This window comes from Streptomyces sp. B8-7 (genome assembly GCF_058833805.1).
On record NZ_JBYRRL010000006.1, the window covers coordinates 402,263 to 458,205 of the forward strand.

A 55,943-nucleotide genomic window follows, 5' to 3' on the forward strand; every position below is an offset into this window, starting at 1 on the left:
CCTGGCCGCCACCGGCACGTCCCTGCTCGGCACCTCCCACCGCCAGGCCCCGGTGAAGAACCTGGTCGGCCGGGTGCGCGAGGGCGTCTCCGAGCTGTTCCAGCTGCCCGAGGGCTACGAGGTGGTCCTCGGCAACGGCGGCTCCACCGCCTTCTGGGACATCGCGACGCACGGCCTCATCACCTCCCGGTCGCAGCACCTCAGCTTCGGCGAGTTCAGCTCCAAGTTCGCCAAGGCCGCCAAGCTGGCGCCGTGGCTGGAGGAGCCGGACGTCATCACCGCCGAGCCGGGCACCCATCCGGAGGCCGCCGCACGTGAGGGCGTCGACGTCTACGCCCTCACCCACAACGAGACCTCCACCGGTGTGGCCCTGCCCGTCCGCCGGGTGGCCGGCGCCGACGCGGACGCCCTCGTCCTCGTCGACGCCACCTCCGGAGCGGGCGGCCTGCCCGTCGACATCGCCGAGACGGACGTCTACTACTTCGCCCCGCAGAAGTCCTTCGCCTCCGACGGCGGCCTGTGGATCGGCGTCTTCTCCCCCGCGGCGATCGAGCGCGCCGAGCGCGTCCACGCCTCGGGCCGCCACATCCCCGAGTTCTTCTCGCTGCCCACGGCGATCGACAACTCCCGCAAGAACCAGACGTACAACACCCCCGCGCTCGCCACCCTGTTCCTGCTGAACCAGCAGCTGGAGTGGCTCAACGGCCAGGGCGGCCTGGACTGGGCGGTCCGCCGCACGGCCACCTCCGCGCGCACCCTGTACGGCTGGGCGGAGGACGTGAAGTACGCCAACCCGTTCGTCACCGACCCGGCGCAGCGCTCGGCCGTCATCGGCACCATCGACTTCACCGACGACGTCGACGCCGCCGCGGTCGCCAAGGTGCTGCGCGCCAACGGCATCGTGGACACCGAGCCCTACCGCAAGCTCGGCCGCAACCAGCTGCGCGTCGCGATGTTCCCGGCGGTCGACCCGGCCGACATCGAGGCGCTGACGCGCTGTGTCGACTACGTGATCGAGAAGCTGTAGCCCTCGCGCGCGCACCTGCGCGCGCACTCCTGCGCCGGCTCCGGCGTGTACTCCTGGGCGTACTCCGGCGTGCACTCCGGCGGCCATGGCGGACGAACCCCGTGCGTACGGGGACGAGGGGCGCCCCGCTGTTCGACCGCGGGGCGCCCCTCGCCGCCGCCGGGGGCCGGACCCGGAGCGCGGGGCCGGGGCGCAGGGCCGGGGGCGCGGGGCGTCCTACGGCTTGCGCTTGCGCCGGACCACACCGAAGGCGCCGACCGCGAGCACGGCCGCGAGGATGTACCCGACCGGCAGGCCCGAGCCGTCGTCGTCACCGCCCGCCGCGCCCGAACCGCCGCCCGCCGAGGGCGAGCCGGACCCCCCGGAGCCGGACCGGGCGGGCGCGTCCTGCGCCTCGACCGGGCTGCCGGCGCCCTCCATGCCGAGCATCAGCTTCGTACCGTCGGCCGAGTAGCTGACGGACTCCCCCTGCCCCAGGGGCACACTGATCCGCTCCAGCCGCCGCGGATCGCCGCCGTTCCAGTCGTACGCGATCCCGCCCAGGTACCCGCGGACGACGAACTGCTCGCCGTCCGGGGAGAACGCGGCGTCGGTGGCCCACAGGTCGATGGGCGCGACCGGCTCGAACACGTTGGTGCCGGACGCGGACAGCGGATCGGGCCCGGCGTACAGGTGCCCGCCGTCCTCGTTCTTGTCGATGATGTAGACCCGCCCGGTCTTCGGATGCACCAGGAGCGACTCGGCGTCCCGGGGTCCGTCGGAGTACTTCACGACGTACTGCGTGGCCTTCACCGACTGGTCCTCCAGCACCTTCGGCTCGGGCAGCCGGTAGACCCACACGTGGTCCCAGGTGACGCCGTCGTTGTCGCCGATGTCCCCGACGTAGAGCTGGTTGTCGGGCCCCATGGCGATGCCCTCGACGTCACGGGGCGCGCCGACCCCGGTCATGGTGACCGTGGCGACGGTCTCACCGGTCCGGCTGTCGACCGCGTACAGGAAGGCACCGGTGTCCTGGTCGTTGTGCGTCCAGTACACGCCCGGGTGCTGCCGGGACGCGGCGAGCCCGCTGGACTCGGTGATACGCGGGTCCTTGATGGTGAACCCCTTGTCCCCGCCGTCGGCCGCCGCGGGCACGGCGAACGCGAACAGCAGGGCGGCTGCGGCCGCAGCCGCGGCCAGGGTGGTGGCCGGGCGCGCGGCCGCCCGCGCGGCGGCGGGCGCGGCCATCGGTTCCGGTGCGGCGGCGTTCGCGGCGGCGGGTGCGGTCACCGGTGTCGGTGTCGGTGTCGGTACGGGCGCGGACGGTGGGGAGGAGAGGGCAGCGGCCGGGCGCGGCACGGCGGCAAGGGGTCGGCGCATGCCCCCAGCCTGCCATCCCGTGCCGCCCCGGCGGGATTCCGCCCGCACGAGCCCCTCAGGTGGTGGTCCTCACACGCCCCGGCACCCCTGTCGTCCACGCCGGTCCACCATGATGAGCGGATGCTCAGGTTCATGCCCGTAGGCGACTCGATGACGATAGGCAGCGCGGGCGAACACACCTGGCGCTACCGGATGTGGCAGCACCTGCGCGACACCTACGGCGGCCCCTTCACCTTCGTCGGCCCCCGCGAGACCCTCCACGACCCCGCCACCGGCGAGGCCACCTCCTGCGCATACGCCGCGCACGCCGACCCCGCGTTCCCCCGCGCCCACCTCGCCGGCTGGGGCGAGGGCTGGCTGCACATGGCACCGCTCGTCGCCGACGCCGTCCGCGCCGGCCGCGCCGACGTGCTCCTGGTCTCCCTCGGCCTGATCGACCTCGGCTTCTACACGAACGCCGGGCAGACCGCGGAGAACGCCCGCGCCTTCGTCACGGCGGCGCGGTCCGCGAACCCGCGCATCCGTATGGTCCTGCTTCCCGTCATCCCCAACGTCCGGGCCGAGAACGACCCGGACTTCGCCGACCAGGTGTCCGCCTTCAACGTGCTGCTCGCCAAGACGACGGCCGACCTGGACGAACCGGCCTCTCCTCTGTTGCTCGCCTCGGTTCCCGACTCCTGGGACCTGCTGACCGACACCTACGACGGCACCCACCCCAACGCCGGCGGCGAACACAAGCTCGCCGCCGCCTTCGCGGATGCCATGAGCCAGGCCTGGGGCTGGGGCCACCACTACGGCGGGTGAAGCGCTGAGCCCTCCGAGGTGGAGGGCGCGGGGGTGGGGGTGGATCGGAGGATCCGGGCCTCGTGCGGGGGGGGAGGGACGCCGGAGGTGCGGGGGTGGGGTGGCTGCGATCCTCCAGTTGCGGGCCGGAGTCCTCAGGTGGAGTCGTGCTCGCGTTCCACGGCGATCTCCTGTGTGCCGATGACCGCGAGCAGGTCGAGCAGACCGGAACCGTCCGTGCCGGCTGCGGGGGTGAACCAGAGCAGGCGCTGCCGGCCGTCCTCGCTGAACAGGCTGAGGCAGTTGACCTCGACCAGTCCGAGCGCGGGGTGGTCGATGCGCTTGCGGTCGTCCCGGCGGAACGCCACGTCGTGGTCGGCCCACAGTGCGGCGAACTCGGAGGAGGCGTCGAGCAGCGAACGGATCATCGAGGCGGCTTCGGTGTCCTTGGCGTCCCTCCTCGCGGCGGCGGCCCGCAGGTCCGCGACGAAGGCACGGGACTGGGCCGCGTGATCGGATGCGGGGTAGAGGCGTCGGGCGTCGGGCTCCGTGAACCAGCGGTGGACGAAGCTGGCCCGAGCCCCTCGGAAACCGGACTGGTCTCCGAGCAGGGCCACCGCGGCCGGGTTCTGGACAAGGGTGACGTGCAGGTCGGTGATGACCTGGGCCGGTGTCGACGGCAGGCGGCCGAGGAGGTCGAGCATGCCGGGGTGCACGTGCGAGGCCGCTCCGCCCGGTACGGGCACCGGGCGGTCCGCCAGGCGGTAGAGGTAGTCGCGCTCGTCGGCGCTCAGGCGCAGCGCCCTCGCCAGCGCGGCGATCATCTGCTCGGACGGCTGGGACCCGGCTCCGCGCTCCAGCTCGTTGTAGTAGTCCACCGACGCTCCGGCGAGCTGGGCGACCTCGTCACGCCGCAGCCCGGGGACCCGGCGCCGGGGCCCGGTCGGCAGCCCGATGTCGGCGGGCCGGATGCGGTCGCGCCGCGACCGCAGGAACGCCCCCAGCTCGGTGTACTTCGCGGAACCCATGCCCCCATTCTCTGCTCGTCCGGGTCGTCGGCCCAGGGGATGTCGTCCCCTGGTTGCGCCGGGCGGAGCCGCGCATCGTGGAGGACATGACCACGAACCACCCAGCTCGAACCCATGAAGCGGCGGCCGCGCGGGTCGCCGTCGTCACCGGAGGATCACGCGGCATCGGCCGGTCGGTCTCCCGCAGACTCGCCCAGGACGGTCTGACCGTCGTGGTGTGCTACGCCCACGACACGGATGCCGCCGAGGAGACGGTGGCGGCGATCACCGCGTCCGGCGGGCGCGCCGTCCGTGCGCAGGCGGACGTGGCGGACGAGCGTGCGATGGCCGCCGTGTTCGACCGGGCGGAGCGGGAGTTCGGCGGCGTGGACGTCGTCGTGAACTGCGCCGGCCGGCTCGCTCTGTCCCTCATCGCCGACCTCGATCTCGCCGTGCTCGACGCGGTGCACCGCACCAACATCCGCGGTGCGTTCGTCGTCGCCCAGCAGGCGGCCCGGCGCCTGCGTGCGGGCGGCTCCTTCGTGGGGTTCTCGACCTCCGTGGTCGGCACCCGGTTCCCCGGCTACGGAGCCTACGTGGCGAGCAAGGGCGCCATCGAGTCCATCACGCTGATCCTCGCCCGCGAGCTGCGCGGACGGGACGTCACCGTGAACACCGTCGCCCCCGGGCCCACCGCCACGGACATGTTCCTCGACGGCAAGACGTCCGAGCAGATCGAGCAGCTCGCCAGGACCCCGCCGCTGGAGAGGCTGGGCACCCCGGAGGACATCGCCGGGGTGGTCGCCTTCCTCACCAGCCCGGAAGGGCACTGGGTCAACGGCCAGATCCTGCGGGCCAACGGGGGCATGGTGTGAGGGTGCGGCCCAGGGACCGGCCGGCACCGCCCGGGCCGCACAGCACGACACGTCCTGACGCCGGCTCAGGGACACACTGACCGAGGCCTTCGGGCCCACGCCCCGCCGCGGCCTGCGGCCGGCATGCGGCTGACGGGGAACGGCCGCTGTCCCGCTCCCGGGCGGCGGCCTCCCCTCGCGCGGAAGAACCCGTTCAAAGGAGAAAGAACCATGCCCTTCGCCAACTTCAAGGTGCCCGCGGGCACCGTCACCGCCGCGGACAAGCAGAAGATCGTCGAGCGCACCACCGACCTGTACGCGGAGATCTACGGTGAGCGGGCCCGTGCCACCACCGTCGTGCTCGTCGACGAGGTCGTCGACGGCGGCTGGGGCGTCGGCGGCGACGTCCTGACCGCGGCCGTGCTCAACGGCGGCGGCTGACGCCGGCCACCCGTGTGGGGCACGGTGCGCCGGGCCCCACACGGCCGCTCCTTAATGACTTGCCGCCGGCCGGCCCGGCCGGATAGGAAACCTGCATGCTACGAGGGCGCACCGTCGGGCTCAGGGCCCGGCACGAGGAGGACATCCCGGTCCTGCGGGCCGAACTCTACGACGACGTGGTGAACTCCTCGCGGGCCGAGAGCGGCCCGTGGCGGCCGATCTCACCGGGGTCGAGGGATCCGCGGCTCGTCGTGGACGACAAGGAGCAGGGGAGCGTCCCGTTCTCCGTGGTGGAGCTGGACGGCGGCACCCTGGTCGGCAGCGCCGTGCTGTGGGGCATCGACAACCACAACCGGTCGGCGCACATCGGGCTCGGGCTGCTGCCCGGCGCCCGCGGCAAGGGCTACGGCACCGACGTGGTGGCGGTGCTGTGCCGGTACGGTTTCGTCGTGCGCGGCCTGCAGCGGCTGCAGATGGAGACGCTGGCGGACAACGCCGCGATGCTGGGCTCCGCCGAGCGCAACGGCTTCGTCCGCGAGGGCGTCCTGCGCTCCTCGGCCTGGGTGATGGGCGAGTTCCTGGACGAGGTGCTGCTCGGGCTCCTCGCCGAGGACTGGAAGCAGAGCCGGACGGACGAGGCGCCGTAAGGGGGGTCCTCGCCGGCCGTCCCGGTCCTTGCATAGAGCACACTCAAGGCCGTTGGCTTGGGGACCATGGAGTACACGCAGCTCGGACGCACCGGACTCAAGGTCAGCCGACTGGTCCTCGGCACGATGAACTTCGGCCCCCAGACGGACGAGGCCGACAGCCACGCGATCATGGACGCGGCGCTGGACGCGGGCATCAACTTCTTCGACACGGCGAACGTGTACGGCTGGGGCACGGACAAGGGCCGCACCGAGTCGATCATCGGCAGCTGGTTCGCCCGGGGCGGTGACCGGCGGGACAAGGTCGTGATCGCCACGAAGGTGTACGGCAGCATGGGCGCCGACGGCCCGGCCTGGCCGAACCACGACCGGCTGTCGGCGGTGAACATCCGGCGGGCCGTGGACGCCTCGCTGAAGCGGCTCCGGACCGACCACATCGACCTGTACCAGTTCCACCACATCGACCGGGCCACTCCGTTCGAGGAGATCTGGCAGGCGGTCGACACGCTGATCGCCCAGGGCAAGATCCTCTACGCCGGGTCCAGCAACTTCCCCGGCTACAAGATCGCGCAGGCGAACGAGGCCGCCGCCCGGCGCGGCTCGTACGGCCTGGTCAGCGAGCAGTGCCTGTACAACCTCTTCGAGCGGCGCTCCGAGATGGAGGTCATCCCGGCCGCGCGGGAGTACGGGCTCGGGGTCATCCCCTGGTCGCCGCTGCACGGCGGCATGCTGGGCGGGGTGATCCGCAAGGAGGTCGAGGGCGGCCGGCGCTCGGGCGGGCGGACCGCGCAGACGCTCGCGGACCCGGCGGTGCGGGCTCGGGTGCAGGCGTACGAGGATCTGCTGGACAAGCACGGTCTGGAGCCCGGCGAGGTCGCGCTGGCGTGGCTGCTCACCAGGCCGGGGGTGACCGGGCCGATCGTGGGGCCGCGCACGGCCGGGCAGCTGGAGTCCGCGCTGCGGGCGGTGCGGCTGGAGCTGTCGCCGGAGGTCCTGGAAGGCCTCGACGAGGTCTTCCCCGGGCCGGGACCCTCGCCGGAGGCCTTCGCCTGGTAGCCGTCGGCCGTCGGCCGTCGCCGTCCGCGGGCCGCCTGTGGCCGTCCGCGGGTGGTCGTGGCCGCGCGGGCGGTCACGGCACGAGCGCACGCGCCGCCGCAGGGGGTGGTGGTGCCGGGGTCACTTCCCCAGCACCGCCGCCACCGCCACGACGACGAACATCAGCACGAGCGCACCGGCCATGATCCGGTTCCGGGTCTTCGGGTCCACAGGATTGAGCCTAACCGGCCGCGCCGAGGTGCCAGCGGTCGACCGGGAGGTAGCGGGGCTGCTCGCCGGGCACGCCCGACAGGGGCAGCCGGCTCTGGACGAGGACCAGTTCGGTGACCGTCCAGGCGCGGCCGGTGAACCCCGACAGCGCCTCCACGCAGGGCCGTACGTCGGCCGGGCCGCGGCTGCGGGCCAGGGTGAGGTGGGCCCGGTAGTGCCGGTGCCCGCCGGTGTCGAGGCCCGCCCTGCGTGCGGCGGCCTCGCTGCGGGAGGCCAGCAGCCGCAGCGCTTCCAGGTCGCCTGCGGCCCCCGCCCACAGAGCACGCCCCCGGCCGAACTGTCCCCCGCCGCGCACCGCCAGCTCGAAGGGTGTGCTGCGCCGGGCGGCACGCTCCAGCCGGGCGGACAGATCCGGTACGACGCCGTCGTCGACCTCACCGTAGAAGGCGAGGGTGAAGTGCCAGCCGGGGTGGCCGGTCCAGCGCAGGCGGTCCGCGCCGGGCAGTCGCCTCAGCTCGGCCACCTGCGCGTCCAGCTCGCGGACCGCCTCGGCGGGCGGCAGCACGGCCGCGAAGAGTCTCATACGGTCACCGTGCCATCACCCGGCCGCTGCGTCCGCCCGTCCGCTGTGCCCCGTCCGCGGGCGCCGCCCTCCGTCCTCCGCGGCGACCGGTGTCCGCTCCGTCGTGCACGGCGGCCGGAGTCCGCCCTCCGTCCTCCACGGCGACCGGAGTCCGCCCTCCGTCGTGCAGGCCGCCGGCCGGCGGCAAGGCCGCCCGGGCCGCGCCCGCCGGCTCAGGCCGCGGCCGCCACCAGGTCCTCGCGGCGTTCGCGGGGGACGAAGCGCACGACCGGGTGGCCGCGGTGCCAGGCGACGGAGAGGCGGAGGCCGCCGGTGCGGGCGAGGACCAGGCCGATCACGGCGGCGGCCAGAGCGGCGACCGCGCCGCCCGCGGCGAGGCCGGTGCGCGGGCCGTAGGTGTCGGTGATCCAGCCGACGACGGGCGCGCCCACGGGGGATCCGCCGAGGAACACCATCATGTACAGGGCCATGACACGGCCGCGCATGGCGGGGTCGGTGGCCATCTGGATGCCGGTGTTGGCGGTGACGTTGATGGTCATGCCGAACAGGCCCAGCGGGATCATCAGCAGGGCGAACATCCACAGGGACGGGGAGGCGGCGGCGACGACCTCGATGAGGCCGAAGGCGAGGGCGGCCGCGCTCATCACGCGCAGGCGGGCCGTGCCGCGGCGGGCGGCGAGGAGGGCCCCGGCGACGGATCCGACGGCCATGAGGGTGTTGAAGAGGCTGTAGGAGCCGGCGCCCACGTGGAAGACGTCGTCGGCGAAGGCCGACAGGTAGACGGGGAAGTTGAAGGCGAAGGTGCCGACGAAGCCGACGAGGACGATGGGCCAGACCAGCTCGGGCCGGCCCGACACGTAGCGGAGGCCTTCGCGAAGCTGGCCCTTGCCGCGCGGGGTGCGTTCGACGGCGTGGAGTTCCCGGGCGCGCATCAGGAGCAGGCCGGTGATGGGCGCGAGGAAGGACAGGCCGTTGAACAGGAACGCCCAGCCGGTGCCGACGCCGGTGATGAGGAGGCCGGCGACGGCGGGCCCGATCAGGCGGGCGGACTGGAAGTTGGCGGAGTTCAGGCTGACGGCGTTCTGGAGCTGGTCGGGGCCGACCATCTCGGTGACGAAGGACTGGCGGGCGGGGTTGTCGACGACGGTGGCGAGGCCGACGGCGAGGGCGGCCGTGTAGACGTGCCAGACCTCGACCCGGCCGGTGAGGGTGAGGACGGCCAGGAAGAGCCCGGCGACCGCCATGGCGGTCTGGGTGACGAGCAGGGCGCGGCGCTTGGGCAGGCGGTCGACGAGGACGCCGCCGTAGAGGCCGAACAGCAGCATGGGCAGGAACTGCAGGGCGGTGGTCACGCCGACCGCGGTGGCCGAGCCGGTGAGGGTGAGGACCAGCCAGTCCTGGGCGATGCGCTGCATCCAGGTGCCGGTGTTCGACACGGCCTGGCCGAGGAAGAAGAGCCGGTAGTTGCGGATCCGCAGCGAGCTGAACATCGCCGACCGGCGGGTGCCGGTGCTCCGCCGGGACGGAGAGGCGTGCGGGGCGGGCGTGCGGGCCGGGGTGCCGGGCGTCGTGTCCGCCGCGGTGCGGGCGGGCGGGCCCGGGGCCGGACGGGGTGCGGCCGGGTGGGCGGGGGCGGGGCGGGGTGCCGGGGGCGAGTGGGTGTCGTGCGTGTCCGGTGCGGGGGCGGAGTGTGCTCCGGGTCCCGTACTCAAAGGGGTTCGCCTCCTTGTGTCTGCTGCTTACAGGTGTGCGAGCTTCTCCAGCACGGGGGCGGCGGCGCGCAGTTTCGCCCACTCGTCCTCGTCGAGGTCCTCGACCAGCGCGGCCAGGAAGGCGTTGCGGCGGCGGCGGCTCTCGTCGAGCATGGCTTCGGCCTGCTCGGTCCGGGTGACCACCTTCTGGCGCCGGTCCTCGGGATGCGGCTCCAGCCGGACCAGGCCCTTGGCCTCCAGCAGCGCGACGATGCGGGTCATCGAGGGCGGCTGGACGTGCTCCTTGCGGGCGAGTTCGCCCGGGGTCGCCCGCCCGCAGCGGGAGAGGGTGCCGAGCACCGACATCTCGGTCGGGCTCAGTGACTCGTCGACCCGCTGGTGCTTGAGGCGGCGGGAGAGCCGCATCACGGCGGAGCGCAGGGAGTTCACGGCGGCAGCGTCGTCGCCATGGGTGAGGTCCGGCATGTTCCTTAGCGTAACTCATTACTCTCGCTAAAGACCAGCTGGTATGCGCCACCCTGCCCGTGATCCAGGCCACTGAAACCCGCCCATCACCCGTACGAGTGAGCCGGTTCCGGAAAGCGACACACCGCCCGCCCGGCTGCCGCGACCCTCGTACGCATGGGGACCAGCGTGCTCAGCCTGCGGATAGACGGGGAGCTGCTCGAACGGCTCCGGCACCATGCGGCGAGAAGAGGGATGAGCGTCCAGGACTATGTGGTCCGGACGCTCGTCCGTGACGACTTCGACGAACGGTTCCAGACCGCCGTCGAGGAGACCGAGGAGTTCTACGGTCTCACCTGAGCCCGGCCGGGACCGGCCGCCGGGCAGGTCCCGGCCCGGCCGCCCCCTCGTCCCCACCGCCCCCGTGGCCGGTCAGGTCAGCTGCAGCGCCGGCATCAGGTAGTAGAAGACGAACACCGCGGACACGGCGTACATCGGCACCGGGACCTCCCTGCCCCGGCCGGCCGCGAGGCGCATCAGCACGAACGTGATGAAGCCCATGCCGATGCCGTTGGTGATCGAGTACGTGAACGGCATCATCACCATCGTCACGAAGGCGGGGATCGCGATGGTGTGGTCGGCCCAGTCGATCTGCCTCACCGAGCCGGCGAGGATGAGGAAGCCGACCGCGACCAGCGCGGGGGTGGCCGCCTGGGACGGGACCATCGTCGCGACGGGCGTGAGGAACAGGGCGGCGGCGAAGAGGCCGCCGGTCACGAGGTTGGCGAAGCCGGTCCGCGCCCCCTCGCCCACTCCGGCGGTGGACTCCACGAAGGCGGTGGTGGCCGAGGCGGAACCGGCGCCGCCCGCGGCGACCGACAGGCCGTCGACGAAGAGCACCTTGTTGATGCCCGGCATCTGCCCCTGGGCGTCGGTCAGCCCGGCCTCGTCGCTGACGCCCATGATGGTGCCCATCGCGTCGAAGAAGCACGACAGCAGCACGGTGAAGACGAACAGCACGCCGGTCAGTACGCCGACCTTGCCGAAGCCGCCGAACAGGCTGACCTCGCCGACCAGGCCGAAGTCGGGACTCGCGACCGGGTTGCCCGGCCACTCGGGGGTGGTCAGACCCCAGGAGGGCACGTCCGCGACCGCGTCCAGGACCATCGCCAGGACGGTCATGGCGACGATCGAGACGAGGATGGCCCCGGGAACCCTGCGGACCATCAGGGCGAGGGTGAGCAGCACCCCGAGGACGAAGACGAGGACGGGCCAGCCGTTGAGATGACCGTCGCTGCCGGCCTGGAGCGGCACCGCGGTCTGCGCGGCGTCCGGGATGCGGGAGACGAAACCGGAGTCCACCAGGCCGATCAGCATGATGAACAGGCCGATGCCGATGGAGATGGCCTTGCGCAGGCCGAACGGCACCGCGTTCATCACGCGCTCACGCAGACCGGTCGCCACCAGCAGCATGACCACGAACCCGGCCAGCACGACCATGCCCATGGCGTCCGGCCAGGACATCCGCGGGGCGAGCTGGAGGGCGACGACGGAGTTCACGCCGAGGCCCGCGGCGAGCGCGATCGGCACGTTGCCGATCACGCCCATCAGGAGCGTGGTGAACGCCGCGGTCAGGGCGGTGGCGGTGACCAGCTGGCCGTTGTCGAGCTGATGGCCGTAGACGTCCTTCGCACTGCCGAGGATGATCGGGTTCAGCACGATGATGTACGCCATGGCGAAGAAGGTGGCGAAGCCGCCGCGGACCTCGCGGGACAGCGTGCTGCCCCGCTCGGAGATCTTGAAGTGGCGGTCCAGGACACCGTGGGCCGGCCCGCCGCCGGGCTGCTCCGGAGTGGGGACCTTGGCGGGGGCCGAGGTGGTCATTCGTTGGTTCCTACGAACAGAAGCGGTCAGAGGCAAAGGGTTTCAGTATGAACAGATGAGTCTCGCGGATGCCATCTCCGCGCGTAGACACGAGGGGGTACGGACAGCTCCGAACGGCCTCGTAAGCTGTGCCCATGGCGAAGTGGACCCCCGAGCACGAGGCGCCGGAGCCCCTGGAGGGCCCGGTGGTCCCGGTCATCGTCGGCGGGACGATCCTGTGGTTCGTCCTCTTCCTGGTACAGCTGCCGTTCTACGGCTGGTTCGACGACCACGGGCACGCCTGGTGGGTGTGGACCTGCCTGGCGGGGGCCGGACTGGGCCTGATCGGCATCTGGTACGTCCGCAGGCGCGACGCGGCGATCAAGCGGGCCGCCCCGGCCGCGAGCGACGGCGAGACCGCCGCCCGGTAGCGGCCCGCCCCCGCCGCCGCCCGGTAGCGGCCCGCCCCGCCGCCGCCCTTGCCGACGCCGACGCCGCAACACCCCGTCCACTGCTGCGGATACGCGACGCCGGGCGCGGCCCACCCCGCCGCCCGGGCCCGGGCGGCTACGACCTGAGCAGCACCCGTCTCCTCCCCAGGTCGGAACTTGGGCCCACTCGGCGGGTGCGCGCCCCCGTCCGCACGTACCGTCGAAGGCATGACGCAGCACACCGACGCGGGCGCCGGACTCGACCCCGGGCACCCCCCGCCCGTGCCGCCCGGTGCAGCGGACGGGCTGACCGCGGCCGAGGTCGCCGAGCGGGTCGCCGCGGGACGGGTCAACGACGTGCCGGTGCGCAGCAGCCGGTCCCTGACCGACATCGTCCGGGCCAACGTCTTCACCCGCTTCAACGCGATCATCGGCGTGCTGTGGCTGATCATGCTGGTCGTGGCGCCGATCCAGGACAGCCTGTTCGGGTTCGTCATCCTCGCCAACACGGGCATCGGCATCGTCCAGGAGTGGCGGGCGAAGACGACGCTGGACTCGCTCGCGCTGATCGGCGAGGTGCGGCCGACCGTGCGCCGGGACGGGCTGGCCGTCGAGGTCGGCACGTCGGAGATCGTGCTGGACGACGTCCTGGAGACCGGGCCCGGCGACAAGATCGTCGTGGACGGGGTGTGCGTCGAGGCCGACAGCCTGGAGATCGACGAGTCGCTGCTGACCGGTGAGGCCGACCCGGTGGTGAAGCGGCCCGGCGACCCGATGATGTCCGGCAGCTTCGTGGTGGCGGGCGGCGGCGCCTACCGGGCCTCGCGGGTCGGGCGCGAGGCCTACGCCGCCCAGCTCGCCGAGGAGGCCTCCCGCTTCACCCTGGTCCACTCCGAGCTGCGTACGGGCATCTCCACCATCCTGAAGTACGTGACGTGGATGATGATTCCGGCCGCGCTCGGCCTGATCGTCACCCAGCTGGCGGTGGAGCACCACCGGCTGAGCGACTCGATCGCCCGCACGGTCGGCGGCATCGTGCCGATGGTCCCCGAGGGTCTGGTGCTGCTGACCTCCGTCGCCTTCGCGATCGGCGTGATCCGGCTCGGCCGCAAGCAGTGCCTCGTCCAGGAACTACCCGCCATCGAGGGCCTGGCCCGCGTCGACACCGTGTGCCTGGACAAGACCGGCACCCTCACCGAGGGCGGCATGGACGTCACCGGGCTGCGCGTGCTGGACGGCTTCGAGGAGCCCTACGTCCGGCGGGTGCTCGGCGCGCTCGGTGAGGCCGACCCGCACCCCAACGCGTCCCTCCAGGCGATCATCGACGCCTACCCGGACAGCGAGGAGTGGCGGTGCGTGCGGTCACTGCCGTTCTCCTCCGCGCGCAAGTACAGCGGTGCCTCCTTCAGCGAGGGCGACGGCGAGTCGAGCACCTGGCTGCTGGGAGCCCCGGACGTGCTGCTCGACGCGGACCACCCGGCTCTCGCCGAGACCGGGCGGCTCAACGAGGAGGGGCTGCGGGTGCTGCTGCTCGCCCGCTCCGGAGACGAGCTGGACGCCCCCGAGGCGGTACGGGCCGCCGAGCCGGCCGCGCTGGTGGTGCTGGAGCAGCGGCTGCGCCCGGACGCCGCCGACACGCTGCGCTACTTCGCCGAGCAGAACGTCCACGCCAAGGTCATCTCCGGTGACAACGCGGTGTCGGTGGGCGCGGTCGCGGCCAAGCTGGGGCTGACCGGTACGGCGGTCGACGCGCGCCGGATCCCCGCCGACCGGGAGGGCATGGGCCGCGCGCTCGACGCGGGCACGGTCTTCGGCCGGGTCACCCCGCAGCAGAAGCGGGACATGGTCGGCGCGCTGCAGTCGGGCGGGCACACGGTCGCCATGACCGGCGACGGCGTGAACGACGTCCTCGCCCTGAAGGACGCCGACATCGGGGTCGCGATGGGGTCCGGCTCGGAGGCGACCCGGGCGATCGCGCAGATCGTGCTGCTGAACAACAGCTTCGCGACGCTGCCGTCGGTGGTCGCCGAGGGCCGCCGGGTGATCGGGAACATCACCCGGGTGGCCACGCTGTTCCTGGTCAAGACGGTCTACTCGGTGCTGCTGGCGGTGCTGGTGGTGTGTACGCGGGTGGAGTACCCGTTCCTGCCGCGTCATCTGACGCTGCTGTCCACGCTGACGATCGGCGTCCCGGCGTTCTTCCTGGCGCTGGCGCCCAACAGGGAGCGCGCGAAACCGCACTTCGTACGGAGGGTGATGCGGTACGCCGTGCCGGGCGGGACGGTGGCGGCGGCCGCGACGTTCACGACGTATCTGATTGCCCGTCACCACTACACGGGCGAGGACGCGTTGGGCGCCGAGACGAGTGCGGCGACGCTGACGCTGTTCCTGGTGTCGATCTGGGTGCTGGCGATCATCGCCCGCCCCTACACCTGGTGGCGGGTCCTGCTGGTGGCCGCCATGGGAGGCGCGTTCCTGCTGGTCCTGGTGGTGCCCTGGCTGCAGGACTTCTTCGCGCTGCGGCTGGTGGGCCTGCCGATCCCGTGGCTCGCGGTCGGCATCGCGGCGACGGCGGCGGTGGCGCTGGAGTTCCTGTGGAGGTGGGTGGGGCGCCGCTTCCCCGCGTAGTCGCGCGGCGGGCGGCCCGTCCCGGTGGGCGGGCCCGCCCGGTGGAGGGCGGGCCCGCGCCGGCTGCCGGGGAGGGTCAGCGGACGTCGACGAAGTCGGCGCCGGAGGTCACGGCCGCGCTGGTCGGGATGCCGGCGTAGACGAAGCGGTAGTAGCCGTCGTAGGTGGCCTTGGTGGTGGTCCTGAGGGCGCCGGAGGACGACGTCCTGACCGTCTTGAGGGTGGACCAGGTGGTCGCGCCCTTCTTCTTGTACTGGAGCTTGACGGGCTGGCTGCTGAAGGCGCCGTAGGTGCCCCGGTCCCAGTCGGCCCGGGTCAGCTTGCCGGTGACGGTGAGGGTGGCGCCCTTGCGGGCGGGCTCCGGGGCGGCGTTGGCGGTGAGCTTGGTGTGCCGCCGGACGGAGAAGGTCCGGACGTTGTCCTTCTGGACGAAGTCGTCGTCCTTGCCGGAGGCGATGGCCCACGTCTTCCAGCTGCCCGCGACCGTGTTGACGAGGTTGAAGCCGGGCTCCATGTCGTAGCTGGCCTTGCAGGTGGAGGTGGTGGCGTTCACCGCGCTGCACACCGCGTAGTGGTTGCCGGTGGTGGCGAGGGCGCCGCTGTCGGAGGTGTCGAAGGTCCGGCCGTGCCAGAGGATGGCCATGCCGTTCTTGACGCCCGAGGGATCCTTGACGGTGAAGGAGACGGCGATCCGCTTCTTGGCGGTCGCGGTCACCACGACCGGCTTGCCCGCGTTGACGACGACGTTGGAGATCGTCGTGTCGCCCTCGCCGTCGTCGGCCTGCGCGGCAGGCACGGCAAGGGCGGACAGGATCAGGGCGCCGGTCACAGCGCCGAGGGTGGCACGCATACGCATGTCTGTTCCCCACATGGAGAAGGAGCCCCGTTGCCCTTCGGTGCACAGGTCCGTGAGCGCGGCGGGGCCGAGGTGATCGAGGAGTCTGTTGACTCAGGAGATCAGATCGTCTGCTCGGGCGAATGGTTGCCCGGCCGGTGAAGAATCTGTGCGAGAACCTCCCGGACGGCCGTGCCCCGCCGGTGCCCCGCCGACGCCCCGCCCGGGCCGGACGGGCCCGTCCGGCCCCGCGCCGCTCCGGCCGGACGCCTCAGTCGAACCACCGGTCCCGGGCCAGTTCGGCCGTCCGGGACGGATCCTCCAGCAGCGCGGCCACCTCGAAGCGGCGGGGCCACTGGCCGGCCGCCCAGGCGAGTCCGGCCGCGACGCCCTCCAGGGTGGCGGCGTGCAGCACGCCGTCGTCGGTGAGGCGCCAGTCGATCTCCACGCCGTCGACGACCAGTTCCTCGTGTTCGACGTACGAGGCGGGGGTGCGCGGGCCCAGCAGCACCCGCACCGGCTCCGGCACCTCGTGCTCGGTGCCCCGGGAGTCGATCACCCCGGACACCGACTCGCTCAGCCGCCGCACCTGGAACAGCTCGGCCAGTTCGGCGGCCCGCACCGGCCGCACCGGCAGCAGCGGCACGCCCTCGGTGAAGGGCAGCAGGTCGGGCGAGTCGACGACCACCGCGTCGGCCGCGTCCACGACCTCCGTGTGCCCGTCGACCACCGCCCGCAGCTCGTCGGGGAGGGTGACCTGCTCGGGGTCGAGGTCGGCCAGCGCCCCGTACAGGCCGTGCAGCTGGGCGGCGGTCACCTCGCGGCCGGGGTCGGCGAGGCGGTCGAGGAGCTCGGCGGCGCCGCCCGGCTCGTCCAGCAGCGCGGCGACCGAGGTGCGCACGCCCAGCGCCCGCAGCACCTGCTCGTCGTCGAAGCCGGTCGCGTCGGCCTCCTCGTACAGCCCGCGCAGCAGCGGATCGCCGCCCGCCGCCAGCAGCCCGGCCGGGCGGCGGCCGTCGAGCACCGGGTGCCCCCGCAGCCACCACGCCGTGTACGGCCGTACGACCTCGTGGGTACCGTCGGGCAGCAGGATCCGCACCGGCTGGGTGAGGGCGTCCCGCAGCGGCGGCCGGGCGAGCAGGGACAGCGCCCGCGGCCAGTGGCCGTCGTCGACCAGGTCGAGATCGCGTACGGCGATCAGCTCGGTCGCGACGGGCGGCACGGGCGAGTCGGGGAAGCGGTCCAGGATGTCCTCGCACCACACGTCGACCGCGTCGAGCAGTCCGGCGTCGTCGGGTTCGGCGAAGTCCCCGTCACGGGGCTCCAGTTCGTCGGGGTCCAGGACCACGTCGGTGGCGCGCACCAGCGCGAAGCCGGCCAGCACCCCGCACGCGGCCAGCGGTCCCTCGCCCCACTTCTGCGCCAGCTCGGCGTCCACCGTGGCGAGTTCGCCCTCGCGCATCACCTGGTGGAAGGGGCTGCCGGGCAGCACCAGCTCCCCGGCGGGGGCGAGTTCGCCGTCCTCGTCGGGCAGGGCGAGCGCGCCGAGCCAGGGCTCGTCGCCGGGTTCCAGGCCGGCGTCGCGGACGAGGGCGAGGACGGTGTCGGCGAGTTCCTCGGCGTCCGGGGCGTCCGCCTCCCAGTCCAGTGCGCCCTCGTCGTCCAGCGAGGCGGCCACCGCCGCCCGCACCTGGGGCGTGGTGAGCACGGCCCGGGGGGTGGCGGGCAGCGCGCCGAGCTTCTCCAGCAGCGGGTGCGCGGCGTCGGCGTGGGCGACCTTCAGGCCGAGCCGGGACAGCACGGCCGGGTCGGTGCGCCCGGCGTCCGGGGTGGGCAGCAGCACCTGCCGGGGCCCGATGGTGGTGCGGCCGTCGGCGAGCGGCACGGGCAGGCCGGTCAGCCGGTCCGGGTCGACGCCGGCCAGGCTGTCGTAGAGCCGCCGCCACCAGCCGGGCTCCTTCTCCAGCCCGGCGAGCCGGTCGACGGCGTCCGTCAGCGGCACCCGCGCGACGGCGAGCGCGCGCAGCTCCGCGCGGCGTTCCAGCCCGGCGGGCAGCAGGGTGGGCAGCACCTCGGCGAGCACCCGCACGGTGTCGGCGCCGGCGCCCTCGACGATCTCCGCGTCGCGGGGGCGCAGCGACTCGGGGAGGTCCTCGTGATCCTCGCCGGCCTCCAGGGCGGGCGGCAGGAAGGAGGTGCGAGGCAGCCGTTCGAGGATGGCCCGGCGGAGCGCGCCGTCGAGTTCGCCCGCGCCGAGCGGGCCGGGCACGAGGTCGATGACGCCGGTGGTCACCGGGCGCCATTCGGCGAGGAGTTCGGCGTAGGAGTCGGCGGCGCGCTGGACGAGGAAGTCGGTCAGCGGGCCGGGCGCGGCGTGCCGGCGGGTGGGGTCGAGCGGCAGGGAGGCGATCAGCAGCGCGGGCACGCCGAGCGGCTCGTCGCTGGGGGTCGGCGCGTGCACCACGGGGCTGGTGCGGGGCCGGGCGGGGCTCTTGTCGGCGTCGACGGGCACGGCCCAGGTGACCGACCAGTGCGGCCGCAGCCGTTCCTCGACGGGGCGGTCGGCGAGGAGTTCGGGGCGCAGCGGGCCGTGGGCGGAGACGGTGCGCCAGCTGGTCGTGCCGTCGCGGGAGTCCTCCACGACGGTGAGCGCGCCGTCGGTGCGGCGGCTGAGGGTGCGGGTGTCGCCGGCGGTCTCGACGACGACCTCGTCGAGGCCGGGCAGGGCGAGCAGGAGGGCGTCGTCGACGGCGGCGAGGAGCCGTTCGGCGAGGTCGGTGGCGGCCGTGTCGCGCAGCGGCAGGATGACGGCGGTGTCGTACGGGTCGGGGGCGCTGCCCTCGGCGGCGAACGGCAGCCGCAGCAGGGGCACATGGCCGTCCCGGCGGCGGACCTCGTCGCCGAGGCCGGGGCTGTGCCGGGCGGTGTCGGCGGTGAGGTCGCGGGCCTCGGCGAGCGACCAGCGCACCCCGCCGTGGCGGCCGACGACGGCGGGTTCGTCGGTCACGGACAGGACGGCGGCGAAGCCGACGCCGAACCGGCCGACGGCGGCCGCGGCGGTGTCCCGCTTGGCGGAGGCGCGGAGGGTGGCGAGGGACTCCACGCCCGCGGCGTCGAGCGGTGCGCCGGTGTTGGCGGCGACGAGGGTGCCCTCGCGCAGGGTGAGGCGCAGCCGGCCGGGCACACCGGCGCGGGCGGCGGCGTCGGCGGCGTTCTGGGCGAGCTCGACGACGAGCCGGTCGCGGTAGCCGCCGAGGACGAGGTCCTCCTCGGCGTTGGCGTCCTCCCGGAAGCGGGCCGGGCTGGTCGCCCAGGCGTCGAGGACGCCCCGGCGCAACCGGGCCGTCCCGAACGGATCGGCACCTTCGGCCGCGGGCCGCACGAACTTGCTCACGTCCACACTCTCCTCATCGGCGTGCCCTGAAGGTACCGCCCCGGGAGGAAGGTACCGCCCCCGGAGCCACCCCCGCGCGGCCCGGCCCCCGGCCCGGGACCCGGCCTGCCTCCCGGCCCGCGGTCCGACGGGCTCCGGATGGGCCCGGGGCGCCGCCGGGGCGGCCGCGCCGCACGAGGGCGCCCGGGAGGCGTGCGGGCCGCCGGGGGGACGGGGAGGCGCGGGGCCGCGGGGTGACGGGAGGCGCGAGGGCCGCGGGGTGACGGAGGCGTCCGGGGCGGCCGTGAGGCGGCCGGGACGGTGTGGCGGCCGGGACGGGCGCGCGGGAGCCGGCGGGTCCTGCCGGCCGCAGGTCCAGGAGCCCGTCGGGGGTCTCCCCCGGCGGGGGCCGGCCGGGTGCGGGCCCCGGGAACGCCCCGGGACGGCCCTCGTGACCGGCCGGGTCATCCGTCCGGGCGGCCCGGGGCCGCGGTGCTCCGCCGGAGGCGCCCGGTGGTCGTCCGCGCCGCAGGCCGGGGCAGGCCGGGCAGGCCCGGACGGCCCGGACGGCCCGGACGGCCCGGACGGCCCGGACGGCCCGGACGGCCCGGACGGCCCGGACGGCCCGGACGGCCCGAGCGGCCCGAGCGGCCCGGGATCTCCGGGAACAGGCGGGGCCCGTGCCGGGAGGCGTCGCGGCCGGCCGAGGGCACCACCGGAACCGGCCGGAGCCGGGCCGGCGGGCCGCAGCGGGCCGCGGGCCGCCGGGTCAGGAGTGGCCGAGCTCCGCGGAGGCCTCGTCGGCGGTCTCCGGCACGGAGCCCGAGTCGCGTGCGGGGCGGAGGGGGAAGGGGTCGACGCGGGTCTCGTCGATGACCGGCGGGGCGGGCTGCGGTGCCTTGGGCATGACCGCGGCCTCGGAGTGTCCGCCGCAGCCGTAGCCCAGGGAGACGACGTGGCCGTCGGCGGGCGAGAACTCGTTGGCGCACACGCCGAAGGCCTGGCCGAGGGAGCCGCCGATGGGGGTGAGGAAGCCGCAGCTGACGCAGGCGGCGGGGGCGGCCTGGGCCATCGGGGTCTTGGCGCCGTACGCGTCCTCCCAGCGGTCGGCGGCGGTGTGCAGGCCGTAGCGGGAGAGCACGCGCGCGCGGCGCATGCCGATCTCCTCGGCGACGGCGGCGATGGAACCGCGGGTGGGGGCGGACGGCAGGTTGGCCGGGACCCCGGCGGTGACCTCCGCGTCCTCCGCCTCGACGAGCTCGGCCATGTCGGCGGAGACGGCGGAGTTGGCGGCGGGCTCCTCGTCGCCGGAGTAGCCGGGCTCCAGGCGCAGGTCCTCGGCGTCGGTGGGCAGCAGGTCGCCGGGGCCCATGTCACCGGGGCGCAGCCGCTCGCTCCAGGGCACCCATTCGGGGGCGAGCAGGGCGTCGGGGCCGGGCAGCAGCACGACCTCGTCCAGCGTGACGATCTTGGCGCGGGAGGCGCGGGCGACGGTGACGGCCCAGCGCCAGCCGCGGTAGCCGAACTCCTTGCAGGCGAAGAAGTGGGTGACGACACGGTCGCCCTCGGAGACGAGTCCGGCGTGTTCGCCGACGACGCCGGGGGCGGCCGCCTCCTCGGCGGCGGCGCGGGCGAGGTCGACGGCCTCGGCGCACAGGCGGTCGGGGGTGCGGCTTCGCGTGGTCGCTGCGCTCACAGGTATCGCTTCTCTCCTACGCCGTCTCTGTGCGGTGCCTCCGGCGCTGGAGCGGACGGAGCGGACCTGGGGGCCGCGTCGACGTCCGCGTCCGAGCACGCTCGGGCGCACCTGTGCCATCCATTGTGCGGGATGGCTGAGATACGCACGCTACCTGTTCGCGGGCGCTCGGCCTACACCGACGTGGTTTCCGATCCGAACGAACTGATCTTCAGACCCGTGGCGCGGCCGTCCGGAGGATGCGGGGCGCGCCGCCGGAGCGGGTCCGGACCGCCCGGCGGACCGCGCCCGGAGGGCTCCTGGGCCGGCCCGCGCGACCGCGGCCCGGCCGGCGCGCGCCGCCACCGTGCGGCCACCGTGCGGCCGGCGCCCGGCCGTGCCGCGCGGCACGCCGGACCACGTCCGGGCCTCCGGCGGACGCCGCCGGGCGCCGCCCCCACGGCGCCGGAACACGTCCGGGCCGGGTCCGGGCGGCGCCCCCTCGGCTTCCCCTCGGCTTCCCCTCGGCGTCCCCTCGGCGTCCCCTCGGCGTCCCTGGGCGTCCCTGGGCGTCCGGACCGTTCGCGGAGGCTGCGCGCCCGCCGCGGTGACCGCGGGCCTGCGCACGAAATGGCAGGGCCATACGCGCGGTAACCGCACCACCCGTGCCGTCTTCGGGGCACTATGGCGTCGTGGCAGCCGCGAGGTCGCCCCAGGGAGCCGCTGGCGTCGGCGGGGTCAAGGGGAGCAGCCGGGGTGGCGGTTCGGGCCGCTTGGGCGGCTTCGTCCGCTCGCTCGGCCGTGCCCTGCATCTGCCGGTGACCGGTCCGGCGCGCGGCATCCGCAGGGCGACGCACGCACAGGGTGCGGGCGAGTCGGGGCTCGGCAAGCTGATCGAGCTGCACGCGGTGAACGGCGCGGGCGACGTGATGATCACGGTCGCGCTGGCCTCCACGGTGTTCTTCTCGGTGCCCACGGACGAGGCCCGTGGCCGGGTCGCGCTCTACCTGGCGATCACGATGGCGCCGTTCACCCTGCTCGCGCCGGTCATCGGCCCGCTGCTGGACCGCCTACCGCACGGGCGGCGGGCGGCGATGGCGGGCGCGATGCTGGCGCGCGCACTGCTGGCGCTGGTGCTGTCGGGCGCGGTGGTCAGCGGGAGTCTGCAGCTGTATCCGGCGGCGCTCGGCGTGCTGGTGGCGTCCAAGGCGTACGGGGTGGTGCGCAGCGCGGTCGTGCCTCGGCTGCTGCCGCCGAAGTTCTCCCTGGTGAAGGCGAACTCCCGGGTCACGCTGGGCGGCCTGCTGGCGACGGGGATCGCCGCGCCCGCGGCGGCCGGGCTGGAGGTGCTGGGCCCCCGCTGGCCGCTGTACGGGGCGTTCGTGATCTTCGTGGTGGGTACGGTGCTGTCGTTCACCCTGCCGCACAAGGTGGACTCCGCGCGCGGCGAGGACACGGCGCTGCTCGCGGCGGACGCGGAGCATCTGCACGGTCCGCACCGCACCCCGGTGCGCCGGCCGCGGCTGCGGACGGTGGGGATCGCCGTCACCCACGCCCTCGGCGCGAACTGCTCGCTGCGCTGCCTGTCCGGGTTCCTGATCTTCTTCCTGGCGTTCCTGCTGCGCGTGCATCCGCTGACCGGGCAGAGCGCGGCGGTGTCGCTGGGCATGGTCGCGGTGTCGGCGGGGGTGGGCAACGCGTGCGGTACGGCGGTGGGGGCGTGGCTGCGTTCGCGGGCTCCGGAGATCATCATCGTGACGGTGGTGGCGCTGGTGCTGGGCGCGGCGGTCACCGCGGCCGTGTTCTTCGGGGCGGCGCTGATGGCGGCTCTGGCGGCGGTGGCGGGGTTCTCGCAGGCGCTGGCGAAGCTGTCGCTGGACGCGTTGATCCAGCGGGACGTGCCGGAGCAGGTGCGGACGTCGGCGTTCGCCCGTTCGGAGACGCTGCTGCAGATGTCGTGGGTGTTCGGCGGCGCGGTCGGGATCGCGATGCCGCTGAACGGGTCGCTCGGGCTGTCGGTGGGCGCGGCGATCGTCGCGGCCGGCTGGCTGACGACCGTACGGGGGCTGCTGAGCTCGGCGCGGCACAGCGGGGGCCCGCGAGGGCGGGTCACCTGACGCCGGGGCGGGTCACCCGGCGCGGGGCGGTGGCGTCGGGCGCGGGGCGGACCCGGACGCGAGTGGCGTAACGCACGGCACGCCCCGGCCCCCAGGTGGAGGAGCGGACACGGGGGCCCGATAGCCTTCGCCCATGACCACGATGCAATCCGCTGTGCGACGCCGCCGCGCCGTCGCCGCCGCCGGCGCCGTATCCGCCGGACTGCTCGTCCTCACGGCCTGCGACAAGCCGACGCCGGTCGCGACGATCACCGTCGGCTCGAACTCGGTCAGCTCCGAGGCCGTCTGCTACAACGACGGCGACGCGCTGAACGCGAAGTCGCTGGAGGAGTGCCTGAAGAACGCCGACGACATCAAGTCGATCGACGTCGGTCAGGACGAGACCGTGCGGTTCGGCGTGGATCCCGCGATCGCGGACGACAGCTGGACGGTCCTGGTGAACGGCCGCCAGTTCATCGACTACAGCACCAAGACGTACCGCACGATCCCGAGCAGCGCGTTCTTCAACGCCCAGTACGGCACCGAGGGCGACACCAACACCGTCTCCATCCGGATGGGCGAGAAGTCGGTGCTGGGCATGTGGTCGTTCAAGCTCAAGAAGGACGACTGACCTGACCGCGTCCCGCGCCCGGATTCTCGTGGCCACCGCCGTCCTGGCCGAACGGGACGCGGTGGCGCGGGCGTTTCCGGGCCCGGCCGCCGAGGTGCCGCTGCCGGCCGCGGTCCTGCACCGGGTGCCGGGCGGCCCGGATCTGCTGGCCGCCGGGGTGGGGCCGGCCCGCGCGGCGGCGTCCGCGGCGTCCGCGCTGACCGCGGCCGCGCTCGGCGGCACGCCCTACACGCTGGTGGTCTGCGCGGGGATCGCGGGCGGGTTCCAGCCCGTCGCGCCGGTCGGGTCGCTCGTGGTCGCCGACGAGATCACCGCCGCCGACCTGGGCGCGGAGACCGCCGACGGATTCCTGCCGGTCACCGACCTGGGGTTCGGGACCGTCTCGCACCGCCCGCCCGGGGATCTCGTCCGTGCGGCCGCGGCCGCGGCCGGGGCGCGCACCGGGGCGGTGCTCACGGTGTCGACGGTGACCGGTGGCGCCGCCCGCGCCGACGCGCTGCGCCGCCGGCATCCGGGCGCCCTCGCCGAGGCGATGGAGGGTTTCGGGGTCGCGGAGGCGGCCGCCGGGCACGGCACGCCCGTCCTTGAGGTGCGGGCGGTGTCCAACCCGGTGGGCCCCCGGGACCGCGCCGCCTGGCGGGTCGGCGAGGCGCTGGACGCGCTGGCCGACGGCTTCGGGAAGCTCGCCCCCGTCCTGGAGAGTTGGAGAACGGTATGAGGCTGCGGATCGCGTACTCGCCCTGCCCGAACGACACCTTCGTGTTCGACGCCCTCGCCCATGGCCGGGTGCCCGGCGGGCCCGAGCTCGACGTGACGTTCGCCGACATCGACGTCACCAACGGCATGGCCGAGCGGGGTGAGCTCGACGTGCTGAAGGTGTCGTACGCGGTGCTGCCGTACGTGCTCGACACGTACGCCCTGCTGCCGTGCGGGGGCGCGCTGGGCCGCGGCTGCGGCCCGCTGGTGCTGACCCGGGGGCCGGCGGAGGGGGGCGTGCGGGACGGGGCGGCGCTGGCGGGCCGTACGGTCGCGGTGCCCGGCGAGCGGTCGACGGCGTATCTGCTGTTCCGGCTGTGGGCGGCGGACAAGGTGCCCGGCGGGGTGGGCGAGATCGTGGTGATGCCGTTCCACGAGATCATGCCGGCCGTGCGGGACGGCAAGGTCGACGCGGGCCTGGTCATCCACGAGGCCCGCTTCACGTACCAGAACTACGGCCTGCGCAGGCTCGCCGACATGGGCGAGCACTGGGAGAGCACCACGGGGCTGCCGATCCCGCTGGGCGCGATCATCGCGAGGCGGTCGCTCGGCGCGGACACGCTGCGGCGGCTCGCGGACTCGGTCCGGGCCTCCGTGCTGGCCGCCTGGGACGACCCCGAGGCGTCCCGCGGCTATGTGATGGAGCACGCCCAGGAGATGGACCCGGCCGTCGCCGACCAGCACATCGGGCTGTACGTCAACGAGTTCACGGCCGCCCTGGGCGAGGACGGCTACGCGGCCGTGCGGGGGCTGCTCACACGGGCGGCGGCCGAGGGACTGCTGCCGCCCCTCGGTCCGGGCGCTCTCGCCTTTCCGTGACGCGGGCGCCGCGGCCGGCTGCGGGCGGAGCGCCCGCGGGACGCCGTCGGCCGTACGCCGGAAGAGCCCGGGGAAGCCGGAAGGGCCCCGGGGCGGGCGAGGACGGACGGGCAGAGGCGGGAAGGGGTCGGCGTCCGGTCCGGGCGGGCCGGACGCCGGGGCGCACCGCGTCGCCTGACAGCGGGCCGGTCGCCGGACCGGGCGTCGGGGCGGATTGCGGGTGCGGTCAGACGTCGAGCTGGTCGGCCACCGCGCGGAGCAGGCCGGCGACCTTCTTTCCGGCGGTCTTGTCGGGGTAGCGGCCGCGTTCCAGAGTCTGCGTCACATTCTCCAGGAGGGTCGTCAGATCCTGGACGATGGAGGCGAGTTCGTCGGGCTTCTTGCGCTGCGCGGCCGCGACCGACGGGGCCGGCTCCAGCAGTGTCACCGAAAGGGCCTGGTCACCGCGCTGACCGGCGACCACTCCGAACTCCACTCGCTGTCCCGGCTTGAGCACCTCGACTCCGGCGGGGAGGACCGAGGAATGCACGAAGACGTCACCGCCGTCGTCGCGGGAGAGAAAGCCGAAGCCCTTCTCACTGTTGAACCACTTGACCTTGCCAGTCGGCAAAGCACACACTCCCTCGATCCGTCCTGGACTGCCACCCGGACGCCGTTGAACAGGCCGTCCGCCACCTTACCGGGGGTCTTCTCCACCGGAACACGCCTTAAAACGGCGCCGAGCCGGCCTGCGCGGAGACTGGCGGGATGGGGGTTCATTCGTGTGCGGGAAGTGTGCAGAGTCGTCGGTCCCGCTTGTGTTCCGCCGTGATCCCCAAGACGGCCGCACGGCCGTTGCCGTGCGGGGCGAACGGCTTCGTGCCGTCCCGCGGCCGCTGACAGGACGTCGCCCGGTTGTTCTTCCGGGCCGGGAACTACGCTGGCCGGGTGCGTGACACAACCCAAACGAATTCCACCGCGCCGGGTGACGGACTGATCCGCGCCGGAGCCGTCGTGTTCTTCATCGGCGCCGTGGCCACTCTCGTCACGGTGGCCCCGCTGCTGCTGGACGCGACGCCTTTTCCGACCCACATGTTCCTGCTGAGCATGCTGATGGGGGTCGGATTCCTGATCGCCGGAGCGGGCGTCCTGCGGTCCATCGCCGCCGGCCGCCGCCGAGCGCGGGCGGACGCGGCCGGCCGGGCGGGGTAGCGGGGCGCGGGGAGCCGGGCGCGGGGCGCGGGGCGCGGGGCGCGGCCAGGGGGAGATTCCCCTTGGCGGCCGGGGAGACCGGGGCGGCCGGGGTCTTCCGCGGCGGACCGGCCGACGCACCGCACCGCACCGCACCGACCGGAGCAGCCCGGGTGACGGAGGTGGTGCCCGGTGTGGCCGGGGCGACCGTGGCGGCCGGGGTGTCCCGGCCGGCGGCAGCCGCCGGGGCGGGGCGGGGATCCGCCGGGGTGCGGTGGCGGCCCCGGGCGTCAGGCGGCCTCGGTCTCCAGGTGGCCGGCCAGCCAGTCCGGGAACTCCGTCAGGTCGGCGAGTACGACGTCGGCGCCCGCGGCCCGCAGGTCGGCCGCAGCGAACGGTCCGGTGGCCACGGTCACCGCGAGCGCGCCGGCCGCCCGCGCACCGCGGATGTCGCCCTCGTGGTCGCCGACGTAGACGGCCGCGCCGTGCTCGCGCAGCGCCACCGCCTTCTGCTCGGCCCACAGATCGCCCACGAGCGCGTCGGGCTCGATGCCGAGGTGGTCCAGGTGCAGCCGCGCGTTCGGCGGGTACTTCGCCGTGACCACGACGGACCGCCCGCCGGCCGCGCGTACGGCGTCCACGGCCGCCCGGGCCCCGGGCAGGGCGAGCGTCCCGGTGATCGCGTACCGGGGGTACAGCGAGCGGTACAGGTCCGCCGTCTCCGCCACCGCCTCCGCCGGGAACCAGTGGGCCAGTTCCTCCGCCAGCGGCGGGCCCAGCCGGGTGACCGCCAGATCGGCGTCGATGTACGTCCCGGTCCGCTCGGACAGCGCCGTGTAGCAGGCGTGGATGCCGGGGCGGGAGTCGATCAGGGTCATGTCGAGGTCGAAGCCGACGGTGAGCGCCGGGGCGGTGGGGCTGGCCATGGCGCCCATTGTGCCGGGCGGGCACACCTGCCCGGGCCGCGGCCTCCGCCCGCCCGGCCCCGGCCCGGCCGGCCCGCGATCACGCGGAGCGGGTCTCACCTTCTCCGCTGGGAGCGCCAGACCAGGAACAGGGCCGAGGCGACGGCCGCGCCGCGCAGGACCCACGGCCAGGTGCCGGCGAGGGCCTCACGCATGCCGTCCTCGGCGATGGGGTCGCCCCAGCGGCCGGTGCCCCGGCCCCACAGCCACACCGCGCCGGCGGCCACCGCGAGAGCCGGTGCGACGAGCACGGCTCCCTTGACCTCGGCCCTGGTCAGCCGCCGGGAGGCCCAGGCGATGAGCCAGCCCAGGGCCAGCGGGAGCAGGTTGCCCAGGACCGCGCCCGCCACCAGCAGCGCGGCCGCACACAGCAGGAGGGGGTTGTTCCACTCACGGGCGGCGGGCAGCCGCAGCCGCCGGGCGGAGGCCTCCCCGGGCGCGGCCTCCGCGGCGGCCGCCGTGTCCCCTGACGCGGCCGGGTCCGGGTCCGTGCCGTCGGGTTCCGGCCTGCGTGCCGTCTCGTGCGGGGGCCGCCTGAGGAGTTCGGGGATCACGATCCCGCCGACGAAGCCGGGCACCTCGTCCCCGGTGCCGAACGGGCCGCCCTCCACCCGCCACCAGTCGGGCTGCGCCCGGCTCCGCCCCAGTTCGTCCGCCCCGGCCAGATGCGGCGGCGCGGCCCCTTCCGTCCGCGGCCGCGGCACGGCGCCGCGGGCGGCCCGCCCGGCGCCGTCGCGCTGCACCGGCACGGCGGCGGCGCGCCCTTCGCCCTTGCGCGGGGGTTCGGCCGTCCAGGTGCCGGCCTCCGGCCCCGGGGTGCCGTCCGGCCGCGGTCCGGTGCCGCCCGCGGCGGCCACGACCTCGTGAGGCGTGCCGAGGTGGTCCAGGATGCGGCGCACCGCCGCGGGCGAGTCCACCGCGGCCTTCGCCCGCCGCCGGTCGATCTCGTCGCGCAGCGCGGACACCAGCCGCATGCGGTCGGCCGACGGCAGCTGGCTCTGGTGAGCCACGTCCCCGACCCGGCTCAGATAGGCGTAGACGACCTGGTCGCTCTCGATCCCCACGAAGTCCCCTCCGGGGCGGCAGTGTTGGATACCCCGACGCGACGAAGGTACCGCGCGGGCCGCCCCGGGCCGGGACCCGCGGGGGGTGGCGGACCCGTGTGCCGCGCCACGACGCCCCCGCCCGCCGCGCCGGCGGACGCTCGCCGCGCTTCCGCCGGGCATGCGCGCGAGGCCCGCCTCCGTGTCGTACGCACCCGCTACCGTGGGTCAGATGAGCACCGAGGCCCCGGCCCCCCGGTCCCTCGCGGAGGCGCTTCGCGGCAGGGACGACACCTCGCTGGCCGCGCTGCTGCGCAGCCGCCCCGACCTCGTCACGCCCGTGCCCACCGACCTGACGCAGCTCGCGACCAGGGCCGGGACGCGCGCCTCGGTCGTCCGGGCGCTGGAGCACCTGGACCGGTTCACCCTGCAGACGGCCGAGGCGCTGGCCGTGGCCGGCGACCCGGCGTCGTACGGGGAGCTGCTGGGGCTGATGGCGGGCGACGACGGCGACCCGCTCGTCTCGGCCGCGCTGCCGCACGCGCTGGGCACACTGCGGGAGCAGGCCCTGGTGTGGGGCGGGGAGGACCGGCTGCGGCTGGTGCGCACGGCCCGCGAGCTGCTCGCCCCGTCGCCGCAGCATCCGTCGCCGACCGGGCTGGGCCCCACCGTGCGGGAGACGACGGCGGGCCTGTCGCCGGGCCGCATGCAGGAGATCCTGACCGGTGCCGGGCTGCCGTCGACGCATGACGCGGTGTCCGCCGCCGACGCGCTGACCGGACTGTTCCGCGACCGCAGGCGCCTCTCGGCGCTGCTCGCGGGCGCGCCCGGGGAGTCCGTGGAGGTGCTGGAGCGGCTCGTGTGGGGGCCGCCGTACGGCCAGGTCACCGCCGATCCCGCGGCGCGGCTGCGCTGGCTGCTGGACCGCGGGCTGCTGCTGCCGACCGCGCCGGGCACGGTGGTGCTGCCGCGCGAGGTCGCCCTGCATCTGCGGGCGGGCCGGGCCCACCGCGCGGTCGAGCCGGTGCCGCCCGCGGTCACGGCCGCCGCCGCGCACGCGCCGAAGGTGGTGGACGCGACCGCGGCCGGACAGGCGTACACGGCGCTGGCGACGGTCGAGGAGCTGCTGCGGGAGTGGGACGAGGGCGGGCCGGCGGTGCTGCGGGCGGGCGGGCTGAGCGTGCGCGATCTGAAGCGGACCGCGGTCGCGCTGGACGTGCCGGAGCCGGCCGCCGCGTTCTGGGTGGAGCTGGCGTACGGGGCGGGGCTGATCGCCTCCGACGGCGACGGCGACGAGCGGTACGCGGTGACCCCCGCCGGCGACGAGTGGCTTCAGCGGCCCGCCGCCGACCGCTGGGCGCACCTCGCCGGGACGTGGCTGGCGGCGACCCGCACGGCGGGCGTGGTCGGCGGCCGCGACGCCAAGGACCGGCCCCTGTCGGCGCTGGGTCCCGGCCTGGACCGGTCGGCGGCGCCCGGGGTGCGGCACCGGGTGCTGGCGCTGGCCGGCGCGCTGCCGCAGGGCGCCGCCCCGGACGCCGGTTCGGTGCTGGCCCGGCTGCGCTGGGAGCGGCCGCTGCGCGGCGGCCGGCCCGGTGAGGACGACCTGCGCACCCGGCTGGCCCGCTGGACCCTGTCGGAGGCGGAACTGCTCGGGGTGACCGGCCGCGGCGCGCTCTCGGCGCACGGCAGGGAGCTGCTGGGCCTGCCGGCGGCGTCCGAGCCCGAGCCGCGGCCCGACGCCGGGGGGCCGGGAGACAAGCTGCCCGCCCGGCACCGGGCGCCGGCCCCCACCGAGCCGCTGCCTTGGGCCGAGCAGGCCCTGGCCTGCGCGGCGGCCGCACGGCTGCTCGCCCCGCTGCTGCCGGAGCCGCTGGACCACGTGCTGCTGCAGGCCGACCTGACGGCGGTGGCGCCCGGCCCGCTCCAGCGGCCGCTGGCCGCCCTGCTGGGGGTGCTGGCCGATGTGGAGTCCAAGGGCGGCGCGACCGTGTACCGCTTCACGCCCGCCTCGGTGCGCCGTGCGCTGGACGCCGGGCGCAGCGCGTCCGACCTGCACGCGTTCCTCGCCGAGCACTCCCGGACCCCGGTCCCGCAGCCGCTCACCTACCTGATCGACGACGTGGCCCGCAGACACGGCCGGCTGCGGGTGGGTGCCGCGTCGGCGTACGTCCGCTGCGACGACGACGCCCTGCTCGACGAGATCCTCGCCGACAGGCGGGCCGCGGCCCTGCGGCTGCGCCGTCTCGCCCCGACCGTGCTGGCCGCGCAGGCGGACCCGGCGGCGCTGCTGGAGGGGCTGCGCGCGATGGGGTTCGCCCCGGCGGCGGAGTCCGCGGAGGGGGACGTGCTGATCACCCGCGCCGACGCCCGCCGCACCCCGCCGCGCACCGCCCCCGAGCCCGTCCCGGAGGGGCCACCCACCCCGGACGCGACGCTGCTCACGGCAGCGGTCCGCGCCATCCGGGCGGGCGACCTCGCGTCCACCGCGCCCCGCAAGCCGGTCGACAGCACACCGCTCGCCCCCGGTGTGCTGCCCCGCACGTCCTCCGCGGAGACCCTCGCCACCCTGCAGGCGGCCGTCCTCACCGGGCAGGCCCTGTGGATCGGCTACGTCAACGCCGAGGGCACCGCAAGCCAGCGCGTCATCGCCCCGGTCCGTGTGGAGGGCGGCTTCGTCACGGCGTACGACCACACCGCCAACGAGGTCCGCACCTACCCGCTGCACCGGATCACCGGGGTCGCCGAGCTTGCCGACGGCTGACCCCGGCCGCCGGGCGCCGGGGCACACCGGACGTCCGGCCCCGGTGGACCGGCCCCCGTGGAGGGGGCGGCACGGCCGGGCCGGCGCGGAAGAGATGGACGCACCCCTGAACGGTCCGCTGATCGTCCCTACGGTCGGACGCGAGGCACCCGCCAACGGACAGGTCCGAGCTGTGGAGTGGTCCACCTGGTCAGCGTCCAAGGCACGGCAGCTTGGCACTCCTGTTCTGGGCACTTCAAACCCGGCGCGCGGCCCGGGCACCGTCAAGGGGGCCCTGATGGATGCACGATGCCTCGCCGCCCGCTGGAATGCCGACGGCTCGCCCCTAGGGCGTGTTTCGAAAGTCCCGCCTGCCTGGCGGCGTCTGGCACGCACGCTCGCCGCGTTGTCGGGCTCGCCCCGATACATCCAGTATCGGGGCGACCCTCCGCCTTGCGATCGCACGCACCAGACGCCGCCAGACCTGCCCTTCGGGCAGACGACGCTACTTTCGAAACACGCCCTAGTACGGTAGGCCCATCTCGTCAGGCTGACGTGAAAAGACCTCAACCCGCGTTTGCCGCTTCGTCGGTCTGAGACCCTGGAGACCGATCGCGAGAGGGGCCGCAGGAATGGAGTGGAAGACCCACGGTGAGCGTCAGATCTACGCCAACAAGTGGGTGAATCTGTGTCTGGTCGACGTCCAGCAGCCGGACGGGCGCAGGTGGGAGTACCACGTCGTCCGCTTGCGGCATCTGGCCGTGGCGGCCGTGGTGAACGACCAGCAAGAAGTCCTCATGATGTGGCGCCACCGCTTCATCACCAACTCCTGGGCCTGGGAACTGCCCATGGGTCTGGTGGAGGAGGGGGAGACTCCCGAAGAAGCTGCGGCTCGCGAAGTGCTGGAGGAGACGGGATGGCGGCCTGGTCCCGTCAAGCCCCTGATCTATGCCGAACCGGCCAACGGGATCACCGATTCCCAGCACCACGTCTTCCGCATGAACGGCGCCACCTACGCCGGTCCACCCACCGAGAAGAACGAGTCCGATCGCATCGAGTGGGTTCCGCTCGCAGAGGTACGCGGCATGATCGACCGCCGTGAGGTCGTCAGCAGCGGTTCCCTCGTGGGTCTGCTCTACGTGCTCATGGATGAGGGGATCCGCTGACCGGGGGCAGGAGTTCCCGCCGACATCCGCGATATCTACCCGGCGGAGAAGGAAGCGCTCGGCGCACTCGCCGTCGAAATCGAGCTGCCGCCCCGGTAACCCGCCGCACGGTCCCCGCTCCCCCGAGGGGACTGCTTGAGGCTTCCCGGCGGCCGCCGCTCGTGCCCGTGCTGACCCGCTCCGCGATCCGCTTGATCGTCTTGGCCTGGTCCTCGTCGACCGCGAGGACCTTGCCCGCCCCGTTGGGTTGGGGACGATCATGTACCCGTACGGGACCCGACCGCCGGTGTAGCGGCCCCCCAGCCGCGTGCCTCGCGCAACGCCTCACAGGCCGCGCGCCGGCGTTCCGGCGAAGTCGTCCCGCCGGTTTCGCGCGATAGGCGAACATGGATAGCGGCGCGCATCCCCGGCGCGCCGGCCGGGACGCCCTTCCGGCGTCGGGCACGGGGCATAGCCCGGGCTGTGACAGACGTTGGCTCTGTCATGAGAGGACTCTATCTCCGGAGGTATGTGTGTCCTGCCTAATCGTCCAGTCGGACAAGACGCTGCTCCTGGAGGTCGACCACGAGCAGGCCGACGGCTGCCGCAGGGCCATCGCACCGTTCGCGGAGCTGGAGCGGGCGCCCGAGCACATCCACACCTACCGGGTGACCCCGCTGGGGCTGTGGAACGCGCGGGCCGCCGGGCACGACGCGGAGCAGGTCGTGGACGCGCTGGTGCAGTACAGCCGCTACCCGGTGCCGCACGCGCTGCTGGTGGACATCGCCGAGACGATGGACCGCTACGGGCGGCTGAGCCTGCTCAAGCACCCCGCGCACGGGCTGGTGCTGACCTGCACCGACCGGCCGGTGCTGGAGGAGGTGCTGCGCTCGAAGCGGATCACGCCGCTGGTCGGGGCCCGCATCGACCCCGACACCGTGGCCGTGCACCCCTCCGAGCGCGGCCAGATCAAGCAGGTGCTGCTGAAGCTGGGCTGGCCGGCCGAGGACCTCGCCGGATACGTGGACGGCGAGGCGCACGCGATCGACCTGGCCGAGGACGGCTGGGCGCTGCGGCCCTACCAGAGGCAGGCCGTGGAGAACTTCTGGCACGGCGGCAGCGGCGTCGTCGTGCTGCCCTGCGGTGCCGGGAAGACGCTGGTCGGGGCGGGTGCGATGGCCGAGGCCAAGTCGACGACGCTGATCCTGGTCACCAACACCGTCTCGGCCCGGCAGTGGAAGCACGAGCTGGTGCGGCGGACCTCGCTGACCGAGGACGAGATCGGCGAGTACAGCGGCACCCGCAAGGAGATCCGGCCGGTCACCATCGCCACCTACCAGGTGCTGACGACCCGGCGGAAGGGCGTCTACCCGCACCTGGAGCTGTTCGACTCCCGGGACTGGGGCCTGATCCTCTACGACGAGGTGCATCTGCTGCCCGCGCCGGTGTTCAAGTTCACCGCGGACCTGCAGGCACGCCGGCGTCTCGGTCTGACGGCGACCCTGGTGCGTGAGGACGGCCGCGAGTCGGACGTGTTCTCCCTCATCGGGCCGAAGCGGTTCGACGCGCCGTGGAAGGAGATCGAGGCGCAGGGGTACATCGCGCCCGCCGACTGCGTGGAGGTGCGGGTGAACCTCACCGACTCCGAGCGGCTCGCGTACGCGACGGCGGAGGCCGAGGAGAAGTACCGCTTCTGCGCGACGACAGAGACCAAGCGGAAGGTGACCGAGGCGATCGTGCGCCGGTTCGCCGGGCAGCAGATCCTCGTCATCGGCCAGTACATCGACCAGCTCGACGAGCTGGGCGAACACCTGGGCGCGCCGGTGATCAAGGGCGAGACCTCCAACGCGCAGCGCGAGAAGCTGTTCGACGCGTTCCGGGAGGGCGAGATCAGCGTGCTCGTGGTGTCGAAGGTGGCGAACTTCTCCGTCGACCTGCCGGAGGCCACGGTCGCCGTGCAGGTGTCGGGCACCTTCGGGTCGCGGCAGGAGGAGGCGCAGCGGCTCGGCCGGGTCCTCCGGCCCAAGGCGGACGGGCACCAGGCCCACTTCTACTCGGTGGTCGCCCGGGACACCATCGACCAGGACTTCGCCGCGCACCGGCAGCGGTTCCTGGCCGAGCAGGGGTACGCCTACCGGATCATGGACGCGGACGAGCTGCTCGCGGAGAGCTGACACGTCGGCGCCCGCCGGGGCGTGCGGATCCCCGAGACCGGCCGCCCCGGACGGCCGGCGGCGATGTGCTCCGTGTCCGGCGGGGCGCGGCTCAGCGGCGGCGGACGCCCGCCTCCTCGCCGTACTCGCCGAGCAGGACCACGTCCACGGCGGCGCCCGCGAAGACGCGCACGGCGCGCAGGGCGTCGCCGAGCCGGTGCTGCCGGTGGGTGCCGGCCCGGAAGGCGGTCGCTCCCGAGGGGGTGGCCGGGGCTGGGGTGATGGTCGCTGCACTCATGCCTCCATGGTGCGATTCAGGGCATATTCGCCACATAAGGGATGCCGCGTACACGGTGCCGCCGCGCCGCGGTGTCACCGAGCGGCCGCGGCGGAGGCCGCGGGCAGGGCGCGCCCCGGCAGCCCGGCGGCAGCGGCGGCGTCGTGCTGCCCTGCGGCGCCGGGCGGGCCGGCGGGCGGCACCGGGGAGACCCGGCGGGAGGCCCGGAGGGCGGGTGCGGAACAACGGCGGGAGGCCCGGCGGGCGGCCGGAGGGCGGGTGCGGGACGACGGCGGGAGGCCCGGCGGGACGTGGGGGCGGAGGGGGCGGAGGGGGCGGAGCGAGAGCCGGAAGCCCGCGGGAGGCCGAGCGAAAAGCATTGGCCCGCTTCCGGGGCAGCCGTCTAGAATCTCCGCTCTTGCCCGCCTCCCTTCGCGGAGCGCCGCCGTGCCGGACGGAAACCGGCCGGCACCTGTCACGCGTATCCAGCCGGTCCCCCGGGAGGCACCCCCTTGTCCGCGCCGCCGTCCACGCCCGCCGACGACCACCCGCCCGCTCCCCCGCACCCGCCCCCGCACCCGCCCTCGCACCCGCCTCAGCCCGGCCCGGGGCCCGCACCCGAGCCCGCCGCCGGCCCGGACCCGGCGTCGTCGGGCCCGCTGTCCCGCGAGCGCGCCCACCTCGCGGCGTCCCGGGCCGCGCTGCGCGCGATGCGTGCGGACGTGGAGTCCCTCGACATCACCGACGTCACCGCGAACTGGGTCAACGCCGCGGCCCTGGCCCACCAGATCGAGGAGCGCATCAAGGCGCTGGCCGACCTCGGCGGCACCCCGCTGTTCTTCGGCCGCCTCGACTACCTGCACGCGCCGGGCGCGGGGCAGGCGGAGGGTGCGCCCGGCGAGCGCTTCTACATCGGGCGTCGGCACGTCCACGACGCCGACGGCGATCCGATGGTCGTCGACTGGCGGGCCCCGGTGTCGCAGCCGTTCTACCGGGCTTCGGTGAAGGACCCGATGGGCGTCCGGCTGCGCCGGCGCTTCGGCTACACCGGCGGGGACCTGACGGCGTACGAGGACGAGCACCTGTCCGACCCGCGGGAGACCGCCCGCACCAGCCGGCTGCTCCAGCGGGAGATCGAACGCCCCCGGGTGGGTCCGATGCGGGACATCGTGGCGACGATCCAGCCCGAGCAGGACGCGATCGTACGGTCCGGGCTCGGCGGCACGGTCTGTGTGCAGGGCGGCCCCGGCACCGGCAAGACGGCGGTCGGCCTGCACCGGGTCGCCTACCTGCTGTACGCGCACCGCGAGCGGCTGGCCCGCACCGGCACGCTCGTCATCGGGCCGAACCGGTCCTTCCTGCACTACATCGAGCAGGTGCTGCCCGCCCTGGGGGAGTTGACGGTCCGCCAGGCCACGGTGGACGACCTGGTGGCGCACGTGGAGGTGCGCGGCACGGACGACGCGGCGGCCGCCGTCGTCAAGGGCGACGCGAGGATGGCGCAGGTGCTGCGCCGGGCGGTGTACGCGCAGGTCACGCCGCCGACGGAGCCGGTGGTCGTGGTGCGCGGCGCACGCCGGTGGCGGGTCCCGGCGTACGAACTCCAGGACATCGTCCAGGAGTTGCTGGACCGCGGACTGCGCTACGGTGCCGCCCGCGAGGCGCTGCCGCAGCGGATCGCGCACGCGGTGCTGGTGCAGATGGAGCGCTCCGGGGAGGCCCCGGACGACCGGGTGCAGGACGCGGTGGCCCGCAGCAGCGCGGTGAAGGCGGCGGTGAGGGCGATCTGGCCGCCGGCGGACCCGGCGAAGCTCGTGCTGCGGCTGCTCGGCGACGCCGGCTTCCTCGCCGAGCACGCCGGAGGTGTGCTGAGCGAGGAGGAGCAGAAGGCCGTCCTGTGGGCCCGTCCGGCCCGGTCCGTGCGGTCGGCGGCATGGTCGGCCGCCGACGCGGTGCTGGTCGACGAGGCGGCCGACCTGGTGGACCGTACGCCCTCGCTGGGGCATGTGGTGCTGGACGAGGCGCAGGACCTGTCGCCGATGCAGTACCGGGCGGTGGGGCGGCGCTGCACGACCGGGTCCGCGACGGTGCTGGGCGACCTCGCGCAGGGCACGACGCCGTGGGCGACGCGCAGCTGGGAGGAGGCGCTCGGGCATCTCGGCAAGGCGGACGCGGTGGTCGAGGAGCTCACCGCCGGGTTCCGCGTGCCCACCGATGTGATCACCTACGCGTCCCGGCTGCTGCCGTACATCGCGCCCGGTCTGGCGGCCGTGGCCTCGGTGCGGGAGAACCCCGGCGCGTTCGAGGTGCGCGCGGTCGGCGGGGACGCGGACGTGGTCGCCGCCGTCCGGGAGGCGCTGCGGCGGGAGGGGTCCGTCGGCCTGATCGCCGCGGACGCCCGCGTCCCGGCACTGGCCGCGGCGCTCGGGGCGGCGGGCGTCGGCCATCTCGGCCCGGGTGACGAGACCACCCCGGACACCCGGCTGACGCTGGTGCCGGCCTCGCTGGCGAAGGGCCTGGAGTACGACCACGTGGTGCTGGACGAGCCGCGCGCGGTGGTGGACGGCGAGCCGGACGAGCGCACGGGCCTGCGCCGCCTGTACGTGGCGCTGACCCGTGCGGTGTCCGGCCTCGTCGTCACCCACACGGCACCGCTCCCGGAGCAACTGGGCTGAGTGCGGCGGGCGTGCCGCGCCCGGGGCCGGCAGCGGTCAGCCGGCGTCCAGGGCCTCGCGCCACGTCAGCCGGCGTCCAGGGCCTCGCGCCACGCGGCGACGGCGGGCGCCGAGACGGGTCCCGTCCAGCCCGCGGGCCGGGCCGCGCCGCCGATGTGGAAGGCGTCGACGCCGGCCGCGCGCAGCCGGGGGACGTGCTCCAGGCGCAGGCCGCCGCCCACGAGGATCTGCTGCTCGTAGCCGGGCTCGCCGTGCCGCGCGGCCTCCGCGGCCAGGGTCGGCAGGCCGTCGTCGACTCCGGCGGCGGAGCCCGCCGTGAGGTAGGTGTCGAGTCCGGGCATTCCGTCGAGCTGCTTGCGCAGGGCGTCGCGGTCGGCGGCCCGGTCGATCGCGCGGTGGAAGGTCCAGGGGCAGTCGGCGATCTCCGCGACGACCCGTTCCACGGCGTGCAGGTCGACCGCGCCGTGCGCGCCGAGGAAGCCGAGCACGAACTCGGTCGCTCCGGCGGCCCGCATCCGGCGTGCGGCGTCGGCCAGCCGCTCGGTGTCCCCCGCGGCGAAGCCGTCCGCGAGGCGCAGCATCACCCGCAGCGGAATGTCGACGGCGGCACGGATCGCGGCGACGGTGCCGGCCGGCGGGGTGAGCCCGTCGGCCGCCATGTCGGTGACCAGCTCCAGCCGGTCCGCGCCTCCGGCCTGGGCGGCGACCGCGTCCTCGGCGTCGAGGGCGATCACCTCCAGGACTGCACGCGTGCTCATACGACCCCTTCCGTCGGTGTTCCCCGGGAGCGACTACAGGTCTAGTCCAATCTCAGGGTACGTCGGGAGGGCACCGGCCCGCGAGATCACCGCACGGCGAAAGGCCGGCAGGGCACCCCCGGCGGACGGCGCGGCGCGGCCCGGCACGGCCCGCGGGAGCCGGCCCTGCGGCGGCGACGTCCCAGGTGCCCCCGGGGGACGTCCGGGGCGGCGCGGGCGTCCCCGGGGCGCGGTCGCGGGCCCGGCGCGGGCGCGCGCGAGAATGACCGCATGGCCGATCCCGATGTCCTGCGCGCCCGCTTCGCCCGCGCCCTCCAGGGGGCCCGCGGCCCCGTCGAGGGCCCCGACCCGGCGCCCTACGCCGACCGTCTGCTGGAGCGCTGGCAGGAGCCGCAGCGCCGCTACCACACCCTCGCCCACCTGGTCGCCGTCCTCGACCACGTCGACACCCTCGAACGGTACGCCGCCGATCCCGACGTGGTACGGCTCGCCGCGTGGTTCCACGACGCGGTGTACCAGCCGGAGCGCTCCGAGAACGAGGAGCGCTCGGCCCGGCTCGCCGAACGCGCCCTGCCCGAGGCGGGCGTGGACGCGCCGCGCACGGCGGAGGTGGCCCGGCTGGTGCGGCTGACCGTCACCCACGACCCGGCCGGGGACGACGCCGACGGGCAGGTGCTGTGCGACGCCGACCTCGCGGTGCTCGCCTCGCCGCCGGCCGCGTACGCCGCGTACACGGCCGCCGTGCGCGAGGAGTACCACTTCGTGCCGAACGACGCCTTCCGCGCGGGACGTTCGGAGATCCTCCGCCAACTCCTCGCCCTGCCCGTGCTGTTCCACACGCCGCACGGCCGTGAGCACTGGGAGGCCACCGCCCGCCACAACCTGCGCGGCGAGCTGGAAATGCTGTCGCCGTGACGGCGCCGCAGCACTAGCCTGCCCGCATGCGATTCACGGGTGCGACGAAGGTGGAAGCGGCCGCCGACAGCTGCGCGGCACTGCTGCGGACGGTCGTCGACCGGGACTGGGAGCGGACCAGGGCCGGCGGCCTGGAGTGGAGCTGCCGCTTCACGGCCGCACACATCGCCGGCGACTTCATCGGGTACGCGAGCAACCTGGCCGGCCGCGCCCAGACCTCGTACCTGCCCTTCGACATCACCGTCGACGGCGACGAGAAGGGCCGGTACCGGGCCGACAACGAGGGCCTGATCGACGTGGTCACGACGCTGGCCGCGCTGCTCTCCGCGACTCTGCGCACCACCCCGCCTCAGGTGCGCGCCTTCCACCCGTACCCCTTCCGCAGCGCCGGCCGCGACGGGTTCGCCGCGATGGGGGTCGCCGAGGCGCTGCTGCACACGCACGACATGGCCCGCGGCTTCGGCGTGCCCTACGAGGCCCCCGCCGAACTGGCCGAGTACGTGCTGACCACGATCTTCCCCACCGTGCGGCCCGGCCCCGCCCCCTGGCCGACCCTGCTGTGGGCCACCGGCCGCGCCGGACTGCCCGGCCGGGAACCGGTCACGGCATGGCAGTGGACCAACAACCTGGTCCTGCCGGCCGGCCCCCTCACCCTGCACGGCGTCACCCCGGCCGCCGCGGCCGACCTCCACACGGGCGGCGACGGCGGCTTCGACTGGGTCGGGGACGGCCCCTTCGACGGCACCCGGGACGCCGCCGGGATGCTGCTCCAGGCGTACGAGGAGGGCGTGCACCGGCCCGAGTTCGGGATGTACGTCATGGTCCGCCGGGAGGACGGCCGCGCGGTCGGCGGCATCGGCTTCCACGGTGCACCCGACGGCGACGGCCGCGCGGAGATCGGCTACGACCTCGCCCCGTCCGCGCGCGGCCGCGGCCACGCCACCGAGGCACTGCGCGCACTGGCTCAGTGGGCGCTCGGCCGCGAGGACGTCCACGCCCTGTTCGCGACCGTGGAGCCGGACAACGCCGCCTCCCTCGCGGTCCTCCACCGCGCCGGCTTCACACGGGCGAGCGACCCTGCCGACGGCGGAAGGCTCCTGGCGTACGAGCGGCGCTGAGACGGCCGCCCCCGTCCGGCCCGCCTCGCGTCCCCGGGCGGCCGGGCCCGACCGCCACGACGGTCACGGGCGGCCGCGCTTGCGGCGGCGCAGGCCCGCGCCGTGCAGCAGGCGCACCACGTCCCGGCTGCTGACCTGCACGGCTCCGGCCCGCACCGCGTCGGGGTAGCGGTGGGCGGGGATGTCGTAGTGGTCGCGCTCGAAGGCGCGGCGCGGCACGCCCAACCGGTCGGCGAAGCGGTGGAGTTCGTCGTAGGAGAGGTCGCTCACCAGGTGGGACCACATCCGTCCGTGCCCCGGCCACTGCGGCGGATCGATGTAGACGGTCATGAGGACGGGGCCCGGCCGGCCGCGCCCAGCGAGCCCACCGCCGCCACCCGCACGCCCGCCTGGTGGCACACCCAGTGCGGGTCGGGGCCGAGCTCGGGCTCCACGTCCAGTGCGTGGGGGTCGCCGGAGCCGCACACCGGGCACAGCGGCCAGCGCCCGTACCGCTCCAGCAGGGCGTCCTGCACGTCCTGGGCGACCAGACCCGCGACGTACGCCACGCCGTCCGGCCACTGCTCCACCCACCAGCGGCGCTGCGCCACCGACTCCTCGACCAGGGAGACCACGTCCGCCTCGGCGACCCGGCCCGTCCTGAGGTCCTGGAGGACCAGAGCGCGGGCGGTGTGCAGGGCCTGTTCGAGGGGGGCGACGTCTTCCATGACCCCATTGTGCGCACTCTTGACCGCGGGACCGCACCGAAAATATCTTTCACAGGTGACCCGGAACGTGAAGGAAACTTTCCCGGCGGCCGGCGCGGGCGCCGGGGCCCCGCCCGCCCCGGACGTGCTCACCGCCCGGGTGCGCACCCTCGCCCCCACGATGACCCGCTCCCTGCAGCGCGTCGCCGAGGCCGTCGCGGGCGATCCGGCCGGCTGCGCGGCCCTCACCGTCACCGGTCTCGCCGAACGGACCGGGACCAGCGAGGCGACCGTCGTGCGCACCGCCCGCCTCCTCGGCTACCCCGGCTACCGCGGTCTGCGCCTGGCCCTGGCCGGTCTCGCCGCCCAGCAGCAGTCGGGGCGCGCCCCGTCCCTCACCACGGACATCGCGGTGGACGACCCGCTCCCCGACGTCGTCGCCAAACTCGCGCACGAGGAGCGGCAGACCCTCGCCGACACCGCGGCCGCGCTCGACACCGTCCAGCTCGGTGCGGCCGTGACCGCGGCCGCCGCCGCCCGCAGGACCGACGTCTACGGCATCGGGGCCTCCGGACTGGTCGCCCAGGACCTGGCCCAGAAACTGCTGCGGATAGGCCTCATAGCCCACGCGCACAGCGACCCGCACCTGGCCGTGACCAACGCGGTGCAGCTGCGCGCCGGGGACCTGGCGATCGCGATCACCCACTCCGGGTCGACGGACGACGTCATCGAACCCCTGCGGGTGGCCTTCGAGCACGGCGCGACGACGGTGGCCGTCACCGGCCGCCCCGACTCCCCGGTGACGCAGTACGCCGATCACGTCCTGACCACGTCCACCTCCCGGGAGACCGGGCTGCGGCCCGCCGCGATGTCCTCCCGGACCAGCCAACTGCTGGTGGTGGACTGCCTGTTCGTGGGCGTCGCGCAGCGCACCCACGCCACCGCGGCCCCGGCCCTGGCGGCGTCGTACGAGGCGCTGGCCCACCGGCACCGCCGCTGACGGCCCGGTTCCGGCCGCCGCGCGCGGGACCGCCCCGCCCGCGGACGGAAAGCCGCCGCGGTGCGGGGCCGGGTGCGAGCACCCGGGCCGCCTCCGCGCGGGCCGCCCGCCCGGGAACGCCGCACCGGCCGTGCGGCGCCTCCCCCGTCACCCCTCCCTCCACGTCCCGGACACCCCAGGCGGTCCCGCACCGCCGGTGCGGTCCGCCCCACCGCACCGGCCGCCCTGCCCGCGCCCTCTGCCACACCTGCCCCCGCTCGCACGACCGGCACCACCCGCACCACCCGCACCACCGACACCGTTCGCACACCCTCGCTCCACATTCACACCACATTCGCACCACATCACCTGCACCACCCGACGGTCCGCACACCGAAGAGAGCCGCGCCATGACCAGCCCGCAGGACCTCCGCACCACCCTCGACGCACTCGGCACCGAAGCCTTCCGCCCGGACCTCGCCGACATCGACCGGCTGCCCACCCTGGACATCGCCCGTCTGATGAACGCCGCAGACGCGACCGTGCCGGCGGCGGTGGCGGCGCGGCTGCCGCAGATCGCCCGGGCCGTCGACGCCGTCGCCGACCGGATGGCGCGGGGCGGCCGCCTGGTCTACGCGGGCGCGGGCACCGCGGGCCGCCTCGGTGTCCTGGACGCCTCCGAGTGCCCGCCCACCTTCAACACCGCTCCCGGCCAGGTGACCGGCCTGATCGCGGGCGGCCCGCAGGCGATGGTGACCTCGGTGGAGGGTGCGGAGGACTCCGCGGAGCTGGCCCGCGGGGAACTGGACGCGCTCGGGCTGACCGCCGACGACACGGTGGTCGGCATCTCGGCGTCCGGCCGCACCCCCTACGCCGTGGGCGCCGTGACCCACGCGCGGGCACGCGGCGCGCTGACCGTGGGCCTGTCCGGCAACGCGGACAGCGCCCTCGCGGCCGCCGCGGAACACGGCATCGAGATCACCACCGGGCCCGAGCTGATCACCGGGTCGACCCGGCTGAAGGCCGGCACCGCGCAGAAGCTCGTCCTCAACATGATCTCGACCATCACCATGATCCGCCTGGGCAAGACCTACGGAAACCTGATGGTCGACGTCCGCGCCTCCAACGACAAGCTGCGTGCCCGCTCCCGCCGCATCGTGGCGCTGGCCACCGGCGCGCAGGACGAGGAGATCGAGACGGCGCTGACCGCCACCGGCGGCGAGGTCAAGGATGCCGTGCTGACCATCCTGGCCGGGGTGGACGGCCCGACGGCCGCCCGCCTTCTGGAGGAGTCCGGCGGGCACCTGCGTGCCGCGCTGGCCGTGGCGGCGCGCTGACGCGACGCTCGGGGGATGCGCCCTCGTTCCGCAGACGGTCCCCGCCCCGGCACCCCGCAGGCCCTCGCCGCCGCCCTCCTGCCGCTGGTCGGCGGCCCCGGCAACGTCACCTCCGTCGCCCACTGCATGACCCGGCTGCGGCTCGACCTCGCCGACCCCGCACGGGCCGACGAGGCCGCGCTGCGCGCCCTCCCGGGCGTGCTGGGTGTCGTCACCGACGGCACCTGCCAGGTCGTGCTCGGGCCGGGCGCGGTGGCGCAGGTGACGGCGGCGTTCGAGGAGCTGCTGGCCGCGCGGGACGGCACCGCCGCGGAGCTCGCCGCACGGGGAGCGGCGTTGCGCGCGGAGCGGCGGCGCCGCAACGCCACCCCGCTGAAGACGGCGCTGCGCCGGGTGGCGGACATCTTCGTGCCGCTGATCCCCGCCCTGATCGGCTGCGGCGTCCTCGCGGGCGTGGGCGGCCTGCTCCGCAACACCGGATGGCTGCCCGGCCTGCTGCCGGCGCTGACCGCGATCGCCTCGGGGTTCATGGCGCTGCTCGCGGTGTTCGTCGGCCACAACACCGCCAGGGAGTTCGGCGGAACGCCCGTGCTGGGCGGCGCGGTGGCGGCGGTCGTGGTGTACCCGGGGGTGAGCGAGGTGACCGCCTTCGGCCTGCCCCTCTCCCCCGGCCAGGGCGGCGTCCTCGGCGCGCTGGCGGCGGCGCTGCTGGGCACGCGGGTGGAGAAGTGGTGCCACCGGCACGTCCCCCCGACGCTGGACGTGCTGCTCACCCCGGCCCTGACGGTGCTGGTGGCAGGCCTGGCGACGCTGTACGGACTGATGTACGCGGCGGGCACGGTCGCCACGGCCGTCGGTACGGCGGCGAACTGGCTGCTGGCGACGACCGGCGTCCTGGCGGGGCTGGTGCTGGGCGGTCTGTTCCTGCCGCTGGTGATGCTGGGCCTGCACCAGGCCCTGATCCCGCTGCACACCACCCTGATCGAGCAGCAGGGCTACACGGTGCTGCTGCCCGTCCTCGCGATGGCCGGCGCCGGGCAGGTGGGCGCGGCCGCCGCGGTGTACGTACGGCACCACCACGACGCGTCCCTGCGGACGACGATCAGGTCGGCGCTGCCCGCGGGGCTGCTGGGCATCGGCGAACCCCTCATCTACGGGGTGTCCCTGCCGCTGGGGCGTCCCTTCCTGACGGCATGCGCGGGCGGCGCCGCGGGCGGAGGCTTCGTGGGCCTGTTCGCGATGCTGGGCGACCGGGTCGGGGCGGCCGCGATCGGCCCGTCGGGCTGGGCCCTGTTCCCGCTGCTGGCGGGCGACCGGGGCCTGCTGGTCACCGCGGCGATCTACGCCGGCGGCCTGGCCACGGCGTACGCGGTGGGCTTCGCGGCGACCTACGCCAGCGGGGCGGGGCTGCCGCCCTCGGGGTCCGGACCGCGGGACTCGGGGGCCGGACCACCGGAGCCCGCGGCCGGACTGCGAGGCCCGGGGCCGGAGATGACGGGACGGGGCTGACGGAGGCCCGGCCGCGGGTCGCGTGACGCGGGCGGGCGACGGAGGCCGGGCGACGAGAGGGCCGGACGGAAGCGGGGCGGACCATCCCACGGAGGCGGGCCGGCTTACGGAGGCGGACCTGCCGAGGCGGACCGGCCGGCGGAGGCAGGCGACGGAGGAGCGGGCGGAAGCGGGGCGGACCATCCCACGGAGGCCGAGGCCGAGGCGGGCCGGCTTGCGGAGGCGAACCGGCCGGCGGAGGCGGACCGGCCGGCGGAGGCGGACCGGCCGGCGGAGGCCGAGACGGAGGCGGACCGGCCGGCGGAGGCAGGCGACGGAGGCGGACCGGCCGACGGAGGCAGGCGACGGAGGGGCGGGCGGAAGCGGGGCGGACCATCCCACGGAGGCGCGCCATCCGACGGAGGCGGAGGCGGACCGGCCGACGGAGGCAGGCGACGGAGGGGCGGGCGGAAGCGGGGCGGACCATCCCACGGAGGCCGAGACGGAGGCGGACCGGCCGGCGGAGGCGGACCGGCCGAGGCGGGCCGGCCGGCGGAGGCGGAGGCGGGGCCGTCCGGTCCGCGCCCGACCGCCTACCCTGGGGCACCATGAACCACGCCCAGCTCACCGCCCTCGGCCGTGCCCTGCGTGTGCTCGGGGAGCACGGGGAGGCGCTGACCGCCGAGACCTCCGACGCGCGGCTGCGGGAGATGCGGGCGGACCTGCGGCGGGCCGTGGACCTGCTGGACGAGAGCCTGTCCGGCCCGGCACCGGCCACCCGCTGCGCCGAGCATCCGAACGGGCCCGTCGACTCGGCCGCCCCCGACCTGTGCCTGCTCTGCGAGACCCGGCGCCGGGCCGCCCGGCGGGCCGAGATCAACGGCCCGGGCGCGCCGCGCGCCGCGGAGAGCGCGCCCTCCCGGTACGGGGTGCGCGGCGACCGTCCGCAGCCCCAGCAGCGGTGGCTGCCGGAGCGGTGGAACGGGCAGGAGTGGCAGCTGTGCGGGACGCCCCGCCGCGACCGGCGGGAGGCCGAGCTGTATCTGGCCGCGCAGCGGCGCGGCTCCCGGCCGGCCCCGGCCTACCGGCTGGTGCACGAGTTCACCGACTACGAGGTGCTGCGGGTGTGGGGCACCCCGGTCCGTACGGACGCCGAGCCGCCCGGCCTGTGACCGGCCCGCGCCGGTCCCCCCGCACGGTGCGGGGCCGGCCGGTCAGCAGGCCGGGGTCGTTCCTCCGCCGGTGCGGCTCGCGGCACCGGTGCCGGGCCGCCGCGGCGGCAGCGCTCGGCTCAGCCCGTGCACGCCCGAGGGCGGCACCCCCGCCAGGGAGTGCCGCCCTCGGTCCGTGCGTGGACGGTCGATCGGCCGTGAGGCCGATCAGAAGTCCATGTCACCGCCCGGCATGCCGCCGCCGGCCGGCGCGGCGGCCTTCTCCGGCTTGTCGGCGATGACGGCCTCGGTGGTCAGGAACAGCGCGGCGATGGAGGCGGCGTTCTGCAGCGCGGAACGGGTCACCTTCGCCGGGTCGATGATGCCCTCGGCGACCAGGTCGACGTACTCGCCGGTCGCGGCGTTGAGGCCGTGGCCCGGGGTGAGGTTGCGGACCTTCTCCACCACGACGCCGCCCTCAAGGCCGGCGTTGACGGCGATCTGCTTGAGCGGGGCCTCAAGCGCGAGCTTGACCGCGGCGGCACCGGTGGCCTCGTCGCCGTCCAGCTCCAGCTTCTCGAAGACACCGGAGGCCTGGAGCAGCGCCACGCCGCCACCGGCGACGATGCCCTCCTCGACGGCCGCCTTGGCGTTGCGCACGGCGTCCTCGATGCGGTGCTTGCGCTCCTTGAGCTCGACCTCGGTGGCGGCACCGGCCTTGATGACCGCGACGCCGCCGGCGAGCTTGGCCAGGCGCTCCTGGAGCTTCTCGCGGTCGTAGTCGGAGTCGCTGTTCTCGATCTCGGCGCGGATCTGGTTGACGCGGCCGTTGACCTGGTCGGAGGAGCCGGCACCGTCGACGATGGTGGTCTCGTCCTTGGTGATGACGACCTTGCGGGCGCGGCCCAGGAGGTCCAGGGACGCGTTCTCGAGCTTGAGGCCGACCTCCTCGGAGATGACCTCGCCACCGGTGAGGATGGCGATGTCGCCGAGCATGGCCTTGCGGCGGTCGCCGAAGCCCGGGGCCTTGACCGCGACGGACTTGAAGGTGCCGCGGATCTTGTTGACGACCAGGGTCGACAGGGCCTCGCCCTCGACGTCCTCGGCGATGATCAGCAGCGGCTTGCCCGACTGCATGACCTTCTCCAGGAGCGGGAGGAGGTCCTTGACCGAGGAGATCTTGGAGTTGGCGATGAGGATGTACGGGTCCTCGAGCGACGCCTCCATCCGCTCCATGTCGGTCGCGAAGTAGGCGGAGATGTAGCCCTTGTCGAAGCGCATGCCCTCGGTGAGCTCGAGCTCCAGACCGAAGGTCTGCGACTCCTCGACGGTGATGACGCCTTCCTTGCCGACCTTGTCCATGGCCTCGGCGATCAGCTCGCCGATCGCCGTGTCGGCGGCGGAGATGGAGGCGGTGGAGGCGATCTGCTCCTTGGTCTCGACCTCCTTGGCCTGGTCGAGCAGCGCACCGGAGACGGCCTCGACGGCCTTCTCGATGCCGCGCTTGAGGGCCATCGGGTTGGCACCCGCGGCCACGTTGCGCAGGCCCTCGCGGACCAGGGCCTGGGCGAGGACGGTGGCGGTGGTCGTGCCGTCGCCGGCGACGTCGTCCGTCTTCTTGGCGACTTCCTTGACCAGCTCGGCGCCGATCTTCTCGTACGGGTCCTCGAGCTCGATCTCCTTGGCGATGGAGACACCATCGTTGGTGATCGTGGGGGCGCCCCACTTCTTCTCGAGGACGACGTTGCGGCCCTTGGGGCCGAGCGTCACCTTGACGGCGTCCGCGAGCTGGTTCATGCCGCGCTCGAGGCCGCGCCGCGCCTCCTCGTCGAACGCGATGATCTTGGCCATGTGAAGTGGTCCCTCCAGGACTGGGGGTGATTCCTTCGGACCGCGCCCGCGCCCGCGACGGACGGCTCGCGGGCCTCGTGGTTCCTTGCCCCACCCGGCCTGCGGGCCTCACCGACCCGGTCCTTCGTTGTCACTCTCACCTTCAGAGTGCTAACGCCAATGATTAGCACTCGCCCCTGTCGAGTGCAAGCGGCTCCGGCGATCGGGCACGGCGCTCCGCCCGGCGCGAACACCGACGGCGGGCGGCGCGGCCTTCGCGCGCCCTCCGCATGCCCGCACGGGCCGGCCCCGGGACGGCCCGCGCACCGGCCGGGACGGCGGCCCGGCGCGGGTCCGGCAGGCCCGGCAGGCGTGGCAGGTCCGGCAGGCCGGCGCGGGGGGACCGGGCGGGCCCGGCGCGCGGACAGCGGCAGGGGCCACGCCCGCACCCGGGGCCGGGAACGGCCGAAGGGCCCGCACCCCCGGGGTGCGGGCCCTTCGTGAAAAGAACGTTCAGGCGGTGACGCGAACCATGTCGGCCTGCGGGCCTTTCTGGCCCTGCGAGATCTCGAACTCGACCCGCTGGCCCTCTTCCAGGGTGCGGTAGCCGTCCATCTGAATCGCGCTGTAGTGGACGAAGACGTCCGCACCACCGTCGACCGCGATGAAGCCGTACCCCTTCTCCGCGTTGAACCACTTGACGGTGCCCTGAGCCATGCCTAACTCCCCTATTACTGGCCCTTGCACAGATCCACACTTCGCGGACCCGGGTCAGACCTCACCCCACCATTGACCGGGGGCGTGCGCCGGAACGCGTCGACCGCGGCTGAATGTATCTGTCCAACTGCCGTCTGCAACAGGTCAATCGGACGAGAATTCAGGACGCGACTGGTCGGGAATTTACCCAGAATTCACCCGAATTCTGGGCAAGTCGGGCCACACAAAGGGGGTGAAAGGCGCGAAACCGCCGCGCACTTTGGCTACTTCTCATCGGTTCTCCGCGTGCGGCGCCCGGCGAAACTCATATGCGCCCGGCATGCGAGAAGCGGCGGCTTCCCTCAGCCTATCGTGCTCAACCATGCAGAATTGCCCCCTCCGCTTCTCTCACGGAGGGGGCAATTCGGTGAACGTTCCGTAATCACCCTTACCGTCGGTAACGACGCAGGGCTCAGCCGCCCGCGACGGCCGGGATGATGGAGACGCCCGCACCGTCCGGCGTCGCGGTCGCCAGCCCCTGCTCGAAGCGCACGTCGTCGTCGTTGACGTACACGTTCACGAAGCGGCGCAGCTTGCCCTGGTCGTCCAGGACACGGGCGGCGATACCGGTGTGGTTCTTCTCCAGGTCGGCGATGACCTCGCCGAGCGTGCCGCCGTCGGCGGGCACCTCGGCCCGGCCGCCGGTGTAGGTGCGCAGGATGGTGGGGATGCGGACGGTCACGCTCATGCGAGGCCAGCCTCTCGGAAGGAGTCCAGGTTGGGGCGGATGGTGGCGGTGAGACCGGTGCCGGCCACCGCGTCGAGGGTCTTCAGGCCGTCCCCGGTGTTGAGGACGACGGTGGTCAGGGACGGGTCGAGCACACCGTCCTCGACGAGCTTGCGGGTGACGCCGACGGTGACCCCGCCGGCCGTCTCGGCGAAGATGCCCTCGGTGCGGGCGAGCAGCTTGATCGCGTCGACGATCTGTGCGTCCGTCACGTCCTCCACAACACCGCCGGTGCGGCGCGCGATGTCCAGGACGTAGGGGCCGTCGGCGGGGTTGCCGATGGCGAGCGACTTGGCGATCGTGTCCGGCTTCTGCGGGCGCACCACGTCGTGCCCGGCCTTGAAGGCCGCCGACACCGGGGAGCAGCCCTCGGCCTGCGCGCCGAAGATCTTGTACGGCCGGTCCTCGACGAGCCCGAGGCGGATCAGCTCCTGGAGCCCCTTGTCGATCTTCGTGAGCTGGGACCCGGAGGCGATCGGCACGACGATCTGGTCCGGCAGGCGCCAGCCGAGCTGCTCGCAGATCTCGTAGGCGAGGGTCTTGGAGCCCTCCGCGTAGTAGGGCCGCAGGTTGACGTTGACGAAGCCCCAGCCCTCGCCCGCCGGGTCGCCGATGAGCTCGGAGCAGAAGCGGTTGACGTCGTCGTAGTTGCCCTCGATGCCGACGAGTTCACCGCCGTAGACGGCGGCCATGACGACCTTGCCCTGCTCCAGGTCGTGCGGGATGAACACGCAGGAGCGGAAGCCCGCCCGGGCTGCGGCGGCGCCCACCGCCCCGGCGAGGTTGCCGGTGGAGGAGCAGGACAGGGTGGTGAAGCCGAAGACGCGGGCGGCCTCCAGCGCCTGCGCGACCACGCGGTCCTTGAAGGAGTGGGTGGGGTTGCCCGAGTCGTCCTTGACGTAGAGCCCGCCGGTGACGCCGAGCTCGCGCGCCAGGTTGCCGGCCTTGACGAGAGGGGTCCAGCCGGGGTTCAGGTTCGGCTTGTCCGCCACGTCCGCCGGAACCGGCAGCAGCGGCGCGTACCGCCAGATGTTCGCGGGGCCGGCCTCGATGCGCCGGCGCAGCTCCTCGGTGTCGTAGGAGGAGAAGTCGTAGGAGATCTCGAGCGGCCCGAAACACTCCTCGCAGGCGAAGAGGGGGCCGAGGGGCACCCGGTGGCCGCACTCGCGGCAGCTCAGGGCCGCGGCGGGACCGAGGTCGACGACGGAGTCGGTGGTGCTAGCAACAGTCTGCACAGCCATGTGAGGCGAGGCCCTTTCTCCTCATCTTCCTCACGACGCATCTCGTCGTGAGACGGATTTGGCACCTTCCCTAGCCGGGAGCCTCGCTGCACGAATGTCAGGAGACCGGCTGGAGGGTTGCCGGGGCTTCATCGGGCCGTATCCCTCTGCCCCTCTGGATGAGCTGTATGTGGTTGTCTGCGCGGCCGACCCCCGACATGCGATGGTCATCAGCGTTGTTCAAGACTGTAACCGAAGGCCAGGACAGTTGAGATAGCCGTCCGAACCGCGAGATGGATCACACCGGGTCCTCCTCGCCGAGAGAACGCAGAGGAGCCGCTGGCTGTGCTGGAAGAAGTCGAGCGCTGGCTGACCACCCGCTCCTGGTCCGCCTCCGACCGCCCCCTCCACAAGATCCTGGCCGCGAAGCGGAGCACCGGCCAGACGGTCTCCGTCGTCCTGCCCGCACTCAACGAACAGGAGACGGTCGGCGACATCGTCGCCGCCATCCGCCACGACCTGGTGCAGCAGGTGCCCCTGGTCGACGAGATCGTGGTGGTCGACTCTGGTTCGACCGACCGCACCGCGCAGGTGGCCGCGGCCGCCGGAGCGCGGGTCGTCCACCGGGACGCGGTCCTGCCCCGCATCCCCGCCGTCCCCGGCAAGGGCGAGGTGCTGTGGCGCTCGCTGCTGGTGACCACCGGGGACATCGTGTGCTTCATCGACGCCGACCTGAGGGACTTCTCCTCCGGCTTCGTGTCGGGCATCGTCGGCCCGCTGCTGACCGACCCGGAGGTGGACCTGGTCAAGGGCATGTACGACCGGCCGCTCGCGGGGGCCGCCGGCCAGGGCGGCCGGGTCACGGAGCTGATGGCCCGCCCGCTGCTCAACCTGCACTGGCCGCAGCTGGCCGGTTTCGTGCAGCCGCTCGGCGGCGAGTACGCGGCCCGCCGCTCCCTGCTGGAGCAGCTGCCGTTCCCGGTCGGGTACGGGGTGGAGCTGGGCATGCTGGTGGACTCGCTGCACCTGGTGGGCCTGGACGCGCTGGCCCAGGTCGACGTGGGGGTCCGCAAACACCGTCACCAGGACGGACAGGCGCTGGGGCGGATGGCGGCGGCGATCTACCGGACGGCGCAGCTGCGGCTGGCCCGGGGCCATCTGGTCCGCCCGGCTCTCACCCAGTTCGAGCGGGGTGCGGACGGGTTCGAGGCGCGCACGTACAGCGTGGACACCGAGGAGCGCCCGCCGATGACGGAGATCGCCGAGTACGCGGCCCGGAAAGTGGCGTGAACCCCTCACACCAGCCGTATACAGCCGAACCGCACGTTTGAGCGTTTCCGGGCCGGGCTAGGTTGAGGCACATGGCTTCCACGCACGGTGCACAGGTGCTGGTCGCGTCCAATCGCGGCCCGGTCTCGTACGAGCTGCGGGACGACGGTTCCCTGCACGCCGGGAGAGGCGGCGGCGGGCTGGTGTCCGGCCTCTCGGCGATCGGCCCGGACGCGGGCGCGCTGTGGGTGTGCTCGGCGCTGTCCGACGGCGACCGGGAGGCGGTCCGGCGCGGCGAGGGCGAGCCCGGTGTCCGCATGCTGGACATCCCGGCGGACGTCCATGCGGACGCGTACAACGGCATCGCGAACTCGGTGCTGTGGTTCGTGCACCACATGCTCTACCAGACTCCTCTGGAGCCGGTCTTCGACGCGGACTTCCGCGACCGGTGGACGTCGTACGAGACCTTCAACCGCGCGTTCGCCGAGGCGCTGGCCGAGGAGGCGGCGCCGCGGGCGGCGGTCCTCGTGCAGGACTACCACCTGTGCCTCGTCCCGGGCATGCTGCGCGCCCTGCGCCCGGACCTTCGGATCGGTCACTTCTCGCACACGCCGTGGGCGCCGCCGGAGTACTTCCGCATGCTGCCGCGGGACGTCGGTGAACAGCTGATCCGGGGCATGCTGGGCGCGGACCGCCTGGGATTCCTCACCACCCGGTGGGCGTCGGCGTTCACGGCGTGCGCGGGCGCACTGGACGACGTCACCACGGAGGACACCCGCACCCTTGGGCACTCGGCGGCCGGAACACCGGCGGTGACCCGCGTCGGCGTGCACGGGCTGGGCGCCGACGCCGAGTTCCTGCGGGAACGCGCCCACCGCCCGGACGTGGAGGAGCGCATGGCGTCCCTCCGGGCGGAGATCGGCGAGGACCGCCGCAGCATCGTGCGGGTGGACCGCACGGAGCTGTCCAAGAACATCGTGCGCGGCCTGCTCGCCTACCGGCAGCTCCTGCACGACCGCCCCGAGTGGCGCGAGCGGGTGGTGCACCTGGCGTTCGCCTACCCCTCCCGCCAGGACCTGGAGGTCTACCGCACCTACACCGCCGAGGTGCGACGGCTGGCCGAGGAGATCAACTCCGAGTACGGCACCGACGGCTGGACCCCGGTCGTCCTGCACGTCAGGGACGACTTCGCCCGCTCCCTCGCCGCGTACCGCCTGGCGGACGTGGCCCTGGTCAACCCCATCCGGGACGGCATGAACCTGGTGGCCAAGGAGGTGCCGGTGGTCTCCGACGAGGGCTGCGCCCTGGTGCTGTCCCAGGAGGCCGGCGCCTACGAGGAGCTCCGGGAGGACGCCATCGCGGTGAACCCGTACGACGTCGTGGACACGGCACGCGCCCTGCACGAGGCCCTCGCCATGCCGCCGGACGAACGGGCCGACCGCACCAAACGCCTGGCCGCGGCGGCGACAGCCCTCCCGCCCACCCAGTGGTTCCTCGCCCAGCTCAACGCCCTCCGCACCTGACCCACACCGAACAACCCACCACCGACGCCCAACGCACCCACGGCGGGTCGGTCGCCCCAGCAAACTCCCCACTGCCGCCCACCGCGGGTCGGCCCCCACGGCCGGCCCGCACCGCACAGCGGGCAGGCGCCCACCGCAGGGGGCCCACGACGGGGGCCCGCGACGGGTCGGGTCGGCCACCCACGAGGGTCGACCACCCACGACGGGTCGCCCCACGGCAGGTCGACCACGGCGGGTCGGCCGCCCACGGCGGGAAGGGGACGCGCCGGGGGGTGCCCGCCCGCAGCGTCCGGCACCCACACCCCCCACCACCCCACCCACCCCACCGCCGGACCGAGGACGGACACCCCCCGGCACGGCCCCGACCCACCCACCGACCACCGGCGCAACCCCAGCCACCCCACCACCACAACAGGCCGCCGCAGGCACACACCACCCACCCACCGACACCCACCGACACAACCGACACCACCCACCGGCACCGGCACCGGCACCGGCACCGGCACCGGCACCGGCACCGGCACCACCCAGGCACACCACCGCCCCGCACCCCTGCACCCGGCCCAACCGCCGGAGGCCCCCGCCCCCGCCCCCGCCCCCGCCCCCGCCCCCGCCCACCCAGGCGCGGCTACCCCAGCCGCGCCGCCACCGCGTCCAGCAGCCGCACCACACCCTCGGGCCCGTCCACGACCACGTCCGCCCGCTCCCGCAGCTCGGCCACCTCGTCGCTGCCGCTGCACACGAGCAGCCCGGGGACGCCGTCGGAGCGGAGCTTGTCGACGGCGGCGTAGGCGGGCAGGTCTCCGAGGTCGTCACCGGCGTAGACGACGCACTCGGCTCCGGTCTCGCGGGCGTACTCCTCCAGGGCCACGCCCTTGTCCATCCCCGGCGGGCGCAGCTCCAGCACGAGGCGGCCGGGCTCGACGATGAGCCCGTGCCGGGCGGCGAGCTCACCGAGGGGCTCCCGCAGCGCCTCGAACGCGGCCCGGGGGTCCCGCGCCCGCCGCGTGTGGACGGCGACGGCCCGCCCCTTCTCCTCGACCCAGGTGCCCTGCCAGGCCCCGACCTCGTCGAGCACGCCGGGCAGTTCGGCCCGCACGGCGGCCACGCCGGGGTGCGGCGCGGGTGCGCTGACGCCGCCGCTCGACGCGTCCCAGCGTTCGGCGCCGTAGTGCCCGAGCACGACGAGGTGCTCCAGACCGGCGGCTCCGGCGAACCCGCCGTACCGTACGGCGACACCGGCCGGCCGACCGGTGATCACGGCGACGGAGGCGACCCGCGGCGCGATACGGGCCAGCGCGGGCACCGCGTCGGGGTGGGCCCGGGCCTGGTCGGGGTCGGGCACGATCGGGGCGAGCGTGCCGTCGAAGTCGAGCGCGATCACAGCTGTGCGGGGCCGGGCGAGGAGGGCGTCGAGCCCCTCGCGTCCGGCGGCGGTGACGGGCGCGGGCAGTGCGCCCGCAGGGTCGTGGGGTCGGTTCGCATCGTGCTCGTGGATGCCCATACGGCGACCCTATCCAGGACCCGGGCGCCGCACGCGTGCCCGGCGAACCGGCACGCGCCCCGGGGCCGCTTGCCGCCACGCCCCCGCCGGGCGGAGGTCACCGCTCGCCCCGCCGGGCCTCCCGCACCCGTCGGAGCCGGTTGACCGTGACGGGGTCGTGGACGAGGGCGCGGGGGTCGTCGAGCAGGGCGTTGAGGAGCTGGTAGTAGCGGACGGGGGCGAGCCCGAGTTCCTCCCTTATCGCCCGCTCCTTGGCGCCGGGCCCGGAGAACCCGCGGCGCTCCAGCGCGAGAATGCCCTGCTCCCGCTGCCCGAGCCGCTCGTCGTCCATGCCGGAAACGGTAGCGCGGCCCGCCGACACCGAGACCGCCCGCCCCGCAGGGGCCACCGGCATCGGCTCAGCCCACAGCGGCAGCGACAGCGGCAGCGACAGCGGCAGCGACAGCAACGACAACGGCGGCAGAAGCAGCGACAGCAGAAGCGACAGCGGAAGCGGAAGCGGCAGCGGCAGCGGAAGCAGAAGCGGAAGCAGAAGCAGAAGCAGCGACAGCAGAAGCAGCGACAGCAGAAGCGGCGGCAGCCGCACCCGCTCAGTCCACCGCAGCGGCGGCGTCCGCCCGGACGGCCTCGGTCTGGAGGGTGCCGAGGACGCCGGAGGGGCTGCCGTCGGTGGCGACGGCCTTGCCGATGCTCTTCTTGACGGAGGCGCTGACCTCGGCCCAGGAGGTCTTGCCGACCGGGTAGAACTCGGCGTAGGGGAGTTCGTCGAGGAAGGGCCGCAGGTCCTTGTCCTGGCCGGCGGAGGCCATGACCCGGGAGGCGGAGGTGGTCACGGGCAGGAGGTCGTACTCGCGGGAGAAGGCGAGGACGTTCCGCTCGCTGTAGACGTAGTCGAGGAACTTCCCGACCTGGTCGCGGTGCCCGTTCTGCTTGAAGGCGAGCATCCAGTCGGCGACGCCCATGGTGGAGTCGTTCCCGCCGTCGGGGCCGGGCATGGGCACCATGCCGAACTTCACGCCCTTCCTGGCGGCGATCTTCATCAGCGAGGGGTGCCCGTTGAGCATGCCGACCTTGCCGGAGGCGAACGCGGCGAAGGCGTCGGCGCGGTTGAGCTCGGCCGGCGCGACGGGCCCGGTGAGGCCCTTGCCGACGAGGTGGTCGCGGAGCCAGGTGAAGGTCTCGATGTTCTCGGTGGAGTCGATGCCGTAGGTGCCGAGCCGGCTGGTGTATCCGCCGCCGCCGCTGAGCAGCCACTGCATGGTCTCGGCCTGGGCCTCCTCG

Annotated in this window: 49 protein-coding genes and 1 riboswitch (2 of these 50 running past the window's edge); of the genes, 26 read left to right on the top strand and 23 right to left on the bottom strand. The window is 74.4% G+C overall.

The window, feature by feature from the left end; translation table 11 throughout:
• Positions 1-1,027, top strand: partial view of a phosphoserine transaminase gene (gene serC / locus AC5K6T_RS30000; RefSeq protein WP_493214035.1) — the 3' portion only. It extends 92 nt beyond the left edge of the window; only the last 1,027 of its 1,119 coding nucleotides appear in the window; its start codon lies off the left edge, out of view; the stop codon is at positions 1,025-1,027.
• Positions 1,028-1,243: 216 nt separating this feature from the next.
• Here serC and AC5K6T_RS30005 read toward each other — a convergent pair whose 3' ends face one another.
• The gene (locus AC5K6T_RS30005; RefSeq protein WP_493214304.1) at positions 1,244-2,254 is read right to left on the bottom strand and encodes a WD40 repeat domain-containing protein; all 1,011 of its coding nucleotides are present in this window, start codon (positions 2,252-2,254) and stop codon (positions 1,244-1,246) included.
• Positions 2,255-2,506: 252 nt separating this feature from the next.
• On the opposite strand from AC5K6T_RS30005, the gene AC5K6T_RS30010 reads away from it, so the two are divergent.
• Positions 2,507-3,190 carry a GDSL-type esterase/lipase family protein gene (locus AC5K6T_RS30010; protein WP_493214037.1) on the top strand — a complete coding sequence of 228 codons (684 nt, stop codon included), beginning with the start codon at positions 2,507-2,509 and terminating at the stop codon, positions 3,188-3,190.
• A gap of 134 nt (positions 3,191-3,324) precedes the next feature.
• Here the strand turns inward: AC5K6T_RS30010 and AC5K6T_RS30015 are convergent, their stop codons facing one another.
• Positions 3,325-4,197: a helix-turn-helix transcriptional regulator gene (locus tag AC5K6T_RS30015; RefSeq protein ID WP_493214039.1), complete on the bottom strand. Its 873-nt coding sequence runs from the start codon at positions 4,195-4,197 to the stop codon at positions 3,325-3,327.
• An 86-nt stretch (positions 4,198-4,283) separates the two neighbouring features.
• Between AC5K6T_RS30015 and AC5K6T_RS30020 the strand changes: the two genes are divergently transcribed.
• The 4 genes from AC5K6T_RS30020 to AC5K6T_RS30035 all read left to right on the top strand — a co-directional run bounded on the left by AC5K6T_RS30020 (position 4,284) and on the right by AC5K6T_RS30035 (position 7,174).
• A complete protein-coding gene (locus AC5K6T_RS30020) occupies positions 4,284-5,051 on the top strand; it encodes an SDR family oxidoreductase (protein WP_493214041.1) in 768 nt (255 codons plus the stop codon).
• Positions 5,052-5,261: 210 nt separating this feature from the next.
• Entirely contained in the window at positions 5,262-5,471 is a 210-nt protein-coding gene (locus AC5K6T_RS30025) for a tautomerase family protein (RefSeq protein WP_493214043.1), read from the top strand.
• A gap of 95 nt (positions 5,472-5,566) precedes the next feature.
• Positions 5,567-6,118 carry a GNAT family N-acetyltransferase gene (locus AC5K6T_RS30030; protein WP_493214045.1) on the top strand — a complete coding sequence of 184 codons (552 nt, stop codon included), beginning with the start codon at positions 5,567-5,569 and terminating at the stop codon, positions 6,116-6,118.
• A gap of 66 nt (positions 6,119-6,184) precedes the next feature.
• On the top strand, positions 6,185-7,174 hold the full coding sequence (locus AC5K6T_RS30035) for an aldo/keto reductase (protein ID WP_493214047.1): 990 nt from the start codon (positions 6,185-6,187) through the stop codon (positions 7,172-7,174).
• Positions 7,175-7,394: 220 nt separating this feature from the next.
• Here AC5K6T_RS30035 and thpR read toward each other — a convergent pair whose 3' ends face one another.
• The 3 genes from thpR to AC5K6T_RS30050 all read right to left on the bottom strand — a co-directional run bounded on the left by thpR (position 7,395) and on the right by AC5K6T_RS30050 (position 10,144).
• Positions 7,395-7,967, bottom strand: coding sequence for an RNA 2',3'-cyclic phosphodiesterase (thpR, locus tag AC5K6T_RS30040; protein ID WP_493214048.1), 573 nt, complete (start codon positions 7,965-7,967; stop codon positions 7,395-7,397).
• A gap of 212 nt (positions 7,968-8,179) precedes the next feature.
• Positions 8,180-9,679 (bottom strand): MFS transporter, encoded by a 1,500-nt coding sequence (locus tag AC5K6T_RS30045; RefSeq protein ID WP_493214050.1) that lies wholly within the window; start codon positions 9,677-9,679, stop codon positions 8,180-8,182.
• Positions 9,680-9,706: 27 nt separating this feature from the next.
• Positions 9,707-10,144 (bottom strand): MarR family winged helix-turn-helix transcriptional regulator, encoded by a 438-nt coding sequence (locus AC5K6T_RS30050; RefSeq protein ID WP_493214052.1) that lies wholly within the window; start codon positions 10,142-10,144, stop codon positions 9,707-9,709.
• A gap of 156 nt (positions 10,145-10,300) precedes the next feature.
• On the opposite strand from AC5K6T_RS30050, the gene AC5K6T_RS30055 reads away from it, so the two are divergent.
• Complete coding sequence (locus AC5K6T_RS30055) at positions 10,301-10,483, top strand: ribbon-helix-helix protein, CopG family (RefSeq protein WP_493214053.1); 183 nt, start codon at positions 10,301-10,303, stop codon at positions 10,481-10,483.
• A gap of 72 nt (positions 10,484-10,555) precedes the next feature.
• Here AC5K6T_RS30055 and AC5K6T_RS30060 read toward each other — a convergent pair whose 3' ends face one another.
• Positions 10,556-12,007, bottom strand: coding sequence for an NCS2 family permease (locus AC5K6T_RS30060; protein ID WP_493214054.1), 1,452 nt, complete (start codon positions 12,005-12,007; stop codon positions 10,556-10,558).
• Between the two features lie 134 nt (positions 12,008-12,141).
• Between AC5K6T_RS30060 and AC5K6T_RS30065 the strand changes: the two genes are divergently transcribed.
• Together AC5K6T_RS30065 and AC5K6T_RS30070 are read left to right on the top strand one after the other, a co-directional pair.
• Complete coding sequence (locus AC5K6T_RS30065; protein WP_493214056.1) at positions 12,142-12,417, top strand: DUF2530 domain-containing protein; 276 nt, start codon at positions 12,142-12,144, stop codon at positions 12,415-12,417.
• Positions 12,418-12,645: 228 nt separating this feature from the next.
• Entirely contained in the window at positions 12,646-15,045 is a 2,400-nt protein-coding gene (locus AC5K6T_RS30070) for an HAD-IC family P-type ATPase (RefSeq protein WP_493214057.1), read from the top strand.
• A gap of 76 nt (positions 15,046-15,121) precedes the next feature.
• On the opposite strand, the gene AC5K6T_RS30075 is transcribed toward AC5K6T_RS30070, so the two are convergent.
• The 3 genes from AC5K6T_RS30075 to AC5K6T_RS30085 all read right to left on the bottom strand — a co-directional run bounded on the left by AC5K6T_RS30075 (position 15,122) and on the right by AC5K6T_RS30085 (position 20,949).
• Positions 15,122-15,901 (bottom strand): calcium-binding protein, encoded by a 780-nt coding sequence (locus AC5K6T_RS30075; protein ID WP_493214058.1) that lies wholly within the window; start codon positions 15,899-15,901, stop codon positions 15,122-15,124.
• 250 nt (positions 15,902-16,151) lie between these two features.
• Positions 16,152-19,274, bottom strand: a complete 3,123-nt coding sequence (locus tag AC5K6T_RS30080; protein WP_493214060.1) for a sacsin N-terminal ATP-binding-like domain-containing protein — start codon at positions 19,272-19,274, stop codon at positions 16,152-16,154.
• A gap of 748 nt (positions 19,275-20,022) precedes the next feature.
• Positions 20,023-20,949 carry a DUF3027 domain-containing protein gene (locus AC5K6T_RS30085; RefSeq protein ID WP_493214061.1) on the bottom strand — a complete coding sequence of 309 codons (927 nt, stop codon included), beginning with the start codon at positions 20,947-20,949 and terminating at the stop codon, positions 20,023-20,025.
• A gap of 671 nt (positions 20,950-21,620) precedes the next feature.
• Here AC5K6T_RS30085 and AC5K6T_RS30090 point away from each other — a divergent pair.
• From AC5K6T_RS30090 to AC5K6T_RS30105, 4 genes are all read left to right on the top strand, one after another.
• Complete coding sequence (locus AC5K6T_RS30090) at positions 21,621-23,045, top strand: MFS transporter (RefSeq protein ID WP_493214062.1); 1,425 nt, start codon at positions 21,621-21,623, stop codon at positions 23,043-23,045.
• A 133-nt stretch (positions 23,046-23,178) separates the two neighbouring features.
• Entirely contained in the window at positions 23,179-23,655 is a 477-nt protein-coding gene (locus AC5K6T_RS30095) for a DUF2771 domain-containing protein (protein ID WP_493214064.1), read from the top strand.
• Between the two features lie 28 nt (positions 23,656-23,683).
• Positions 23,684-24,373, top strand: coding sequence for a futalosine hydrolase (locus AC5K6T_RS30100; RefSeq protein ID WP_493214065.1), 690 nt, complete (start codon positions 23,684-23,686; stop codon positions 24,371-24,373).
• Positions 24,370-25,230 carry a 1,4-dihydroxy-6-naphtoate synthase gene (locus tag AC5K6T_RS30105; protein WP_493214067.1) on the top strand — a complete coding sequence of 287 codons (861 nt, stop codon included), beginning with the start codon at positions 24,370-24,372 and terminating at the stop codon, positions 25,228-25,230. Before AC5K6T_RS30100 ends, AC5K6T_RS30105 begins: the two co-directional genes overlap by 4 nt.
• Before the next feature lie 226 nt (positions 25,231-25,456).
• Here AC5K6T_RS30105 and AC5K6T_RS30110 read toward each other — a convergent pair whose 3' ends face one another.
• Complete coding sequence (locus tag AC5K6T_RS30110; protein ID WP_493214069.1) at positions 25,457-25,840, bottom strand: cold-shock protein; 384 nt, start codon at positions 25,838-25,840, stop codon at positions 25,457-25,459.
• Between the two features lie 317 nt (positions 25,841-26,157).
• On the opposite strand from AC5K6T_RS30110, the gene AC5K6T_RS30115 reads away from it, so the two are divergent.
• Positions 26,158-26,421: a hypothetical protein gene (locus AC5K6T_RS30115; protein WP_493214071.1), complete on the top strand. Its 264-nt coding sequence runs from the start codon at positions 26,158-26,160 to the stop codon at positions 26,419-26,421.
• Positions 26,422-26,690: 269 nt separating this feature from the next.
• Here AC5K6T_RS30115 and AC5K6T_RS30120 read toward each other — a convergent pair whose 3' ends face one another.
• Together AC5K6T_RS30120 and AC5K6T_RS30125 are read right to left on the bottom strand one after the other, a co-directional pair.
• Entirely contained in the window at positions 26,691-27,326 is a 636-nt protein-coding gene (locus AC5K6T_RS30120; protein WP_493214073.1) for an HAD family hydrolase, read from the bottom strand.
• Between the two features lie 95 nt (positions 27,327-27,421).
• The gene (locus AC5K6T_RS30125) at positions 27,422-28,429 is read right to left on the bottom strand and encodes a hypothetical protein (RefSeq protein WP_493214075.1); all 1,008 of its coding nucleotides are present in this window, start codon (positions 28,427-28,429) and stop codon (positions 27,422-27,424) included.
• A gap of 211 nt (positions 28,430-28,640) precedes the next feature.
• Between AC5K6T_RS30125 and AC5K6T_RS30130 the strand changes: the two genes are divergently transcribed.
• The 3 genes from AC5K6T_RS30130 to AC5K6T_RS30140 all read left to right on the top strand — a co-directional run bounded on the left by AC5K6T_RS30130 (position 28,641) and on the right by AC5K6T_RS30140 (position 34,470).
• Entirely contained in the window at positions 28,641-31,172 is a 2,532-nt protein-coding gene (locus AC5K6T_RS30130; RefSeq protein ID WP_493214077.1) for a helicase-associated domain-containing protein, read from the top strand.
• Between the two features lie 611 nt (positions 31,173-31,783).
• Entirely contained in the window at positions 31,784-32,317 is a 534-nt protein-coding gene (locus AC5K6T_RS30135) for an NUDIX hydrolase (protein WP_493214079.1), read from the top strand.
• Between the two features lie 512 nt (positions 32,318-32,829).
• The gene (locus AC5K6T_RS30140) at positions 32,830-34,470 is read left to right on the top strand and encodes a DNA repair helicase XPB (protein WP_493214080.1); all 1,641 of its coding nucleotides are present in this window, start codon (positions 32,830-32,832) and stop codon (positions 34,468-34,470) included.
• A 91-nt stretch (positions 34,471-34,561) separates the two neighbouring features.
• On the opposite strand, the gene AC5K6T_RS30145 is transcribed toward AC5K6T_RS30140, so the two are convergent.
• Positions 34,562-34,747: a hypothetical protein gene (locus AC5K6T_RS30145; protein WP_493214081.1), complete on the bottom strand. Its 186-nt coding sequence runs from the start codon at positions 34,745-34,747 to the stop codon at positions 34,562-34,564.
• A 638-nt stretch (positions 34,748-35,385) separates the two neighbouring features.
• Here AC5K6T_RS30145 and AC5K6T_RS30150 point away from each other — a divergent pair.
• Positions 35,386-37,401 carry a HelD family protein gene (locus AC5K6T_RS30150; protein WP_493214305.1) on the top strand — a complete coding sequence of 672 codons (2,016 nt, stop codon included), beginning with the start codon at positions 35,386-35,388 and terminating at the stop codon, positions 37,399-37,401.
• Between the two features lie 65 nt (positions 37,402-37,466).
• Here the strand turns inward: AC5K6T_RS30150 and AC5K6T_RS30155 are convergent, their stop codons facing one another.
• Positions 37,467-38,159 (bottom strand): copper homeostasis protein CutC, encoded by a 693-nt coding sequence (locus AC5K6T_RS30155; protein WP_493214082.1) that lies wholly within the window; start codon positions 38,157-38,159, stop codon positions 37,467-37,469.
• A gap of 270 nt (positions 38,160-38,429) precedes the next feature.
• On the opposite strand from AC5K6T_RS30155, the gene AC5K6T_RS30160 reads away from it, so the two are divergent.
• Both AC5K6T_RS30160 and AC5K6T_RS30165 read left to right on the top strand, forming a co-directional pair.
• Positions 38,430-39,074, top strand: coding sequence for an HD domain-containing protein (locus tag AC5K6T_RS30160; RefSeq protein ID WP_493214084.1), 645 nt, complete (start codon positions 38,430-38,432; stop codon positions 39,072-39,074).
• Between the two features lie 26 nt (positions 39,075-39,100).
• Positions 39,101-40,192, top strand: coding sequence for a GNAT family N-acetyltransferase (locus AC5K6T_RS30165; protein WP_493214086.1), 1,092 nt, complete (start codon positions 39,101-39,103; stop codon positions 40,190-40,192).
• A gap of 63 nt (positions 40,193-40,255) precedes the next feature.
• Here the strand turns inward: AC5K6T_RS30165 and AC5K6T_RS30170 are convergent, their stop codons facing one another.
• Positions 40,256-40,522, bottom strand: coding sequence for a DUF4031 domain-containing protein (locus AC5K6T_RS30170; RefSeq protein WP_493214087.1), 267 nt, complete (start codon positions 40,520-40,522; stop codon positions 40,256-40,258).
• The gene (locus AC5K6T_RS30175; RefSeq protein ID WP_493214088.1) at positions 40,519-40,899 is read right to left on the bottom strand and encodes a DUF8819 family protein; all 381 of its coding nucleotides are present in this window, start codon (positions 40,897-40,899) and stop codon (positions 40,519-40,521) included. Before AC5K6T_RS30175 ends, AC5K6T_RS30170 begins: the two co-directional genes overlap by 4 nt.
• 55 nt (positions 40,900-40,954) lie before the next feature.
• Between AC5K6T_RS30175 and AC5K6T_RS30180 the strand changes: the two genes are divergently transcribed.
• The 4 genes from AC5K6T_RS30180 to AC5K6T_RS30195 all read left to right on the top strand — a co-directional run bounded on the left by AC5K6T_RS30180 (position 40,955) and on the right by AC5K6T_RS30195 (position 45,854).
• The gene (locus AC5K6T_RS30180) at positions 40,955-41,878 is read left to right on the top strand and encodes a MurR/RpiR family transcriptional regulator (RefSeq protein ID WP_493214089.1); all 924 of its coding nucleotides are present in this window, start codon (positions 40,955-40,957) and stop codon (positions 41,876-41,878) included.
• A gap of 389 nt (positions 41,879-42,267) precedes the next feature.
• Positions 42,268-43,194, top strand: coding sequence for an N-acetylmuramic acid 6-phosphate etherase (gene murQ / locus AC5K6T_RS30185; RefSeq protein WP_493214091.1), 927 nt, complete (start codon positions 42,268-42,270; stop codon positions 43,192-43,194).
• A gap of 15 nt (positions 43,195-43,209) precedes the next feature.
• Positions 43,210-44,703, top strand: coding sequence for a PTS transporter subunit EIIC (locus AC5K6T_RS30190; protein WP_493214093.1), 1,494 nt, complete (start codon positions 43,210-43,212; stop codon positions 44,701-44,703).
• A 587-nt stretch (positions 44,704-45,290) separates the two neighbouring features.
• Positions 45,291-45,854: a hypothetical protein gene (locus AC5K6T_RS30195; RefSeq protein ID WP_493214095.1), complete on the top strand. Its 564-nt coding sequence runs from the start codon at positions 45,291-45,293 to the stop codon at positions 45,852-45,854.
• 207 nt (positions 45,855-46,061) lie between these two features.
• On the opposite strand, the gene groL is transcribed toward AC5K6T_RS30195, so the two are convergent.
• The 4 genes from groL to thrC form a co-directional block, all read right to left on the bottom strand.
• Positions 46,062-47,684 (bottom strand): chaperonin GroEL, encoded by a 1,623-nt coding sequence (groL, locus tag AC5K6T_RS30200; RefSeq protein ID WP_493214097.1) that lies wholly within the window; start codon positions 47,682-47,684, stop codon positions 46,062-46,064.
• Positions 47,685-48,176: 492 nt separating this feature from the next.
• Entirely contained in the window at positions 48,177-48,380 is a 204-nt protein-coding gene (locus tag AC5K6T_RS30205) for a cold-shock protein (RefSeq protein WP_004986573.1), read from the bottom strand.
• A gap of 451 nt (positions 48,381-48,831) precedes the next feature.
• The gene (locus AC5K6T_RS30210) at positions 48,832-49,107 is read right to left on the bottom strand and encodes a MoaD/ThiS family protein (protein ID WP_493214100.1); all 276 of its coding nucleotides are present in this window, start codon (positions 49,105-49,107) and stop codon (positions 48,832-48,834) included.
• Positions 49,104-50,387 (bottom strand): threonine synthase, encoded by a 1,284-nt coding sequence (gene thrC / locus AC5K6T_RS30215; protein ID WP_493214102.1) that lies wholly within the window; start codon positions 50,385-50,387, stop codon positions 49,104-49,106. The genes AC5K6T_RS30210 and thrC overlap by 4 nt, the downstream gene beginning before the upstream one ends.
• Before the next feature lie 18 nt (positions 50,388-50,405).
• Positions 50,406-50,552: riboswitch (SAM riboswitch) on the bottom strand.
• Positions 50,553-50,711: 159 nt separating this feature from the next.
• Here thrC and AC5K6T_RS30220 point away from each other — a divergent pair.
• Together AC5K6T_RS30220 and AC5K6T_RS30225 are read left to right on the top strand one after the other, a co-directional pair.
• Complete coding sequence (locus tag AC5K6T_RS30220; RefSeq protein ID WP_493214103.1) at positions 50,712-51,656, top strand: glucosyl-3-phosphoglycerate synthase; 945 nt, start codon at positions 50,712-50,714, stop codon at positions 51,654-51,656.
• Positions 51,657-51,727: 71 nt separating this feature from the next.
• The gene (locus AC5K6T_RS30225) at positions 51,728-53,158 is read left to right on the top strand and encodes an alpha,alpha-trehalose-phosphate synthase (UDP-forming) (RefSeq protein ID WP_493214105.1); all 1,431 of its coding nucleotides are present in this window, start codon (positions 51,728-51,730) and stop codon (positions 53,156-53,158) included.
• 628 nt (positions 53,159-53,786) lie between these two features.
• Here AC5K6T_RS30225 and otsB read toward each other — a convergent pair.
• From otsB to AC5K6T_RS30240, 3 genes are all read right to left on the bottom strand, one after another.
• Positions 53,787-54,662, bottom strand: a complete 876-nt coding sequence (gene otsB / locus AC5K6T_RS30230) for a trehalose-phosphatase (RefSeq protein WP_493214107.1) — start codon at positions 54,660-54,662, stop codon at positions 53,787-53,789.
• 97 nt (positions 54,663-54,759) lie between these two features.
• The gene (locus AC5K6T_RS30235) at positions 54,760-54,993 is read right to left on the bottom strand and encodes a DUF3263 domain-containing protein (protein ID WP_493214306.1); all 234 of its coding nucleotides are present in this window, start codon (positions 54,991-54,993) and stop codon (positions 54,760-54,762) included.
• 259 nt (positions 54,994-55,252) lie between these two features.
• A protein-coding gene (locus tag AC5K6T_RS30240) for an extracellular solute-binding protein (RefSeq protein WP_493214307.1) crosses the window boundary here: on the bottom strand, positions 55,253-55,943 show its 3' portion. 533 nt of this gene lie beyond the right edge of the window; the window shows 691 of its 1,224 coding nt (coding positions 534-1,224); the start codon falls outside the window, past its right edge; it ends in the stop codon at positions 55,253-55,255.

What these genes read in the sequence shown, in the direction of transcription:
- AC5K6T_RS30035 (WP_493214047.1), top strand. Translation starts at nt 6,185, where the DNA reads ATGGAGTACACGCAGCTCGGACGCACCGGACTCAAGGTCAGCCGACTG.
- AC5K6T_RS30055 (WP_493214053.1), top strand. Translation starts at nt 10,301, where the DNA reads ATGGGGACCAGCGTGCTCAGCCTGCGGATAGACGGGGAGCTGCTCGAA.
- AC5K6T_RS30065 (WP_493214056.1), top strand. Translation starts at nt 12,142, where the DNA reads ATGGCGAAGTGGACCCCCGAGCACGAGGCGCCGGAGCCCCTGGAGGGC.
- AC5K6T_RS30160 (WP_493214084.1), top strand. Translation starts at nt 38,430, where the DNA reads ATGGCCGATCCCGATGTCCTGCGCGCCCGCTTCGCCCGCGCCCTCCAG.
- AC5K6T_RS30190 (WP_493214093.1), top strand. Translation starts at nt 43,210, where the DNA reads ATGCGCCCTCGTTCCGCAGACGGTCCCCGCCCCGGCACCCCGCAGGCC.
- AC5K6T_RS30020 (WP_493214041.1), top strand. Translation starts at nt 4,284, where the DNA reads ATGACCACGAACCACCCAGCTCGAACCCATGAAGCGGCGGCCGCGCGG.
- AC5K6T_RS30170 (WP_493214087.1), bottom strand. Translation starts at nt 40,522, where the DNA reads ATGACCGTCTACATCGATCCGCCGCAGTGGCCGGGGCACGGACGGATG.
- otsB (WP_493214107.1), bottom strand. Translation starts at nt 54,662, where the DNA reads ATGGGCATCCACGAGCACGATGCGAACCGACCCCACGACCCTGCGGGC.
- thrC (WP_493214102.1), bottom strand. Translation starts at nt 50,387, where the DNA reads ATGGCTGTGCAGACTGTTGCTAGCACCACCGACTCCGTCGTCGACCTC.
- AC5K6T_RS30060 (WP_493214054.1), bottom strand. Translation starts at nt 12,007, where the DNA reads ATGACCACCTCGGCCCCCGCCAAGGTCCCCACTCCGGAGCAGCCCGGC.
- AC5K6T_RS30175 (WP_493214088.1), bottom strand. Translation starts at nt 40,899, where the DNA reads ATGGAAGACGTCGCCCCCCTCGAACAGGCCCTGCACACCGCCCGCGCT.
- murQ (WP_493214091.1), top strand. Translation starts at nt 42,268, where the DNA reads ATGACCAGCCCGCAGGACCTCCGCACCACCCTCGACGCACTCGGCACC.
- groL (WP_493214097.1), bottom strand. Translation starts at nt 47,684, where the DNA reads ATGGCCAAGATCATCGCGTTCGACGAGGAGGCGCGGCGCGGCCTCGAG.
- AC5K6T_RS30075 (WP_493214058.1), bottom strand. Translation starts at nt 15,901, where the DNA reads ATGCGTATGCGTGCCACCCTCGGCGCTGTGACCGGCGCCCTGATCCTG.
- AC5K6T_RS30165 (WP_493214086.1), top strand. Translation starts at nt 39,101, where the DNA reads ATGCGATTCACGGGTGCGACGAAGGTGGAAGCGGCCGCCGACAGCTGC.
- AC5K6T_RS30195 (WP_493214095.1), top strand. Translation starts at nt 45,291, where the DNA reads ATGAACCACGCCCAGCTCACCGCCCTCGGCCGTGCCCTGCGTGTGCTC.
- AC5K6T_RS30070 (WP_493214057.1), top strand. Translation starts at nt 12,646, where the DNA reads ATGACGCAGCACACCGACGCGGGCGCCGGACTCGACCCCGGGCACCCC.
- AC5K6T_RS30120 (WP_493214073.1), bottom strand. Translation starts at nt 27,326, where the DNA reads ATGGCCAGCCCCACCGCCCCGGCGCTCACCGTCGGCTTCGACCTCGAC.
- thpR (WP_493214048.1), bottom strand. Translation starts at nt 7,967, where the DNA reads ATGAGACTCTTCGCGGCCGTGCTGCCGCCCGCCGAGGCGGTCCGCGAG.
- AC5K6T_RS30205 (WP_004986573.1), bottom strand. Translation starts at nt 48,380, where the DNA reads ATGGCTCAGGGCACCGTCAAGTGGTTCAACGCGGAGAAGGGGTACGGC.
- AC5K6T_RS30025 (WP_493214043.1), top strand. Translation starts at nt 5,262, where the DNA reads ATGCCCTTCGCCAACTTCAAGGTGCCCGCGGGCACCGTCACCGCCGCG.
- AC5K6T_RS30095 (WP_493214064.1), top strand. Translation starts at nt 23,179, where the DNA reads ATGACCACGATGCAATCCGCTGTGCGACGCCGCCGCGCCGTCGCCGCC.
- AC5K6T_RS30210 (WP_493214100.1), bottom strand. Translation starts at nt 49,107, where the DNA reads ATGAGCGTGACCGTCCGCATCCCCACCATCCTGCGCACCTACACCGGC.
- AC5K6T_RS30135 (WP_493214079.1), top strand. Translation starts at nt 31,784, where the DNA reads ATGGAGTGGAAGACCCACGGTGAGCGTCAGATCTACGCCAACAAGTGG.
- AC5K6T_RS30010 (WP_493214037.1), top strand. Translation starts at nt 2,507, where the DNA reads ATGCTCAGGTTCATGCCCGTAGGCGACTCGATGACGATAGGCAGCGCG.
- AC5K6T_RS30105 (WP_493214067.1), top strand. Translation starts at nt 24,370, where the DNA reads ATGAGGCTGCGGATCGCGTACTCGCCCTGCCCGAACGACACCTTCGTG.
- AC5K6T_RS30030 (WP_493214045.1), top strand. Translation starts at nt 5,567, where the DNA reads ATGCTACGAGGGCGCACCGTCGGGCTCAGGGCCCGGCACGAGGAGGAC.
- AC5K6T_RS30145 (WP_493214081.1), bottom strand. Translation starts at nt 34,747, where the DNA reads ATGAGTGCAGCGACCATCACCCCAGCCCCGGCCACCCCCTCGGGAGCG.
- AC5K6T_RS30015 (WP_493214039.1), bottom strand. Translation starts at nt 4,197, where the DNA reads ATGGGTTCCGCGAAGTACACCGAGCTGGGGGCGTTCCTGCGGTCGCGG.
- AC5K6T_RS30130 (WP_493214077.1), top strand. Translation starts at nt 28,641, where the DNA reads ATGAGCACCGAGGCCCCGGCCCCCCGGTCCCTCGCGGAGGCGCTTCGC.
- AC5K6T_RS30225 (WP_493214105.1), top strand. Translation starts at nt 51,728, where the DNA reads ATGGCTTCCACGCACGGTGCACAGGTGCTGGTCGCGTCCAATCGCGGC.
- AC5K6T_RS30155 (WP_493214082.1), bottom strand. Translation starts at nt 38,159, where the DNA reads ATGAGCACGCGTGCAGTCCTGGAGGTGATCGCCCTCGACGCCGAGGAC.
- AC5K6T_RS30235 (WP_493214306.1), bottom strand. Translation starts at nt 54,993, where the DNA reads ATGGACGACGAGCGGCTCGGGCAGCGGGAGCAGGGCATTCTCGCGCTG.
- AC5K6T_RS30005 (WP_493214304.1), bottom strand. Translation starts at nt 2,254, where the DNA reads ATGGCCGCGCCCGCCGCCGCGCGGGCGGCCGCGCGCCCGGCCACCACC.
- AC5K6T_RS30050 (WP_493214052.1), bottom strand. Translation starts at nt 10,144, where the DNA reads ATGCCGGACCTCACCCATGGCGACGACGCTGCCGCCGTGAACTCCCTG.